This is a genomic window from Cloacibacterium sp. DMC96, from assembly GCF_056313765.1.
Map to the genome: position 1 here is coordinate 115,344 of NZ_JBQUZQ010000002.1, position 56,025 is coordinate 171,368.

General features: G+C 33.0%; 66 protein-coding genes and 1 riboswitch (2 of these 67 running past the window's edge). Of the genes, 19 read left to right on the forward strand and 47 right to left on the reverse strand.

What is annotated here, in order from left to right:
• Positions 1-422, forward strand: the 3' portion of a protein-coding gene (locus tag ACT53I_RS09315) for an MBL fold metallo-hydrolase (protein WP_476079452.1). The gene continues 499 nt to the left of window position 1, outside the view; only the last 422 of its 921 coding nucleotides appear in the window; its start codon lies beyond the left edge, outside the window; it ends in the stop codon at positions 420-422.
• Between the two features lie 210 nt (positions 423-632).
• Here ACT53I_RS09315 and ACT53I_RS09320 read toward each other — a convergent pair whose 3' ends face one another.
• The gene (locus ACT53I_RS09320) at positions 633-1,511 is read right to left on the reverse strand and encodes a WG repeat-containing protein (protein ID WP_476079453.1); all 879 of its coding nucleotides are present in this window, start codon (positions 1,509-1,511) and stop codon (positions 633-635) included.
• 253 nt (positions 1,512-1,764) lie between these two features.
• Positions 1,765-5,127, reverse strand: coding sequence for a methylmalonyl-CoA mutase family protein (locus ACT53I_RS09325; protein WP_476079454.1), 3,363 nt, complete (start codon positions 5,125-5,127; stop codon positions 1,765-1,767).
• An 80-nt stretch (positions 5,128-5,207) separates the two neighbouring features.
• On the opposite strand from ACT53I_RS09325, the gene ACT53I_RS09330 reads away from it, so the two are divergent.
• The 4 genes from ACT53I_RS09330 to rpsB all read left to right on the forward strand — a co-directional run bounded on the left by ACT53I_RS09330 (position 5,208) and on the right by rpsB (position 7,396).
• On the forward strand, positions 5,208-5,540 hold the full coding sequence (locus tag ACT53I_RS09330; protein WP_476079455.1) for a hypothetical protein: 333 nt from the start codon (positions 5,208-5,210) through the stop codon (positions 5,538-5,540).
• Positions 5,541-5,663: 123 nt separating this feature from the next.
• The gene (gene rplM / locus ACT53I_RS09335) at positions 5,664-6,119 is read left to right on the forward strand and encodes a 50S ribosomal protein L13 (RefSeq protein WP_069800991.1); all 456 of its coding nucleotides are present in this window, start codon (positions 5,664-5,666) and stop codon (positions 6,117-6,119) included.
• Positions 6,120-6,121: 2 nt separating this feature from the next.
• On the forward strand, positions 6,122-6,508 hold the full coding sequence (rpsI, locus tag ACT53I_RS09340; RefSeq protein ID WP_069800989.1) for a 30S ribosomal protein S9: 387 nt from the start codon (positions 6,122-6,124) through the stop codon (positions 6,506-6,508).
• A gap of 129 nt (positions 6,509-6,637) precedes the next feature.
• Complete coding sequence (rpsB, locus tag ACT53I_RS09345; protein WP_069800987.1) at positions 6,638-7,396, forward strand: 30S ribosomal protein S2; 759 nt, start codon at positions 6,638-6,640, stop codon at positions 7,394-7,396.
• A 68-nt stretch (positions 7,397-7,464) separates the two neighbouring features.
• On the opposite strand, the gene ACT53I_RS09350 is transcribed toward rpsB, so the two are convergent.
• The 6 genes from ACT53I_RS09350 to ACT53I_RS09375 form a co-directional block, all read right to left on the reverse strand.
• Entirely contained in the window at positions 7,465-7,989 is a 525-nt protein-coding gene (locus tag ACT53I_RS09350; protein WP_476079456.1) for a DUF6759 domain-containing protein, read from the reverse strand.
• A 23-nt stretch (positions 7,990-8,012) separates the two neighbouring features.
• Entirely contained in the window at positions 8,013-8,687 is a 675-nt protein-coding gene (gene trmB, locus ACT53I_RS09355; RefSeq protein WP_476079457.1) for a tRNA (guanosine(46)-N7)-methyltransferase TrmB, read from the reverse strand.
• Positions 8,688-8,814: 127 nt separating this feature from the next.
• A complete protein-coding gene (locus ACT53I_RS09360) occupies positions 8,815-9,606 on the reverse strand; it encodes a hypothetical protein (protein ID WP_476079458.1) in 792 nt (263 codons plus the stop codon).
• 195 nt (positions 9,607-9,801) lie between these two features.
• The gene (locus tag ACT53I_RS09365) at positions 9,802-11,280 is read right to left on the reverse strand and encodes a BamA/TamA family outer membrane protein (protein WP_476079459.1); all 1,479 of its coding nucleotides are present in this window, start codon (positions 11,278-11,280) and stop codon (positions 9,802-9,804) included.
• Between the two features lie 224 nt (positions 11,281-11,504).
• Positions 11,505-12,293: an SDR family NAD(P)-dependent oxidoreductase gene (locus ACT53I_RS09370; protein ID WP_476079460.1), complete on the reverse strand. Its 789-nt coding sequence runs from the start codon at positions 12,291-12,293 to the stop codon at positions 11,505-11,507.
• Positions 12,294-12,322: 29 nt separating this feature from the next.
• Positions 12,323-13,579, reverse strand: coding sequence for a 3-phosphoshikimate 1-carboxyvinyltransferase (locus tag ACT53I_RS09375; RefSeq protein ID WP_476079461.1), 1,257 nt, complete (start codon positions 13,577-13,579; stop codon positions 12,323-12,325).
• Positions 13,580-13,675: 96 nt separating this feature from the next.
• Here ACT53I_RS09375 and ACT53I_RS09380 point away from each other — a divergent pair, with 96 nt between their 5' ends.
• Positions 13,676-13,969 carry a GNAT family N-acetyltransferase gene (locus ACT53I_RS09380; protein ID WP_476079462.1) on the forward strand — a complete coding sequence of 98 codons (294 nt, stop codon included), beginning with the start codon at positions 13,676-13,678 and terminating at the stop codon, positions 13,967-13,969.
• Positions 13,970-14,000: 31 nt separating this feature from the next.
• On the opposite strand, the gene ACT53I_RS09385 is transcribed toward ACT53I_RS09380, so the two are convergent.
• The 3 genes from ACT53I_RS09385 to smpB all read right to left on the reverse strand — a co-directional run bounded on the left by ACT53I_RS09385 (position 14,001) and on the right by smpB (position 16,794).
• Positions 14,001-14,741 carry a YebC/PmpR family DNA-binding transcriptional regulator gene (locus ACT53I_RS09385; RefSeq protein WP_476079463.1) on the reverse strand — a complete coding sequence of 247 codons (741 nt, stop codon included), beginning with the start codon at positions 14,739-14,741 and terminating at the stop codon, positions 14,001-14,003.
• Between the two features lie 93 nt (positions 14,742-14,834).
• On the reverse strand, positions 14,835-16,268 hold the full coding sequence (locus tag ACT53I_RS09390) for an OmpA family protein (protein WP_476079464.1): 1,434 nt from the start codon (positions 16,266-16,268) through the stop codon (positions 14,835-14,837).
• Between the two features lie 67 nt (positions 16,269-16,335).
• Complete coding sequence (smpB, locus tag ACT53I_RS09395; RefSeq protein WP_069800967.1) at positions 16,336-16,794, reverse strand: SsrA-binding protein SmpB; 459 nt, start codon at positions 16,792-16,794, stop codon at positions 16,336-16,338.
• Positions 16,795-17,167: 373 nt separating this feature from the next.
• Between smpB and ACT53I_RS09400 the strand changes: the two genes are divergently transcribed.
• From ACT53I_RS09400 to ACT53I_RS09435, 8 genes are all read left to right on the forward strand, one after another.
• On the forward strand, positions 17,168-18,793 hold the full coding sequence (locus ACT53I_RS09400) for an ABC-F family ATP-binding cassette domain-containing protein (protein ID WP_424305212.1): 1,626 nt from the start codon (positions 17,168-17,170) through the stop codon (positions 18,791-18,793).
• Between the two features lie 123 nt (positions 18,794-18,916).
• Positions 18,917-20,626 carry a single-stranded-DNA-specific exonuclease RecJ gene (recJ, locus tag ACT53I_RS09405; RefSeq protein WP_476079465.1) on the forward strand — a complete coding sequence of 570 codons (1,710 nt, stop codon included), beginning with the start codon at positions 18,917-18,919 and terminating at the stop codon, positions 20,624-20,626.
• A 56-nt stretch (positions 20,627-20,682) separates the two neighbouring features.
• On the forward strand, positions 20,683-21,267 hold the full coding sequence (nadD, locus tag ACT53I_RS09410; RefSeq protein WP_476079466.1) for a nicotinate (nicotinamide) nucleotide adenylyltransferase: 585 nt from the start codon (positions 20,683-20,685) through the stop codon (positions 21,265-21,267).
• An 87-nt stretch (positions 21,268-21,354) separates the two neighbouring features.
• Positions 21,355-21,729, forward strand: a complete 375-nt coding sequence (locus tag ACT53I_RS09415) for a hypothetical protein (protein ID WP_476079467.1) — start codon at positions 21,355-21,357, stop codon at positions 21,727-21,729.
• A 48-nt stretch (positions 21,730-21,777) separates the two neighbouring features.
• Entirely contained in the window at positions 21,778-22,119 is a 342-nt protein-coding gene (locus tag ACT53I_RS09420; protein ID WP_213189969.1) for a DUF3817 domain-containing protein, read from the forward strand.
• Positions 22,120-22,542: 423 nt separating this feature from the next.
• Positions 22,543-24,720, forward strand: coding sequence for an outer membrane beta-barrel family protein (locus ACT53I_RS09425; protein ID WP_476079468.1), 2,178 nt, complete (start codon positions 22,543-22,545; stop codon positions 24,718-24,720).
• Between the two features lie 15 nt (positions 24,721-24,735).
• On the forward strand, positions 24,736-25,803 hold the full coding sequence (locus ACT53I_RS09430) for a serine hydrolase domain-containing protein (protein ID WP_476079469.1): 1,068 nt from the start codon (positions 24,736-24,738) through the stop codon (positions 25,801-25,803).
• A 109-nt stretch (positions 25,804-25,912) separates the two neighbouring features.
• Positions 25,913-26,344 carry a GNAT family N-acetyltransferase gene (locus tag ACT53I_RS09435; RefSeq protein WP_476079470.1) on the forward strand — a complete coding sequence of 144 codons (432 nt, stop codon included), beginning with the start codon at positions 25,913-25,915 and terminating at the stop codon, positions 26,342-26,344.
• A 34-nt stretch (positions 26,345-26,378) separates the two neighbouring features.
• Here ACT53I_RS09435 and ctlX read toward each other — a convergent pair whose 3' ends face one another.
• The 4 genes from ctlX to ACT53I_RS09455 form a co-directional block, all read right to left on the reverse strand.
• Positions 26,379-27,299: a citrulline utilization hydrolase CtlX gene (ctlX, locus tag ACT53I_RS09440; protein WP_476079471.1), complete on the reverse strand. Its 921-nt coding sequence runs from the start codon at positions 27,297-27,299 to the stop codon at positions 26,379-26,381.
• 80 nt (positions 27,300-27,379) lie between these two features.
• Complete coding sequence (locus ACT53I_RS09445) at positions 27,380-28,147, reverse strand: hypothetical protein (RefSeq protein WP_476079472.1); 768 nt, start codon at positions 28,145-28,147, stop codon at positions 27,380-27,382.
• A gap of 4 nt (positions 28,148-28,151) precedes the next feature.
• Positions 28,152-28,583 carry a hypothetical protein gene (locus ACT53I_RS09450; RefSeq protein WP_476079473.1) on the reverse strand — a complete coding sequence of 144 codons (432 nt, stop codon included), beginning with the start codon at positions 28,581-28,583 and terminating at the stop codon, positions 28,152-28,154.
• Between the two features lie 23 nt (positions 28,584-28,606).
• The gene (locus ACT53I_RS09455) at positions 28,607-30,400 is read right to left on the reverse strand and encodes a hypothetical protein (protein WP_476079474.1); all 1,794 of its coding nucleotides are present in this window, start codon (positions 30,398-30,400) and stop codon (positions 28,607-28,609) included.
• Positions 30,401-30,837: 437 nt separating this feature from the next.
• Here ACT53I_RS09455 and ACT53I_RS09460 point away from each other — a divergent pair, with 437 nt between their 5' ends.
• A complete protein-coding gene (locus ACT53I_RS09460) occupies positions 30,838-31,320 on the forward strand; it encodes a hypothetical protein (RefSeq protein WP_476079475.1) in 483 nt (160 codons plus the stop codon).
• 383 nt (positions 31,321-31,703) lie between these two features.
• Here ACT53I_RS09460 and ACT53I_RS09465 read toward each other — a convergent pair whose 3' ends face one another.
• The 4 genes from ACT53I_RS09465 to ACT53I_RS09480 are packed head-to-tail and all read right to left on the reverse strand — an operon-like array spanning position 31,704 to position 35,627.
• Positions 31,704-32,894, reverse strand: coding sequence for a homoserine dehydrogenase (locus tag ACT53I_RS09465; RefSeq protein WP_476079476.1), 1,191 nt, complete (start codon positions 32,892-32,894; stop codon positions 31,704-31,706).
• 42 nt (positions 32,895-32,936) lie between these two features.
• Complete coding sequence (locus ACT53I_RS09470; protein ID WP_476079477.1) at positions 32,937-33,875, reverse strand: homoserine O-acetyltransferase family protein; 939 nt, start codon at positions 33,873-33,875, stop codon at positions 32,937-32,939.
• Positions 33,876-33,877: 2 nt separating this feature from the next.
• Positions 33,878-34,312, reverse strand: coding sequence for an OsmC family protein (locus ACT53I_RS09475; protein ID WP_476079478.1), 435 nt, complete (start codon positions 34,310-34,312; stop codon positions 33,878-33,880).
• Between the two features lie 19 nt (positions 34,313-34,331).
• Positions 34,332-35,627 (reverse strand): O-acetylhomoserine aminocarboxypropyltransferase/cysteine synthase family protein, encoded by a 1,296-nt coding sequence (locus tag ACT53I_RS09480; RefSeq protein ID WP_476079479.1) that lies wholly within the window; start codon positions 35,625-35,627, stop codon positions 34,332-34,334.
• 137 nt (positions 35,628-35,764) lie between these two features.
• Positions 35,765-35,874: riboswitch (SAM riboswitch) on the reverse strand.
• 244 nt (positions 35,875-36,118) lie between these two features.
• Here ACT53I_RS09480 and ACT53I_RS09485 point away from each other — a divergent pair.
• The gene (locus ACT53I_RS09485; RefSeq protein WP_476079480.1) at positions 36,119-38,380 is read left to right on the forward strand and encodes a glycoside hydrolase family 3 C-terminal domain-containing protein; all 2,262 of its coding nucleotides are present in this window, start codon (positions 36,119-36,121) and stop codon (positions 38,378-38,380) included.
• A gap of 83 nt (positions 38,381-38,463) precedes the next feature.
• Here the strand turns inward: ACT53I_RS09485 and ACT53I_RS09490 are convergent, their stop codons facing one another.
• Positions 38,464-39,378: a dimethylarginine dimethylaminohydrolase family protein gene (locus tag ACT53I_RS09490; RefSeq protein ID WP_213189980.1), complete on the reverse strand. Its 915-nt coding sequence runs from the start codon at positions 39,376-39,378 to the stop codon at positions 38,464-38,466.
• Between the two features lie 222 nt (positions 39,379-39,600).
• On the opposite strand from ACT53I_RS09490, the gene ACT53I_RS09495 reads away from it, so the two are divergent.
• Positions 39,601-39,783 carry a hypothetical protein gene (locus ACT53I_RS09495; protein ID WP_476079481.1) on the forward strand — a complete coding sequence of 61 codons (183 nt, stop codon included), beginning with the start codon at positions 39,601-39,603 and terminating at the stop codon, positions 39,781-39,783.
• 3 nt (positions 39,784-39,786) lie between these two features.
• Positions 39,787-40,494 carry a hypothetical protein gene (locus ACT53I_RS09500; RefSeq protein WP_476079482.1) on the forward strand — a complete coding sequence of 236 codons (708 nt, stop codon included), beginning with the start codon at positions 39,787-39,789 and terminating at the stop codon, positions 40,492-40,494.
• A gap of 193 nt (positions 40,495-40,687) precedes the next feature.
• Here ACT53I_RS09500 and ACT53I_RS09505 read toward each other — a convergent pair whose 3' ends face one another.
• Together ACT53I_RS09505 and eno are read right to left on the reverse strand one after the other, a co-directional pair.
• On the reverse strand, positions 40,688-41,974 hold the full coding sequence (locus tag ACT53I_RS09505; protein WP_476079483.1) for a citrate synthase: 1,287 nt from the start codon (positions 41,972-41,974) through the stop codon (positions 40,688-40,690).
• Between the two features lie 202 nt (positions 41,975-42,176).
• Positions 42,177-43,469, reverse strand: a complete 1,293-nt coding sequence (eno, locus tag ACT53I_RS09510) for a phosphopyruvate hydratase (protein ID WP_476079484.1) — start codon at positions 43,467-43,469, stop codon at positions 42,177-42,179.
• Positions 43,470-43,672: 203 nt separating this feature from the next.
• On the opposite strand from eno, the gene ACT53I_RS09515 reads away from it, so the two are divergent.
• Complete coding sequence (locus tag ACT53I_RS09515) at positions 43,673-44,104, forward strand: DUF1655 domain-containing protein (protein WP_476079485.1); 432 nt, start codon at positions 43,673-43,675, stop codon at positions 44,102-44,104.
• Between the two features lie 58 nt (positions 44,105-44,162).
• Here the strand turns inward: ACT53I_RS09515 and rplQ are convergent, their stop codons facing one another.
• From rplQ to rplB, 25 genes are all read right to left on the reverse strand, one after another.
• The gene (rplQ, locus tag ACT53I_RS09520; protein ID WP_371462871.1) at positions 44,163-44,678 is read right to left on the reverse strand and encodes a 50S ribosomal protein L17; all 516 of its coding nucleotides are present in this window, start codon (positions 44,676-44,678) and stop codon (positions 44,163-44,165) included.
• Positions 44,679-44,687: 9 nt separating this feature from the next.
• Positions 44,688-45,683 carry a DNA-directed RNA polymerase subunit alpha gene (locus ACT53I_RS09525; protein WP_213196882.1) on the reverse strand — a complete coding sequence of 332 codons (996 nt, stop codon included), beginning with the start codon at positions 45,681-45,683 and terminating at the stop codon, positions 44,688-44,690.
• A 31-nt stretch (positions 45,684-45,714) separates the two neighbouring features.
• Entirely contained in the window at positions 45,715-46,323 is a 609-nt protein-coding gene (gene rpsD / locus ACT53I_RS09530; protein WP_213190001.1) for a 30S ribosomal protein S4, read from the reverse strand.
• Between the two features lie 18 nt (positions 46,324-46,341).
• Positions 46,342-46,731, reverse strand: a complete 390-nt coding sequence (gene rpsK / locus ACT53I_RS09535) for a 30S ribosomal protein S11 (RefSeq protein ID WP_069800926.1) — start codon at positions 46,729-46,731, stop codon at positions 46,342-46,344.
• Between the two features lie 16 nt (positions 46,732-46,747).
• Positions 46,748-47,125 (reverse strand): 30S ribosomal protein S13, encoded by a 378-nt coding sequence (gene rpsM, locus ACT53I_RS09540; protein ID WP_069800924.1) that lies wholly within the window; start codon positions 47,123-47,125, stop codon positions 46,748-46,750.
• A 9-nt stretch (positions 47,126-47,134) separates the two neighbouring features.
• Positions 47,135-47,251, reverse strand: coding sequence for a type B 50S ribosomal protein L36 (gene ykgO, locus ACT53I_RS09545; protein WP_004917354.1), 117 nt, complete (start codon positions 47,249-47,251; stop codon positions 47,135-47,137).
• An 11-nt stretch (positions 47,252-47,262) separates the two neighbouring features.
• Positions 47,263-47,478: a translation initiation factor IF-1 gene (infA, locus tag ACT53I_RS09550; protein ID WP_004917349.1), complete on the reverse strand. Its 216-nt coding sequence runs from the start codon at positions 47,476-47,478 to the stop codon at positions 47,263-47,265.
• Positions 47,479-47,487: 9 nt separating this feature from the next.
• Entirely contained in the window at positions 47,488-48,867 is a 1,380-nt protein-coding gene (gene secY / locus ACT53I_RS09555) for a preprotein translocase subunit SecY (protein WP_069800922.1), read from the reverse strand.
• A gap of 9 nt (positions 48,868-48,876) precedes the next feature.
• Positions 48,877-49,323: a 50S ribosomal protein L15 gene (gene rplO / locus ACT53I_RS09560; RefSeq protein ID WP_213190004.1), complete on the reverse strand. Its 447-nt coding sequence runs from the start codon at positions 49,321-49,323 to the stop codon at positions 48,877-48,879.
• 15 nt (positions 49,324-49,338) lie between these two features.
• Positions 49,339-49,518 carry a 50S ribosomal protein L30 gene (gene rpmD, locus ACT53I_RS09565; RefSeq protein ID WP_069800918.1) on the reverse strand — a complete coding sequence of 60 codons (180 nt, stop codon included), beginning with the start codon at positions 49,516-49,518 and terminating at the stop codon, positions 49,339-49,341.
• 11 nt (positions 49,519-49,529) lie between these two features.
• A complete protein-coding gene (gene rpsE / locus ACT53I_RS09570; RefSeq protein WP_069800916.1) occupies positions 49,530-50,051 on the reverse strand; it encodes a 30S ribosomal protein S5 in 522 nt (173 codons plus the stop codon).
• A 13-nt stretch (positions 50,052-50,064) separates the two neighbouring features.
• Entirely contained in the window at positions 50,065-50,418 is a 354-nt protein-coding gene (gene rplR / locus ACT53I_RS09575; RefSeq protein ID WP_069800914.1) for a 50S ribosomal protein L18, read from the reverse strand.
• A gap of 11 nt (positions 50,419-50,429) precedes the next feature.
• Positions 50,430-50,975 (reverse strand): 50S ribosomal protein L6, encoded by a 546-nt coding sequence (gene rplF, locus ACT53I_RS09580; RefSeq protein WP_476079486.1) that lies wholly within the window; start codon positions 50,973-50,975, stop codon positions 50,430-50,432.
• 19 nt (positions 50,976-50,994) lie between these two features.
• The gene (rpsH, locus tag ACT53I_RS09585) at positions 50,995-51,393 is read right to left on the reverse strand and encodes a 30S ribosomal protein S8 (RefSeq protein ID WP_069800910.1); all 399 of its coding nucleotides are present in this window, start codon (positions 51,391-51,393) and stop codon (positions 50,995-50,997) included.
• Between the two features lie 110 nt (positions 51,394-51,503).
• Positions 51,504-51,773, reverse strand: a complete 270-nt coding sequence (gene rpsN, locus ACT53I_RS09590; protein WP_069800908.1) for a 30S ribosomal protein S14 — start codon at positions 51,771-51,773, stop codon at positions 51,504-51,506.
• A gap of 3 nt (positions 51,774-51,776) precedes the next feature.
• Positions 51,777-52,328: a 50S ribosomal protein L5 gene (rplE, locus tag ACT53I_RS09595; RefSeq protein WP_069800905.1), complete on the reverse strand. Its 552-nt coding sequence runs from the start codon at positions 52,326-52,328 to the stop codon at positions 51,777-51,779.
• A 2-nt stretch (positions 52,329-52,330) separates the two neighbouring features.
• A complete protein-coding gene (gene rplX / locus ACT53I_RS09600; RefSeq protein ID WP_104793861.1) occupies positions 52,331-52,651 on the reverse strand; it encodes a 50S ribosomal protein L24 in 321 nt (106 codons plus the stop codon).
• Between the two features lie 20 nt (positions 52,652-52,671).
• Positions 52,672-53,040, reverse strand: coding sequence for a 50S ribosomal protein L14 (rplN, locus tag ACT53I_RS09605; protein WP_069800901.1), 369 nt, complete (start codon positions 53,038-53,040; stop codon positions 52,672-52,674).
• A complete protein-coding gene (gene rpsQ / locus ACT53I_RS09610) occupies positions 53,040-53,297 on the reverse strand; it encodes a 30S ribosomal protein S17 (RefSeq protein WP_104793860.1) in 258 nt (85 codons plus the stop codon). The genes rplN and rpsQ overlap by 1 nt, the downstream gene beginning before the upstream one ends.
• A gap of 9 nt (positions 53,298-53,306) precedes the next feature.
• Positions 53,307-53,492, reverse strand: a complete 186-nt coding sequence (gene rpmC, locus ACT53I_RS09615) for a 50S ribosomal protein L29 (RefSeq protein WP_069800897.1) — start codon at positions 53,490-53,492, stop codon at positions 53,307-53,309.
• A 10-nt stretch (positions 53,493-53,502) separates the two neighbouring features.
• Positions 53,503-53,928: a 50S ribosomal protein L16 gene (gene rplP, locus ACT53I_RS09620; RefSeq protein ID WP_069800895.1), complete on the reverse strand. Its 426-nt coding sequence runs from the start codon at positions 53,926-53,928 to the stop codon at positions 53,503-53,505.
• A 96-nt stretch (positions 53,929-54,024) separates the two neighbouring features.
• Positions 54,025-54,720, reverse strand: a complete 696-nt coding sequence (rpsC, locus tag ACT53I_RS09625; protein WP_069800893.1) for a 30S ribosomal protein S3 — start codon at positions 54,718-54,720, stop codon at positions 54,025-54,027.
• Positions 54,721-54,728: 8 nt separating this feature from the next.
• On the reverse strand, positions 54,729-55,133 hold the full coding sequence (gene rplV, locus ACT53I_RS09630) for a 50S ribosomal protein L22 (protein ID WP_069800891.1): 405 nt from the start codon (positions 55,131-55,133) through the stop codon (positions 54,729-54,731).
• Between the two features lie 2 nt (positions 55,134-55,135).
• Positions 55,136-55,414 (reverse strand): 30S ribosomal protein S19, encoded by a 279-nt coding sequence (gene rpsS / locus ACT53I_RS09635; protein ID WP_069800889.1) that lies wholly within the window; start codon positions 55,412-55,414, stop codon positions 55,136-55,138.
• 2 nt (positions 55,415-55,416) lie between these two features.
• A protein-coding gene (gene rplB / locus ACT53I_RS09640; protein WP_069800887.1) for a 50S ribosomal protein L2 crosses the window boundary here: on the reverse strand, positions 55,417-56,025 show its 3' portion. It continues 213 nt past the right edge of the window; the window shows 609 of its 822 coding nt (coding positions 214-822); its start codon lies off the right edge, out of view — the gene reads right to left on this strand; the stop codon is at positions 55,417-55,419.

The window sequence follows — 56,025 nt, forward strand, 5'->3', positions numbered from 1 at the left end:
ATCATTTCGGAGCAGGACATACTTTTGGAGACGCGATGTATCATTTCGAAAAAGACAATGTGGTTCACATGGGAGATTTAATGTTCATCAACATGATTCCTGTTTATCGCGTAAAAGATGGTTCTAATTTTAGAAGTTGGATTTCTGTTTTAGAAAAAGCTATTTCTACTTTTGATAAAGATACTTTATTTATTTTCGGACATGCTCCAGATAAAAATCTCACTAAAGGAAATCTAGAAAATCTCACCGAAATGAGAAATTTCTTAGAAGCCAGCGCAGATTACATCAAAAAAACTCTCGCAGAAGGAAAAACCACAGAACAACTCACCGAAAATCTAGTGATTCCAAAATTTGAACACCGAAAAGCCATGAACAAAGATTTCACCAAAACCTTTGTAGAAGGAATTGCAAGTCAATTATAACAAAGAAATCTCCAGAAAATTCTGGAGATTTTTATTTTAATGATAATCGGTAGTTGAGCGAAGTCGAAACTACATATTTCTTCTGTATTTTCCACCCACTTCGAAAAGTGCGTTGGTAATTTGTCCGAGAGAGCAATATTTCACCGCTTCCATCATCACTTCGAAGAGGTTTTGTTGATTGTGATTGTAGTTTTCTATAATAGAATTTTATCACTCGTTAGAAACTTTTTTTGCAGTTTCTTTAATAGGAAATATATTTTGTCCGTAATCGAATTTAGGAATTTTTATATTTGTCTGATATTCAAAACCTAATGAATCTAAGATCACATCTTTACCATCTCGTTTTGCTGTAATGTATTTATTTTCTTTATCTAAGTATCTTTCCCAAATTTTCCCTCTACTTAAACCACCTAAATAAGTATAAAGCGCAGGATAAATAACTTTTTCTGTGGTAGCCAAACCATATTTTTGATTCAATTCTAGTTCAAAATAATCATCATTAAATCTTGAAATTCTATCATAAATTGGAGATACAATTTCTTTTCCGTTGTTATTTACAAGCCCAACCTTCCCATCATTCATTACATAAAATATTTTGTCATCAATATCGTCAATTTTTAGAATATTATCATAAATAATTGGAATTATGGATTCTCCTTTTTGATTTAATAGTCCCCATTTTTTGTTTGACTTTACAAGAATATATTTAGATTCAAATATAGATGTGGCATCATAATGAGGTTTAATAATGGTATCATTCTTATGTATAATGCCCCATTTCCCATCTATAGAAAATGGCTTAACATCACTATATCTATTATATTCTGTAAAAACATAATCACTTGTAAAACCATATCCATCACCGAAAATAAATATTGCACCACCACTTTCAACATTTTTTTTCACAAGAATGTTATTATCTTTAGTTAATCCTAATTTTAATTTATCAATATTTGTTTTTTGATATATTAAAGGAATGTTTATATTTTCATTCTCAAAAGAAACCTCAATATATTTTTTGTACTTTTTATATTTGAAATCTTTTGTTTGGTTGTTACCGTATAATAGTTGTAAAGAATCACCTTTCAAAACAAAATTTTAACTTGATTTGCATCCGAAATATCGCCCTTAATATTAAATAACCTCAACAAATGAGCTTGACTTACATCATTATTTTTAGATGAATTATCTAATATTGACTTTGAATAATACGTGCTTTCTATATCTTTTACATTGTTTAGTATCAAAAATTCTTTTTTTTGTCCAAATAACAAAAACGGGCTCAGAAAAAATATTAGAAAAGATTTGTAGTAATTCATAAAATAAGTTTTATTGACTTCGGCTACATGTTTCTTCGGTATTTTCCGCCCACTTCGAAAAGTGCGTTGGTAATTTGTCCGAGTGAACAATATTTTACTGCTTCCATCATCACTTCGAATAAATTTTTCTGATTGATGGCAGCCATTTGAAGTTTCTGCAACCATTCATGAGTTTTATCTTCATTGGATTTCTGGAAGTTCTCTAAATTCTGAATCTGCAATTGCTTTTCTTCTTCAGTAGAACGAATTACTTCTCCTGGTAAAACTGTAGGTGAACCATCTTTCCCAAGGAAAGTATTTACACCAATAATTGGATATTCTCCTGTATGTTTTAGCCATTCATAATGCATCGATTCCTCCTGAATTTTAGAACGCTGATACATGGTTTCCATAGCTCCTAGAACTCCTCCACGTTCTGTAATTCTGTCAAATTCTGCATAAACTGCTTCTTCTACCAAATCCGTCAATTCTTCAATAATGAAAGAACCTTGAAGCGGATTTTCGTTTTTCGCCAAACCTAATTCTTTGTTGATAATCAACTGAATCGCCATTGCTCTACGTACAGATTCTTCAGTTGGCGTGGTAATCGCTTCATCATAAGCATTGGTATGCAACGAGTTACAGTTGTCATAAATTGCATACAACGCTTGAAGCGTGGTTCTGATATCGTTAAAATCAATTTCTTGTGCGTGAAGTGAACGACCAGAAGTTTGAATGTGGTACTTCAACATTTGGCTTCTTTCATCAGCTCCATATTTAAGTTTCATTGCTTTTGCCCAAATTCTTCTCGCTACTCTACCGATTACCGCATATTCTGGATCAATTCCATTAGAGAAGAAGAACGATAAATTCGGAGCAAAATCATTGATATTCATACCTCGGCTCAAATAATATTCCACATACGTGAAACCATTTGCCAATGTAAACGCCAACTGAGAAATTGGATTTGCACCAGCTTCAGCAATGTGATAACCTGAAATAGAAACCGAATAGAAGTTTCTCACTTTATTTTGAATGAAATATTCCTGAACATCTCCCATTAATCTCAGAGCAAATTCCGTAGAGAAAATACAAGTATTCTGCGCTTGGTCTTCTTTCAAAATATCCGCTTGAACTGTTCCACGAACCGTTGCAATAGTTTCTGCTTTTATCTTTTGATATGTTTCATCATCTACAATTTCATCACCTGTTAAACCCAACAATTTAAGACCTAAACCATTATTAGATTCGGGTAAATTACCATTATAAACTGGTCTTTTTAAACCTTTATCATCAAATTTTGCTTTGAGTTTTTCATCAACTTTAGACCAAAGATTGTTTTCTTCGATGTATTTTTCTACGTTTTGGTCGATGGCTGCATTCATGAAAAATGCCAAAATCATTGGAGCAGGGCCATTAATCGTCATCGACACTGAAGTCAATGCATTGATTAAATCAAAACCTGAATATAATTTTTTAGCGTCATCTAAAGTCGCGATAGAAACTCCCGCATTTCCAATTTTTCCGTAAATATCGGGTGGGAATGCAGGATCTTGACCATATAAAGTCACAGAATCAAACGCTGTAGAAAGTCTTTTCGCAGGCATTTCCGCCGAAACATAGTGGAATCTTCTGTTGGTACGTTCTGGACCGCCTTCACCTGCAAACATTCTGGTAGGATCTTCACCTGTTCTTTTGAAAGGATAAATTCCCGAAGTGTAAGGAAACGCACCTGGAACGTTTTCTTGCCCTTTCCAACGGATTAAATCTCCCCAATCTTGGAATTTTGGCAAAGCAATTTTTGGAATTTTAAGATGAGAAAGAGATTCGTATTTGGTTTCTACCTTAATTTCTTTTCCACGAACTAAATAAGAGAAACTATCTTGCTGCATTTCTTCTTTGAAGTGATGCCAACCTTGAAGGAACAACCTGTTTTCCTCCGAAAGTTCTTTTTTGGTTTTTAGGAAAACTTTTTCTAGTTTATCTGTAGTATGTTCATCATCTGTAATCAGTGCTTTCGCACCATCGATAAGGTACATTTTCTTAGCAATTAGCGCTTGCTCCTCAACTTGTTTATCGTAATTTTTATTATTGTCTACGATTTCAGAAAGATAACGAACTCTTTTCGGTGGAATAATGGTAGACTCTTCCGAAACGTTTTGTTCTTCGTATGATTTTAAATCTAATGAAGTGAATTTAGCATTTACTTTTTCAATCAATGCATTATACAAAGCGGTAGTTCCCCAATCGTTAAACTGACTTGCCTTCGTAGAAAAAACTGGCATTTCTTCTAATGGCGTTTCCCACAATTGGTGGTTACGCTGAAACTGTTTTCTCACCGCTTGAATGGCATCTAAAGCTCCTCTTTTGTCAGATTTATTCAATGCAATTAAATCTGCATAATCTAGCATGTCAATTTTTTCTAACTGCGTAGAAGCACCATATTCTGGCGTCATTACATACATAGAAACATCTGCAATTTCAGTAATTTCTGAACCAGATTGACCAATTCCCGAAGTTTCTAAAATGATAATATCTGGACTAGAAATTTTTAAAACATCTAATGCAGAATGAATGTAAGGCGAAACCGAAACATTGTTCTCACGAGTAGCCATAGAACGCATGTAAACTCTAGAATCATTAATAGAATTCATTCTGATTCTATCGCCGAGAAGCGCGCCTCCCGTTTTCTTTTTAGAAGGATCTACAGAAATAATCGCGATTTTCTTATCAGCGTTTGCTCTTAAAAATCTACGCACCAATTCATCTGTTAATGAAGATTTACCTGCACCACCAGTTCCTGTAATTCCGATGATTGGAATATTGAAATGTTTTGCTTTCTCTTTTAATGCTTCAACCAATTCTGGTTTTTCATCTGAGAAGTTTTCTACTGCAGAAATCACTTGAGCGATAGATTTAGCATCTTCAAATTTGATATTTTCAATGTCAGAAACGGTGATATTTTCGCCTGTAGCAAAATCAGATTTCTGAACCAAATCATCAATCATTCCTTGCAATCCCATTTCTCTACCATCATCTGGAGAATAAATTCTGTCGATTCCATACTCCATTAAATCTTTAATTTCTTCGGGAAGAATTACTCCACCACCTCCACCAAAAATTTTGATTTGAGGGGAATTCTTCTCACGAAGTAAATCATAGATGTATTTAAAATATTCATTGTGACCGCCTTGATAAGACGTAAGTGCAATAGCGTTTGCATCTTCTTGAATAGCACAGTTTACTACTTCTTCAGCGGATTTATCATGACCAAGGTGAATAACTTCGCATCCTGTTCCTTGAATCACTCTTCGCATAATGTTAATGGCAGCGTCATGCCCGTCAAAAAGTGAGGCTGCTGTAACTACTCTTACCTTGTTGTTAGGTTGATATTTTTGGGTTTCCATAAATAACTTTTCGATAGGTCTCAAAGATAGAAAAATCCCGAGAATTGAAAAATTAAGTATTTTTGTAAAAATTTTAAAACATGAAGAGAGCTTTATTATACACGATAGCAGGAACCTTAATCAGTTTTTTAATCAATCATTTTTTACTAGAAAGTGGTGGATTATGGCTAGAACTTTTTTACAGTTTTGCTTTCGGATTAGCTTGGGGAATGGCTTTTTATTTAGACAATCCCGTTATTTCTTTGCCGAAAAAACTAGGAATTTCTTTTGGCGCGATGATTTTTTTAGTACTGATTGGCGCTTTCATTTTTGATTTAGAAAAGTCTTTACCTTCTGTTTTTAAGTTTTCTATAGTATTTGTGGGGTATTATTTACTGGCAAGTTTCAGAAACAACAAGTCATTAAGAGATTGAAAATTAATTTTTTAAGGTTAAATTTACGTTTAAATCTTGATAAAGTTTTTCAATTCCAAAAAAAATTAATACCTTTGCACACCTTTTTAGGGGAAAATTATGTTTAATCGTAAACGATAATAAGTGAATACATTAAGTTACAAAACCGTATCAGCTAACAAAGCTACCGCTAAGAAAGAATGGGTTGTGGTAGATGCAGCTGGGCAACCGTTAGGAAGATTAGCTTCTAAAGTTGCAAAGATTTTGAGAGGTAAGCACAAAACGAATTACACTCCACACGTAGACTGTGGTGATAACGTAATCGTTTTGAATGCAGAACAAGTTGCTTTATCTGGCAACAAGTGGGCAGACAAAGAATACATTTGGCATACTGGATATCCAGGTGGTCAAAAATCGTTAACTGCTGAAGAAGTGCACAAAAAAGACAATTGTAAATTGGTAGAAAAATCTGTAAAAGGAATGTTACCAAAAAACAAATTAGGAAGTGTTATCTACAAGAATTTGTATGTATACGCTGGGTCTGAGCATAAGCACGAAGCACAGCAACCAAAAGTTATTAACCTTAACGAAATTAAATAATTATGTCTATAGTTCACAAGATTGGAAGAAGAAAAACTTCTGTAGCTAGAGTTTACGTGAAACCAGGTACTGGTAACATCACTGTAAATGGTAAAGATGCAAAAACTTACTTCTGTACTGACATGTTAGTATATAAAGTAAACCAACCGTTCTTATTAACTGAAACTGTAGGTCAGTACGATGTTACTGTAAACGTTTTCGGTGGTGGAATTACAGGTCAAGCTGAAGCAATTAGACTAGGGATTTCTAGAGCATTATGTGCAATTAATGAAGAAAACAGATTAGCGCTTAAGCCAGCTGGTCTTCTTACTAGAGACGCTAGAATGGTAGAAAGAAAGAAACCAGGTCAGAAAAAAGCAAGAAAGAGATTCCAATTCTCAAAACGTTAATCTTTTTTCTCGGTTTATTTACAAATTATTACAAAAATTGCCCGTTATGTTTAGCACCCAAACTTTACTCCCATCCAACGTAAAGTTGATTGCTTAAAAGCGGAACGTAAACTAACAAAAATTAAAAAAATGGCAAAAGCACAAGTTAAAGACTTATTAGAAGCAGGCGTACACTTTGGTCACATGACTAGAAAGTGGAATCCTAATATGGCTCCATACATTTTTATGGAGAAAAACGGTATTCACATTATCGATTTGCATAAAACTGCAGTGAAATTAGATGAAGCTTGCAACGCTTTAGAAAAAATTACTTCTGCAGGAAAAAAAGTTCTTTTCGTGGCTACTAAAAAACAAGCTAAAGAAGTAGTAGCAAAACATGCATCAGAACTTAACATGCCTTACATCACTGAAAGATGGCCAGGTGGAATGTTAACTAACTTCGTTACAATCAGAAAAGCGGTTAAGAAAATGAACGCTATCGATAAAATGAAGAAAGATGGTACATTCGAAACTTTATCTAAAAAAGAAAGATTACAAGTAGACAGACAAAGAGCTAACTTAGAGAAGAACTTAGGTTCTATCGCTGACATGGTTAGACTTCCTTCTGCTGTATTCGTAGTAGATATCATGAGAGAACACATCGCTGTAACTGAAGCTAAAAAATTAGGTATTCCTGTATTTGGTATCGTAGATACTAACTCAGATCCTAGAAAAGTAGACTTCGTAATTCCAGGAAACGATGATGCTTCTAAATCTATTGACATGATTCTTTCTGTAGTATCAGAATCTATCAAAGAAGGTCAATCTCAAAGAAAAGCTGATAAAGAAAAATCTAAAGAAGGTGAAAAAGTAACTGCTGATGCAGATAAAGACTTTGACGCTGAATAATTTTTCGAAGATCATACAAAAAAAACTCTCAAGAAATTCTTGAGAGTTTTTTTTGTTAATTATTTTTTTTAATCTTCCATTCTTTTAATAGCTACCAAAAGATTTTTATTCAAATCTTTTTGGGTTTCATACTGTAATTCACAAACCTTACCTGTCAATTGATACACCCCTTTTTCTACCATAATTGCATTTTGACCATTTGCAGGAATAGGAATATTATAACTTGTCTTTCCTACCACCTTCAGAACCATATTGCATTCTGACACATTCTTCACCAATAAAAGGCTTAAAGCGTCACTTTCATCACTTCCTAGCATTTCATTCAGCACTTGCGCGGTTAAAGCTTTCTTATTTTTCTCATTTTCAGATTTCATAAGAGCTTCAAAAGCAGCCTCTTCTTCTTTATCAGTTTTAGGTTTAATAACAACCTTCTTAATTTCTGCAGACTCTTGAGTAGATTTATTTTCTAATAAAGAAATCGCTTCTTTTGTAGTCACTTGACTTTTATCTATCGGCTGCTCTTTTTCCATTTTTTCTTGAGCCGAGAAATGTACGACACATAATGCCGTAAATAAAACAATCACTCTTTTCATTTTTATACTTTTTATTTCGATTTTTAGAGCCTAAACTTAATATAAGTAATGGTTTTGCCTTTAGCAGAAAACAATTCCTCATAATAAGTTTTAATTTCCCTTAGATAGAGAGTGTCTGGTTCATATTCTGGTGCTCCATATATATCATGGTGAGCGGTTAGAATTTCGTGGCCATATCCTTGTAAAATTCCCAAAGTATAACCATGCAGAAACTCAGAATCTGTTTTCAAATGAATAATTGCGGAAGGTTTCAGAATTTTTTTGTAGCGATTTAAAAAATCTGGATGGGTGAGTCTATGTTTCCCTCTTCTGTATTTAATCTGAGGGTCTGGAAAGGTAATCCAGATTTCATCAACTTCATTTTCATCAAAAAAACAATCTATCAATTCTATTTGGGTGCGTAAAAAAGCTGCGTTATTTAAACCTTTTTCTACAGCTTCTTTTGCTCCAAACCAAAATCTTGCTCCTTTAATATCTACTCCGATAAAATTTTTCTCAGGAAAAGCCTTTGCCATTCCTACACTATACTCACCTTTCCCACAACCAAGTTCTAAAACAATAGGATTATTGTTTTTAAAAACCCTTTCTCTCCATTTACCTTTAAGTTCAAAATCACCTAAGGCATCCGCTCTACTTGGTTGTATTACATTTGGAAGTTTTCTATTTTCTTCAAACCTTGCTAACTTATTCTTCCCCACAAATATTTCGATTAGGGAGACAAATATATAACTATTTTTATATCAGAAGATAAAAAATATGTTAAAAAGCGATAAAAATCATAATGATAAATGTTTTATATTAAAAATTTCAACTAACAACTATTAGTTAGTTAAAAATTTCTTGAAGATGAGAGTTTCGTAATCTCTTTTGATAAATAGGCAAATATTTCTCTATAGAAACCTTTATTGCCTCATAATTAGCCACATCTAAGTAAATTTTCAAATTATCAGAAGTATATACAAATTGCAGAAAATTATCAACTAAATGCACGGGAACCTTTAATCTGGTAAAATAATCATCACCCAAATAAGCTTTAATATTTTTAATGCCAATTTGCATTCTTTCATATTCTTGAAGCCTTTGTTTTTTTTTAGCTTGCCCAGAAATTACATCATAAAGACTTTCTAAACCGATACTTAAACCTCCATTCGCTAAGCTTGCAACTGGAGTTATTGGCGGAGTTCCATCGCCTTTTGGAGCTGGTAAACCTATTATTTTCGCTATTTCAAGAGAAGATTTTTTAGAATCTAAAGTGCGAACATCTTTTCTAAGATTTCCCGTAGGTTTAAATCTACTCAAAATCACTTCTTGAATTTCTCTATAAGCCACTTCGAGTTCTATCAAATTTCGAGGATTTTCAAGCAATTGAGGAGTAATTTTGATGTCTTTTCGCTCCGAAACAATTGAGGTAAATCTTATTACATCTCCTACTTTTGCAGGAATTTTAAATTCTCCAGTATAAGAAGTAAGATAAGTTCTTTGTTCATTGAGATTGGTAACATAAATCTGGTTGAGATAGAAAGAAGATTTATCTCGCATAAATAGAGTTCCAGAAAAAGTTTGAGCGCTTATTGTAGTTAAAAACAGCAAACAGCTTAGTGATAAAATTCGCTTCATAAATATGGAGCAAAAATACTTTGTTTTTCGGACTAAATAAAACGTTGATAACTAAAATTATAGTTAAACTTCTATTAAACTTTTTTTTCAAGTGTTAATAATTGTTAGAAGAAACATAAGGACTCTAAAAAATTTTAACATTCTGGGAATTTCGCCTTATTTACAGCGATTTAAAGAAAATTTTTTTAGAGAAATTTAAAACTTACTGATGATTCCCCAATGAATTTTAGTGTCTTGGAATTTAAATGGATTATTAAATTCTTGTCCGTTTGATATTTGAAAAGTCATCAAACCAATCGGTAATAAAAAATTAAAACCAAGTCCGAAACTGTAGAGTTTAGAGGTAGTTTTCAATGAAGAATTTCTCACATTAGCCAATTGCCCAAAAACATCAAAAAACGCTTGATTGCTTACCAAATAACGATATTCTACGCCTCCAAAAGCATAAAAATCTGTAAAAAGAGACTGTTCGTTAAAACCTCGCAATGAATTGTAACCACCAATTCTGAAAAGTTCATTAGTAGTGATTTCTCCATCTGAATCCAACATTGCAGATTCTGCTTTCATATTGAAATAATGATTTCCTTTGAGATGAAAATTACGCTCTGCAAAGAGAAAATAACGGGTTTGTTGAAAAGTTTTATCTAAATTTTGATAAAAAGAACTGAGTAAATCTGCCTCGCCAATAATTTTGGTTTTGTAAACAAAAAGCGGCTCTTCCGAAGTTTCTGTAAATTCGTAAAAAGCTCCAATTCCTTTTTTGCTAAAATCTTGTCCAGAAGTATAAGTATCATCTAAAATAGAAGAAATTTCAAAATTTCCTCTCGCTCCAATTTTTTGCTTGGACGAAAGATGAAAATACAACGCTGGACGAAATTTCACATTGGCAAAAGTGGAATCTTGACGGTAAATATTGATATTGAGATTGGTACCGATGTTAGAACCAAAAAGATATGGAATATCGGTTTGCAAATCGAAGTTTTGTCCGCTCTGTTGGTTTCTTTGCCAGTACAACGAGATGCTTTCGAAACTATTGAAAACGTTTTTTAGGTTAAGATTAATGCTTCCTGTAAAGCTAAATTTCTTTTTATCATTATTTCCAAAACCGATAATTCCGTCAAAATTGTTGGCTTTTTTCTTCTGAAATGTAAGATAAATCTGCGTAGAATCTTTGGTAAAAAGCGTTTGTGGAGTTTTTTCTAGAATCAAAAAAGGATGGTTTTCTAACCGAGAATTGATTTTGAGAAGATTGTCATCATCATACGTTTTTCCTGCAAATTCTTTTTCTAAATTCTTCACAAAGCGTTTCGGAACTTTGGTGAAGCCTTGCAAAACAAAACCATTAATTTTCCTTTTATCTCCTTTGAAAACCGAAATTTCAACTTTCGGAACATCATTTTCAAAGCCTAAAAATTGTGTTTTCACTCGGTTGAATGCAAAACCTTCATTGGTGTATCTTTGGTTGATATTTTGTTTGAGAGAATCTAAATTTTTGGTAAAAATTTCAGGTTTTGATTTTAAAAACAAAGCAGTTTCTGACGAAAATATCACTTTGGCTTCATTGAAATTTTTGCCTTTATCAAAATTGATTTTGGTGATTTTGCCAGCTTTTTCTACGTTTAAAATTTTAGTAAAATAGTAATTGTTTTCCGCCAAAGAATCTAGAAATTTCACTGCAGAAAGTGAGTCTTTTTTTACAAATTCTTTTTTTGTTTGAGCATCTATTAAGATGAATTGTTTCTGTTGGGATTTCAGAAAAAAAGGAAGAAAAATTAGAAATATGTAAAGAGTTTTTTTCACGCAAAGTCGCAAATATGATTACGCAAAGAACGCAAATTTTCATTGAATTAGTATTACCAATCCTTCAAGGATTTAGAATCCTTGAAGGATTAAGTTGGCTAATCCATTTTATTATACTTCTTCATCAGATTTTCATAGGTTTTCTGAGGAAGAATCCATTTGAGAGGAACGCCAATTTTTTGCCCGAACTTCCCGAAATAATAATGTGCTTTCCAAGATTTTTTTTCTAATAATTTTTCGATGTAAAGTGCCACTTCCAAAGGTTCGGTTCCTTCGTCAACGTGAGCATTCATCAAAGAATATACTTTGTCAAAAACATTTTTATACGGTTCTGAAACTTGAGTTTTCACTCTATTTTCTGCGATTTTGGTTTTAATATCTCCCAAATGTAAACTGCAAACTTCTACATTCCATTGATATACTTCGTAACGCATTGCTTCTACCACTTTATCCAGCGCAGATTTCGAAGCCGAATAAAATCCACGAAACGGAAGTCCCATTTCAGAACCTATACTCGAAACGTTAATAATTTTTCCGAATTTTTGTTCCCGCATTTTTGGCATTACCGCGCTCATCATTTGCACTGCCCCAACTAAATTCAGGTTGAATAGCTTCAAAATGTCTTCTTTGGTAGAATTTTCTACAGCGCCTACCATTCCCATTCCTGCATTATTGATGAGCACATCTATTCTACTTTCAGTTTTTAGAATATCTGAAATCGCAGCTTGAACTTGTGTGTTATCTGTTATATCGGTTGGAATCGTAGTAAAATATTGACTTTCCACATTTTTTCGACTTAAGCCAAAAACTTTATGTCCTTTTTCTCCGAAATATTCAGCGAGTGTAAAGCCAATTCCTGTGGAAGTTCCAGTTATTATTATTGTCATCGACTATTCTTTTTTAGTATAAATGGTCATTACGATTTCTCTGTAATTTCAAAAAAATCCGTCCAAAAATCTGGATAAGATTTTTCTACCACGTCTTCGTTTTGTATGTCTAATTCTTTTACCAAAGCAAACGGCGCAAAACTCATCGCCATTCTGTGGTCATTGTAAGTGGCTATATAAATCTCACTCTTCAGTTCAAAAAACTCTAGAGATTTGATGGAGTTTTCGGTAATTTCTGTTCTACAACCTATTTTTTCTAATTCATTTTGAAGTGCAATCAATCTATCTGTTTCTTTCACTTTCAAAGTTCCTAGACCAGAAATTTCAAAAGGTAATTTTAGCGCAACACACGTTACACAAACCGTTTGTGCAATATCTGGACAATCATTCATATCCAAAACAAATTTTTCTGGATATTGAAAATGAGTATCTGGAAGTAATGTAATTTTATTCTCTCCTGCATCAGAAATGGTATTTACTCCAAAAAATTTCAAATAAATTTCCTTCAAAGCAGAATCTCCTTGTAATGAATGAGCATAAAAACTCTTGAGATGCATTTTTTTCTTACCAATTGCCACCAAAGAATAAAAATAAGAAGCAGAACTCCAATCACTTTCTACGGTGTAATGCTTAATCTTAGAAGAGTGATAATGCCTATCTAATTTTTGATTCGATAAAGACGACGCTGCACTTAATATTTTTATAGTATTTCCTTCAAAACGTGTTTCAACTCCAATGTCTTTTAAAATTTTTAAGGTCATTTTGATATAAGAACGAGAGGTAATTTCGCCTTGCAAATCTATTTCTAAACCGTTTTCCAGACTAGCGCCAATTAACAAAAGCGAAGTAATAAACTGTGAAGAAATATTGGCAGGAATTTTTACAAAATTCTTCTCAATTTTCTTTCCTTGAATTTCTAAAGGCGGGAAACCTTCATTTTCCAGATAATTAATTTCCGCGCCTAATTCTCTTAATGCGTCAACCAATGATTTTATGGGTCTTTGCTTCATCCTTTCCGAACCCGTAAGAATGGTTTTTCTTCCTTCTTGAATGGCATAAAATGAGGTCAAAAAACGCATTGCCGTTCCGGCGTGATGAATATCTACCGTTTCAGCATCTTCGTTCAGTGCTTTTTGCAGAAGTTGAGTATCTTGGCTATTTGAAAGGTTTTCTATTTTTAAATCTCCGAATAATTTGCCCAAAATAAGTAATCGATTCGAGATGCTTTTCGAACCTGTAATGGAAATAGTTTTTCCGTCTAAAAGATGTGATTTTGAAATTTTCATAATTTACAGAAATGCTAAATTATAAGGAAATTTAATCAAATGCAATTATATGATGTTCGAATTTTAAAATTTCTTACTTTTATAAAAATTTAGATTATGAATTTAACCTTTGAAAATCATAAAAACGGAAACGGTGGCTTTATTTCTCTTAAAAATGAAAGTGAAGAAATCGGAAGGCTGACTTATACGATTCAGCCAGAGAAAAACACGTTGATTATTTCTTATGTAATGGTTTTTCCAAAATTCGAGGGACAAGGAATGGGGAAAAAACTGGTAGAAAATGGCATAGAATTTTCGAGAGAAAACCAATGGATTATTATCCCACATTGTTCTTATGCTCGTTCTGTAATGCTGAGAATGAAAGATATAGAAGATGTATTTCCTCAATAAAAAAAGCCGCAAAATTTGCGGCTTTTTAATTTTATAGAGAATTCATTAATTCGTCTGTAATTTCCATATTGTGGTAAACGTTTTGCACATCATCATCATCTTCGAAACGATCTAGCATTTTCATATTGGCTTTGAACTGTTCTTCGTTTACTTCTTTGGTGTTATTTGCAATTCTTTGTAACTCCGCGCTTTTAGCTTCTATTCCAAGCTCATCTAATTTATGAGACATAGAACCGAAATCTTCAAATGCTGTGGTAATCATCACTTCTTCTTCATCGCTATCAATATCTTCCGCACCTCCGTCAATCATTTCCATCTCGAAATCTTCCCAATCCATTTTGATTAAAGACTTATCTATGGTGAAAATTCCTTTTCTATCAAAGATGAAAGCCAACTCTCCGTTCTTACCTAAATTCCCATCAAATTTATTGAAAATCGCTCTTACGTTCGCAACTGTTCTAGTAGAGTTATTGGTTGTACACTCTACAAAGAAAGCTACACCACCTTGTCCATACCCTTCATAAGTAACCTCATCATAATGTTCTGCATCTGCACCAGAAGCTTTCTTAATCGCTCTTTCTACATTATCTTTAGGCATATTTGCCCCTTTTGCATTTTGGATACATCTTCTAAGAGCAGGGTTAGAATCTGGATCTGGACCACCAGCTTTTACTGCAATAGCGATATCTTTCCCAATTTTAGAAAATGTTTTGGCCATTTTATCCCAACGAGCCATTTTTGAAGCTTTTCTATATTCGAATGCGCGTCCCATAATTTGATATTTTACGTTTGCAAAAATAAGAAAATTAGCACAAAAAAACACCCTTAAAAATAAGGGTGTTTAAATTTATCTTAAAATAATTGATTATTTTTTAGATTTTTTTGGAGCTGGAAGATCTGATTTTTGGATTGCATCCCAGTCAGCAGCAGAAATAGCTTCTACAACTACTCTTCTGTCTGATAATCTTTCAGCGTCTGATGCAGTTTCAGCTACAGTAGCTTTAGCTTCACCAACACCTCTTGATTTAAGTTGTTCAGGAGCTACACCTCTAGCTTCTAAAGCAGCAACAACAGAAGCAGCTCTTTGTCTAGAAAGTTTTAAGTTGTAAGCATCAGAACCTTTTTTATCTGTTCTACCTTCGATTAAGAATTTACCAGCTGGGAAATCTTTAATATAAGCAGCAGCTTGATCTAATTTTTCTTTAGATTCTGGTCTGATTGTAGCTTTGTTGAAATCAAATAAGATATCGTTTAATGCTTTAGTTACATCATCAGCTACATTAACGTCAGTTCTTGGGCAACCGTTATACTGAGCTAAACCAGCAACTGTAGGACAAGCATCATCTTTATCAAGGATACCGTCACCATCTGTATCTGGCCAAGGGCAACCATTGTTTGCAGCAGGACCTGCTACTGATGGACAAGCATCATCTTTGTCAAGAACACCGTCACCATCTGTATCTGGCCAAGGACAACCGTTATTTTCTACTGGACCAGCAACTTCTGGACAGTTATCATCTTTATCAGCAACTCCATCACCGTCTGTATCAGGACAACCTTGGAATTGAGCTAAACCTGGTACGTCTGGACAAGCATCATCTTTATCTTTAATACCATCTTTATCTTTATCTGTGTTACCAAATCTGAACATTAATGAAGCAGAAGCTTGCCAGAAATTAGCAACGTTTGAAGAGTTTCCTGGAGTAGAAACATAATCACCTTGTAAATTTAAACCAAAGTTTTTAGTTAACCAGAAGTTAGAACCTAAACCAGCAGCAGCTGTAAAGTGATTAGCCTTACCAGTAACATCATCACCGTTGTAAGTTCCTAATACTACATCGTTAGCAAGATCAGTTCTAGGGAATGTAAGACCTGAATAATCGTGTCTTAAATAGTTAGCTCCAACTCTTGCATATGGATCAAACCAAGATTCTTCGTTCCAAAGACCTGCAAATTTAAATTGTAAACCAAGTCCTGTTTGCAAGAAGAACTCTTTAGCCATTGCAAATCTTTTGTTATCAACATTTCCAACTGAAGTTTGCCAGTCAAGAACGAAATACTTGTTAAGGTTTCTTGCAATAGTTAATTTTGATAGTGGAGGTGTAATAGTATAGTTGTTAAGCGTGAAAACTTGATCGAAGTTGTCAAATACTTTGTCAACACCACCGTTAGCAACACCCATGTGATTCACTCCATGTGCACCAACTCCGATAACCCAAGGGTTAGAAGTAGTTTGAGCGAAAGCAGTAGAGGCAAGTGTAAGTGCCAATGCTGAAATTCCTAATTTTAGATTTTTCATAGAATTAAATGATTAAATAATTGATAATGCAAAATAAACACAAAATATCGTTAAAAACAAAGTTTTTTTAGGTTTTCTTTAATATTCTGTCTAAATTTCTTTTATTTTCTCTGTTTTTTATTGTTTCTCTTTTATCAAAAAGTTTCTTTCCTTTTCCTAGTGCTATAAGCATTTTTGCCTTTCCTCTGTCATTAATGTATAGCTTTAATGGTACTATAGTCATTCCTACATCCTTCAACTTTCTTTGAAATTTTTGCAATTCTTTTTTGTGTAATAAGAGTTTACGCTCTCTTTTGATTTTATGATTATAAAAAGTTCCCAATTTATACTCATCAATACTCATATTCACAACGAATAGCTCATTTTCTATAAACTGACAAAAACTCTCTGTAATAGATGCTTTAGAAGAACGAAGCGCTTTAATTTCGGTTCCCGTAAGAACAATTCCTGCTTCTATCTGTTCTAAAATTTCATATTCGAATTTTGCTCGTTTATTTAAAATATTTATGGTTTTTTCTATCTTCATTGTATACTGCAAATGTCTAATTATTGCTAAAATATAAATTTACATAATTTATATTAAAGTTTATAAAATTTTACCATTTTTATTGAATTCTGAAATCTTCATTAAAATGACAAGTGACTTGAAAAACCTTGAAACAAGCACCAAAGCACGTGCCAAATTCAGTTTTCCCACTCATTTTAATTTAATTAAAGAACCAACTTGCTGATATTCATTTATTAAAATTTATTAATTTTTTATAAATCAAATAATTTTAAAGGTCAATTAACCTACCCTAGAAATCTATTTTCCTTTATAATAATTCATTCTTTATCCGAAACTTAGCCTCGAAATACCAAATTCTTTTCTTACTTTTGCGCCAAATTTACGAAACAATATGTTAACAGTATCTAATTTATCACTACAATTCGGGAAGAGAGTTTTATTTGACGAGGTAAATATCATGTTTACCAAGGGAAATTGCTACGGAATCATCGGAGCAAATGGCGCAGGAAAATCTACTTTTCTGAAAATTTTAACAGGAAAACAAGAACCAACTACAGGAAATGTATCACTAGAACCTGGCAAAAGAATGTCTGTTCTAGAACAAGATCACTTTGCTTACGATAATTTTACCGTTTTAGAAACTGTATTAAGAGGAAATAAAAAACTCTTCGAAATCAAAGAAGAAATGGATGCGCTTTATGCTAAAGAGGATTTCTCTGATGCAGACGGAATTAAAGCTGGAGAACTAGGCGTAATCTATGACGAAATGGGAGGCTGGAATGCAGAATCAGATGCGCAAACCATGCTTTCTAACGTGGGAATCAAAGACGAAATGCACTGGCAAATGATGGGAGAGCTTGAAAACAAAGACAAGGTAAAAGTTCTTTTGGCGCAAGCACTTTTCGGAAATCCAGATGTTTTGATTCTAGACGAACCTACCAATGACTTAGATATTGACACCATCGCTTGGTTAGAAGATTTCTTAGCAGATTATGAAAATACAGTAATTGTAGTTTCTCACGACCGTCACTTCTTAGATACCGTTTGTACGCACATTGGTGACTTAGATTATTCTAAATTAAACCTTTATACAGGTAACTACTCTTTCTGGTATCAAGCGTCTCAGTTAGCAACAAGACAACGTCAACAAGCGAATAAAAAAGCTGAGGAAAAGAAAAAAGAATTACAAGATTTCATTGCTCGATTTAGTTCTAACGTTGCTAAAGCAAAACAGGCAACTGCTAGAAAGAAAATGATTGAAAAACTGAATATTGATGATATAAAACCTACTTCTAGACGTTATCCTGCAATTATTTTCGAAATGGAGAGAGAAGCAGGCGACCAAATTCTTGAAGTAAAAGATTTAGAAAAAACCAAAGACGGCGAATTGCTTTTCTCTAACGTAGATATTAAGTTAAAGAAAGGTGACAAAGTAGCTATCATTTCTAAAAACTCTTTGGCAATTTCAGAATTTTTCGAAATTATTTCAGGAAACGCAACCGCAGATAAAGGAGAGTACAATTGGGGAGTTACTACTAACCAATCTTACATGCCTCTTGACAACACTAACTTCTTCCAAGACAAGAGCTTAAATTTAGTAGACTGGTTAAGACAATTTACTAAAAATGACGAAGAAAGACATGAAGAATTTATGCGTGGTTTCCTTGGTAGAATGCTATTCTCAGGAGATGAAGCGCTTAAATCTTGTACTGTACTTTCTGGAGGTGAAAAAATGAGATGTATGTTCTCTAGAATGATGCTCCAAAAAGCAAACGTTTTACTTTTAGACGAACCAACCAACCACTTAGACTTAGAAAGTATCACTACACTGAACAACTCACTGTCTAATTTCAAAGGAAACATTTTATTGGCTTCTCATGACCACGAAATGCTTCAAACGGTTTGTAACAGAATCATAGAACTTACGCCAAAAGGTGTTATCGATAGAGATATGACTTACGACGAATATCTAGAAGACAAAAAAATCAAAGAATTACAACAACAAATGTATTCTTAAGCTGAAAGGCTAATGTAAAAAATAAACCGCTCAAAAATTTTGGGCGGTTTTTTTGTTTTTAAAATAGAACTAATAACAAATGTCTATTAAATTAGCAATTATTTTTTCCCTAACTTTGCATTTATGAGCCAAAAATGGATATATAAACCAGCACCTGATGAAGAAATTGTAGACAGCATTAGTTCTTCAATTGGTTTCGGGACTTTAGAATCAAAAATTTTGGTTCTAAGAGGCATTGATGATTACCAAAAAGCTAGAGAATTCTTCAAACCAAAATTAGAAGACATTCACAGTCCGTTTTTGATGAAAGATATGCAATTGGCAGTAGACAGAATTGCCTCTGCAATAGAAAACGGCGAAAAAATCCTGGTTTACGGCGATTATGATGTAGACGGAACTACTGCAGTTTCGCTCATGTATCTTTATCTTTCTAAAATTGTAGAAAAAAAATATTTAGATTTCTATATTCCAGACCGTTATTCTGAAGGTTATGGAATTTCTGATGAGGGAATTAATTTCGCTAAAGAAAACGGATTCTCACTTATCATCGCATTAGATTGCGGAATTAAAGCATTAGATAAAATAGAATATGCCAGTTCTCTAAGCATTGATTTTATTATTTGCGACCACCATTTACCAGGCGAAGAATTACCAAAAGCTTTTGCCGTTTTAGACCCGAAAAGAACCGATTGCAGATATCCTTACAAAGAACTTTCTGGTTGTGGAGTTGGCTTTAAATTATGTCAAGGTCTTAATACAATTTATAAAATTCCAGAAAACGAACTCTATGAACTTACTGATTTACTCGCTATTTCTATTGCTGCAGATATTGTAGCAATGACTGGCGAAAATAGAGTTTTGGCAAAACTGGGATTAAAAACATTAAGAAAAACCAGAAAATTAGGAATAAGACTTTTGATTCCTGAAGAAAAAATTGCTACGTTTGATATTTCTAACATTGTTTTCGAAATTGCTCCGAAAATCAATGCTGCAGGAAGAATTTCTCATGGAAAAGCCGCGGTAGAATTGATGATTTCAGACAATTTGAAACATGCTCATCAAATTGTAGACGACATCTTAAACCTCAACGACTCCAGACGAGAATTAGACGCCAATACTACTCAATCTGCCTTTAACCAAGTCATCGAAACCCAACAAGAAAATAATTTCACCACTGTAGTTTATCACAATGAGTGGAACAAAGGCGTAATAGGGATTGTAGCTTCTAGACTGACTGAAGTGTACTATAAACCGACTTTGGTTTTCACCGATGGAAACAATGGCGAAATGGTAGCTTCTGCAAGAAGCGTTTCAGATTTTGATGTGCACGAGGCCTTAGAAGCTTGTAGTGAATATTTCTTAAAATTCGGAGGACATCAAGCTGCGGCTGGACTTTCGATGGAAAAAGATAAATTTGAAGCTTTCAAAGAAAAATTTGAAAAAGTAGTGGCCGAAAAAATTCAGGAACACCAAAAATTCCCTTCCATTACGATAGATTCTGTCATTGAAATAGAAGATTTAAACCGTGATTTCTTTAATTTTCATAGAAAATTATCACCTTTTGGCCCACACAATATGAAGCCTGTTTTAGAATTAAGAAACCAAAAAGTTTCTGGTTATGTAAAACAAATGGGTAAAGACGGAAATCACCTAAAATTCTATATTCATCAACCGGTTTCTGGCAGAAATATAGAATGTATTGGCTTTAAATTAGGGCAATATATGGATGATTTCAAAACTAAAAATTTCGACATTGCTTTTACCGTAGAAGAAAATCATTGGAAAGGAAACGTGACCTATTATTTGAACATTCGTGATGTGAAGTTTCATTAGAGATACGAGATACGTGTTGCGAGTAAAAAACTAATCCCTAACTCCTAAACCCTTTAATGAAAAAAATCGGACTATTTTTCGGCTCATTCAATCCCATTCATATTGGGCATTTGATTTTGGGGAACTATATTTTAGAAAATTCGGATATGGATGAGCTTTGGTTTGTGGTTTCTCCGCAAAATCCATTTAAAGATAAAAAATCATTGCTTACAGACCATAATCGTCTTGATATGGTGCAACTTGCATTGAAAAACTATCCTAAAATGCGTGCTTCGAACGTAGAATTTTCTTTACCAAAGCCAAGTTACACGATTGATACGCTTACTTATCTCAAAGAAAAATATCCCAATTATTCTTTTGCGCTGATTATGGGCGAAGACAATCTAGATTCGCTTCCTAAATGGAAAAACTCAGAAAAACTGATGTCTGAATATCAAATCATTGTCTATCCCAGAACTTTTGAAGGCGAGAAAAAAGAAAGTGAATATTTACAACACGAAAACATCAGCATGGTAAATGCACCGATAATAGAACTTTCTGCCACAGAAATTAGAAATATGATTAAAGAAGGGAAAAATGTAAGACCGATGCTTCCACCAGAAGTTTTTGAATATTTAGACGGAAGTAGTTTTTATAAATAAGTTGGATGTTGGGAGATAGATGATAGATGTTTTGTTAGATTATAATTAAACCGTTTTGTTTGTCATTCTGTAGGAATCTAAATTTTTATGAAAGAATATAAAATTTTTCTTGACGATATATTAATTGGAAATACAAATTTTGAATTTGCAGATGCTTCAATGGGAGTTGTTTATGGAAAAGTAAATTTTATTGATATTGAAAATCCTTATCTTTTTATTAAAAATTATTACCTAAAGAATAAAACAAATTTTGAACATGATGACTGTGAAGAGTTTCTAACATCCCAAATTCAACGATTTATAAAAGTTTATAAGGACAATAATGAAGAATTAATTGGTTGGGGAGCATATTTGTCTGGTTTAAAAGATGATTTTCAAATTGATTTTATGGGAATTGAATCTGATTTAATCCTCGCTGAGTTTCCTCATCATGTAAAACAATATTATGGCGAAACTGATTAAATCCTTACATTTGCAACCCATAACTCGAATCACGTAACTCACTACACAATGGAATTCATCGAAAATTTCTTTTTATCTAAGTATTCTCAAGAAAAACTCATCAAATGGTTTAGACAAATTTGTATTGCCGAAGCAATTTCTTGGCTTTTGCTTTTCTCTGCTATGATTTGGATTCGTGAGGACAAGGAAGGAATTTTGCCCATTATTTACATTAGTGTTATGGGGAGTATTCATGGTTTATTTTTCACTTTGTACCTGATTCTAGCCTTTCCTTGTAGAAAAATTTATCAATGGGATGACGAAGATTCTGTATTCGCACTTCTGGCTGCTTTTTTTCCGTTGGCAACGATTTGGATTGACAAAAAACTGGCAAAATTTGAGAGAGAATAAAGATTTGACCTTCAAAATATTATAAAAAGTGGAAAGAAATTTTCACTTTTTTTTTGTTTTTTGATGTAATACTTATTCCATTTCGATTGTCTTATTTCTGAAAGTAATTTATTTACTAAAATTTTTATCACTGAAAATCAACAAGTTAAATCAATTAATAAATTTTATTTACTACTTTGTATTGCATAATACTAAATTAATTATATATCTTTGCAATGTAAATTATTAAACAAAACATACTTCAACTAAATTGAAGAACTTTTAAGAAAAACTTTAACCATTTAAAAACGAATAACCAAACTTGAAAAAGTCGCAGTGAAAAAATCAATAACCACAAAAACTAATCACCACACCAAATCACTCAACTAATAACCCACTGCGACTTTTCTTTTTTTTACAACATTTAAACTTAAAAATTACACCATGAAAAAATTATTATTTACAGCAACAATTCTTACTTCGCTTTTTTCTTATTCACAAGAAGAAAAAACAAAAGACATAGAAGAAGTAAAAATGACCAAAAAGGTTTTTCACAAAAAATCTGATAGAATGGTTTATGATGTAGCCAATTCGCCAGTTGCAAAAGGAAGTAATGCTTTTGAACTTTTAAAAGAAACTCCACTTATTTCTACAAGTGACAATGCCAATCTAAAAATTTTAGGAAAGAATGATGCCATCATCTACATTAATGGTAGAAAAAGCAATATGAGTGCAGAAGCAGTTTTAGAAATGCTGAAAAATACACCATCTGAAAACATTCAGAAAATAGAAGTCATTACCGTTCCATCGTCTGAATTTCAGGTAGAAAGTAATCAAGGAATCATCAACATCGTCATGAAAAAGAAGAAAAACGATGGAATGAGCGGAACTTGGAAGTTGGAAAACAAACAAGGCTATTATAACAATCCAAACACATCGGTTTCACTCAATTATAAAAAAGACAAACTTACTGTAAGCACCAATACTTATGTAGGAAAATGGTCTGAATATAACACCTATATTTTGAGCAACGGAACAGATACTTCTAGTAATTTATCCGTTGGAAATACAATAAATCCTAATGCTTATGTTGGCGGAAATATTAATGCTGATTATGAAATTTCGGATAAACAAATTTTAGGAATTTCTTACAGCTTGAATCTGAATAAAACCAAAGATGGTTCTTCTTATTTTAGAAATATCATCACCGATTTATCAAATAATTCTACAAGAGAAAACATCACCACAAATAACCAAAATGACCATTCTGCAAACCATTCTCTTAACCTGAATTATGAAATAAAAACAGATACTTTAGGAAGCAAACTATCCTTGAATGCAGCGTATCTTAACTTCAATCAAAAGACTGAGAACGTAAACAAAACCAGTGATGTTAATGGAGTAACTTTGGCTAATTTCAACCAATCTATTCCTCAGCAAATTGATAATCTTGGTTTTATGGCAGATTACATTCAGAAATTCAATAAGAATTTAACGCTTTCTGTGGGAGGAAGTTACAACAAAACCAAAACTGACAATGACACTCAATTTGTAAATATTTTGCCACCAACAGGAATTGATGATAACCAATCTAACCATTTTATCTACGATGAAAATATTGTAGGAGTATATGCTACACTAGAAAAAAGCTTCAATGATAAAGTTTCTACCAAATTGGGAACTCGTTTGGAACTGACGAAAAGTGAAGGAAGCGTAATAGACAAAGACGAACATTTTACTAGAGATTACAACAGCTTTTTGCCTTATGCCTCTATAAATTACGCTATTAATAAGAATCATAATGTAACATATTCATTCTCTAGTCGTGTAAGAAGACCTTCTTTCTGGGAACTTAATCCTTCTAGAATTTATCTTACTCAGACCAATTATGTACAGAATAATCCTTTTATGAAAGCGTCTCAGTATTACAATCAAGAACTAAACTATATGTATAAAAACACTTATTTCTTGGTTTTAAATACTAGCCTTGTGAAAGATGCATCAGACCAAATTCCTTTACAAAAAGTAGAAAATGGAAATACCGTTTTGAGATACATTAGAACTAACTTTGGCGACAAACAAGAATTCAGTGCAACTTTAGGATTCCAAAAGAATTTCTATAATGGAATTTGGAGTGCCAATTACACCACAACTTTTGGTCATAATGTGTTCAAAGGAAGCGTAGATACAGATCCAATTACGGGTGAAACTTTCCCAGCGTTTAATCTGAACAAGTCTACGAATTTATTACACATTCAAGCGAATAACAATATCAGACTTTCGAGCAAAAAAGATTTATTCTTGGGTGTAAATTATTTTTATCTAGCACCTCAGCAAATCTCGATTGGTAAACTTTCTACCATTCAATCGCTTGATATTTCTGTAAGAAAAATTTGGAACAATTGGACTTTCTTATTCGAAGCGAATGATGTCCTTAATACAGGTTCAAAATATAACATCACAGATGTACAAAGCAATGGATATTACAATAACGTAAGAAAAAATGAATACAGAAGAATGCTTGCACTTACTGCAACCTATACTTTTGGAAACCAAAAAACTCAAAAAGCCAGAAATATAGAAGGTGCTAATAAAGACATTAAAAACAGAACAGGAAACTAACATAAAAATAACACCATGAAAAATATCTTATTCCTAACACTTTTATTATCTCAGTTCTGTCTGGTTTCTGCTCAAAAATTTGAAAATAAAATGGATAGTCTTATTTCTTCGGAATTCAAAGAAACAGAAGGTCCTGGCTTAGTTTTCTTGGTTGCTAAAAACGGCAAACCAATCTATGAAAAAACTGTAGGAAAAGCCAATTTAGAATTGAATGTAGATATGGCTACAAATCAAGTTTTTCAAATTGCGTCTATGACTAAACAATTTACTGCAGTGGCTGTTTTAATGTTAGAGGAACAAGGAAAAATTAATATAAATGATGCTGTTTCTAAATATATTCCCGATTATCCTAATGGAAATAATATCACACTTCATCATCTTTTAAACCATACTTCTGGAATCAAAGATTTTACAAAAATAAAAGCCTTAAAAGATATTTCTCAAAAAGAAATGACTCCAAAAATGATGGTAGATTTCTTTAAAAATGAAAAAGTAGATTTTTTACCCGGAGAAAAATTTGAATATAATAATTCTGGTTACGTTCTTCTTGGATATATTATTGAGCTAGTCTCCAAAGAAAGTTATGCAACATTTCTTCAAAAAAATATTTTCGAAAAAGCAGGAATGAATCATACGCTTTATGCAACCGATAGACAAATTATTAAAAACAGAGCTTATGGTTATCACAAAAAAGAAAGTGGCTATGTAAATAAAACAGTAATCAGCTATAGCATTCCGTTTTCATCTGGCGCATTAATGTCTACCACTGAAGATTTATTACAATGGCAAAATGCTTTAACACAAAATAAATTATTGAAAAAAGAGAGCCTAGAAAAAGCTTTTAGAAAATACAAACTTAATAATGGAGAAGAAATCTCTTATGGTTATGGATGGCACATAAAAGATATTTTGGGAACAGTTTCTAGAGAACACGGAGGTCATCTTTTTGGCTATAAATCTATGGCAGTTTATATTCCTTCGAAAGATATTTATGCCGTTACCCTTAGCAATTGTGACTGTAACTCTCCCACCGAAATCACAAGAAAAATCGCTGAAATTGCCCTTAAAAATTTTGAAAATTAATAGAAGAAAATTGTAAACTCATCTCACAAAAACCCATCATATTAAACTAAATTTTAATTAAAGAAATCACGAGCAAAATTTTGTTCGTGGTTTTTTTTATTTTTACAACATGATATACAGAAAAGCAACCATTAAAGATATTCCTCTGATACAAGTAGTGAGAAATTCTGTAAAAGAAAATCAACTTTCTAATCCTAGCTTAATTCCTAATGAATTGGTAGAAGAGTTTATCACCAAAAGAGGAACTGGTTTCGTGTGCGAAATTGATGATAATATTGTAGGATTTTCTATTGTAGATTTTATAGAAAATAATGTTTGGGCGCTATTTCTTCTACCCGAATACGAAGGAAAAGGTATTGGCAAAAAACTTCATCAATTAATGCTTGACGAATATTTTTGCAAAACCCAAAAAACCATTTGGCTTTCAACAGAAGCCAATTCCAGAGCAGAAAAATTCTATGAAAAACAAAGTTGGAAAAATGTAGGATTTCATGGAAATGAAATAAAATTTGAAATGAGTTTTAAAGATTGGAAAAAATAAAAGCACCGAAAACTTCGGTGCTTCTGTTTATATTTTATTTCTTCGGTAAGAAAACCTCAGCAAGCATACATCTTGCGCTTCCGCCACCGTTTATTTCTATAGTTTCTAGATTAGAAAAGATAATTTCATTGTACTTTTTGATAGCTGAAATTTGCTCTGGCGTTAAAGAATTGTAAGCCGTTTCACTCATTACCAAAAACTTTTTGCCATCTTCGTTTTGCACTTGAAGCATATTTCCCGCGAATTGTTGCATTTGATTTTCAGAAATTTCTATAATTTCCTTTCCTGACTCTAAAATCGTATTCACTACGTTCACTCTTTCGGTTTCATCATCAATACAATCTAGGCAAATCACCACAAATTGGTCTGCTACACACATCATCACATTGGTATGATAAATCGGCAATCTTTCTCCATTAGCTGTTTGAAAAGAATGAAAAACGACAGGTGTATACCCAAATTTCCCACAAAATTCTCTGAACAATTTTTCGTCTAACCTCAGCGAAACAGAGCCATACGCTAATTTTTGGTCATGATCGAAAATCATGCTTCCTGTTCCTTCTAAAAATTTCCCTTCTTTTTCTGGCGCCGAAAAATCGATGATTTCTTTTACCTCAAATTTCTCTTGAAGCGTTTCTAAAATATCATTTCTGCGTTCCCATCTTCTGTTCACGGCACACATTGGATAGAGAACAACTGTTCCATCTTGGTGCATAGAAATCCAATTATTAGGGAAAATAGAATCTGGAGTATGAGGTTCTAACGTGTCTTTAATCGTCATCACATTGATGCCATGACTTCTTAATTTTTCTGCAAAATTTTGAAACTCTTGTAGCGCTTTTCCTTGTGTTTCAGCATTTTCTGAATTCACTTGAAAATAATTATTCTGTGCCGTTTCTGCATTAAAACCAAATGCAACGGGCTCTATCATTAAAACGGTGCTTGTTGTTTGCATAATCTGTATGTTGTCTGCCAAAAATACAAAAGAATTTTTTAAAGCAAAGAGCTCTGCAAAATTTGCAGAGCTCTTATTTTTTACGTTTTGATTATTTCTTTTAGAGTATATTTTCTAATACTTCCATTTATTGCATCGCTAGATTCATTAATTTCTAAAGGATAAAAACTTTCTAAAACTTCTTTAATTTTTAATATAGGATGATATAAGGTTTTTATATCTTTTGTTACCCACATTTCCAGTTTCACATCTATATGTTCTTCAGGCGCATTAAACTCTGGAAATTCTGGATAATCTTTTGCCTCTATAATTTCAGTATATGAAACAAGCAATTTTAGGCACTTCAATCCATTAATGATTTTTGTTTTATGTTTTATTATTTCTATATGTAAATTTTTTATTTTTTTGAACGAATATTTATATTCTTCCTCATTTTCACGTGGGTAGTTATAATATTCTTTTCCTTTCGTGTGATCTAGATATATTGGATAAGTTAAAATTTCTCCATTTTCTTTCGTTTCCCATCGTTTTAATACTCTGTTGTCTATGTATTCAAAATGAAAAACTCTAATATCTTTATCTATTTCTTTCTGAGAGATATTGTTTACAATACTATCTACTTCTTTTTGAATTTTTATGTCTATATCCTCTTTTTTTTCTAATTCGAAAGCTTTTCCCATTCCGTCAATTAATGGCTTAATTTTTTCAATGGATTTTATAAGCCCCTTTTTATACAATTCTTTATCAGTAATAGAATCTTTTTGTTTAAATGAGATGTGTTTTAAATTTATTTGTGCAGAAAGATTACAAAAAACTAAAGCTAATACTATATTATTTATTTTTTTCATTTTTTTATTTAACTTTTTCGTAATATAATTGATAATCATGAACACTTTTGTCATTAGGGTTAATAAGTTTTAAATAAAAATAAATCTTCTTACCCTTTTTAAAACCAATCGTCCCGCCAACATATTGGCTTCCGTCTGGGTATTTACTAAATGATAAGATATCTTTATAACCAGGGTAGGTAGTGAATTTGCCAGTGAAGTTTTTAGTTTTAATCGCGTTATCATGATAGAAATAATTGAATGTAAATGTAGAATCGCTTCTAATTTCTAGCTTTAATGTATCTCCTTTTTTAAGGTTAAGATATTTGTAATCATCAATTTCATATTCATCAATTTTAACAGGAATATAAATATATTCTCCTACCGCCTCTTTTAATGAAATATAATAATCAGGCATACTATCTGGATATTCTTCTTTATTTTTACAACTAATCATAAATAGAGTTAGAAGTAATAATTTTAAAATGTTATGATTTCGTCCCATGTATATGTGTTTGTTAAGTTTCCTCCCAAATGCAATTCTTCTCCTATTTCTTTATTTTGCACTATACCAATAGTCTTAGTTCCATTTTGTACAAATCTAGTTGCTGAATCCCAGTTTAATGGATTGGTAATAAAAAATCTAACTGTTGCTACATTTCCAGATTTTGAAATTACAGTTGCATTTATATCATATGATCCAAGCATTTGTATCCCCACATTATTATTAGAAAGGGTAGCATAGTATTGATTAAAATTATAGGTAAATGTTCCTTTAATAGATTGCCCAACAATTATGCTTCCATTTTTCAATCCATTTTTTATATTAGGAAGTATGCTTGGCTCTCCTTTAGGAAAAGTATAAACTGCATTTGTAGTAGAATTATAAATATTATTACCATTTACTACATTAGATGCCCATGTAAAATTAATTGTATTTTGATATTTACTAGGCATTAATTCAAAAAGCCAAATTTTAAATAAGTCTTCCCACTTCATGGTGTCTTTATTCATATTGGTTGTTTGTCTTATTTCTTCCCTTAAAGCATCAATATAAAAATTAAGAATTGCTCGTGTACCCACGTTATAATAATCACTGTTTCTTACCTCATCATAATATACTTTTACTATTTTAGCCCCATCATGTACACCTCTTGAGAGAGCATCTTTAATATTTTGTTTTATTTTTTGCCAATTAGGCCAAGAAAATTGTAATTGGTCTACAGTCCCATTTTGATTCGCTATTTTTAAATCATTTGATAAATTTCCTAAATTCCCTGCAAACAAAACATCGTTTGAATCTGTATAATCTAAAGCACCATATATAAACCACTTCTGAAACTGCTCTATGGTAGTATTAGGGTTTTGAGAGAAGAAATTAATAGAGAAAAAAGCAAATTCTTGGTCTTCTGTTACATTGAAATTATTGACAATAATTTGCTTTTTATCGGAAGGAAGGTTTTTATATTTAGTTTGTAATTCAGGATAAGAAATTAATAACCCTGCTATACCGAACAAATATCCACCATCACTACCAACACCAGGTGATCCGCTAAAATCACCAAATGACCCACCAGAACTCATATCATTATAAAAAGAGTCATAATAAGTATCATTATTTTCACATATTGTATAGCCAAGAACTTCATAATATGCTCTTCCTTCTGATAAATAACATGTATCCCAAGGCATATGATGTTCTTTAGAGGTGCAACTTACAGCAATGGTTATTGTAGTTGTAGTACAACCTGCCGTCTTTTGGGTTCTACTATTTTGAGACTTAGGCCTACCATTTTTAAAATATAAATCGCCAACTATTTTTCCATCTAATGTTCGATATTTTACATTTCCAGTAAAGTTATTTACGTTATTACTAGAGTTTTTATCATCAGAAACAAATTCTGCAACAAAAAACGACTCTTTTTCTCCAGCAATTGTATATACTAAAATCTCAAAGCCTGTGCTTGTTTTGTTTATTTTAGTACTATATGAAGTTTTATCATCTTTTGAAACAACACATACCTGTTGATCTGATTGAGATAATTTAGCATTTTTATTTTTCAGATTAATTATTTTACTAATTTTCAGATATTCTTTATCTAGAAAATTTTTAAAGGCAGGGGTTTGTTGCATTGTATAATATCCTGAAGATAGTTTTGTCATTTCGGGATACTCTTGTTTTATATTGCTAACATTCTCATCTCTACATCCAATTAGGATTAACGCAGAGAACACAAACAGTAAAACTGTTTTTAATAAATTATTTTTTTTCATTTGTGATTGTTTTTATTGATAAGATTATTTTGTTTATAAAATGATTTGTAAAAATGTTCACTCCCCGAATAATTCCAAATCATAAAATTATTCGGGACGCTTCTCAAAGAGTAATAAAATTTTTAGAGTCATGAGTTCAGGTTATTTAGTTTCTGTAAAAGTAGAAGAATCTACTATTACTTTCTCATTTCAGAACTCTTTATTTGAAAAAAATCACTGTCTTTTCATAAAAACAAACCGGGATTTTATGAAACAACAACATAAATTTAAAAATATTTAACATAATAATAATTTTAATGCATTTTTTTAATTAAAAAAACAACTTGTTGTTTAAATTTTATTATTTTTGAAAAAGAATTTTTATATACATTATGATCATGTTTTAATACTTTTATAAAATCTTAAAAAACTAAAACCATTTAAAAATTAAACATATTATGTCAATTACTAATTTAAACAACACACATCTTACTGCTCAGCAAATTACAGATGCACAGAATGCACTTACTGACTTAGAAACAGCACTACAAATCATTAATGTAAACCTAAGTGCAGAAGACCGCCAAAAGTATGGGAGCATCAATGAACAAAACAAACTTTTCGTAAACAAGGTTTATGATTTTCACAAGAGTCAACCTGCCTTATCTTCTTCTGATGTAGATTGGGAAGAATTTGAAAATGATTATAACAGCAGAAAAAATCTAGAAGCATTCATTACCCGTTTAGACAGCTTGTCTACTAAACTTAAAAATGCAAAAATTCTTCATGATTATGATAATTACCAAGCAGCACTTACAGATTATGCCTATACCAATTATAAGGCAGGTACAGCTTCCCCAGGCTTCGAAACTAAACTGAATGAAACCAAACAATTCTTTGGTAAAACTTCTAAGACCACAGAAACGCCACCTACAGAATAATAGTAAACATAAAAATATCCTGCAATAGTATTTGCAGGATATTTTTTTATTCCTTCGGATATATTTTTAACTCATCTCATCCTTTAAATTACTATTTCAGATACGTTCAGGAGTATTCTGTAGAGGTTTTATAGTATTCTGATGGGGTTATACAACCTAAAATTTGGGGTTCAGAACACCAAATTTATAGTCTAAAACCCTAAGCTATGAGTTAAGTAACTTATATTTTCTGTTAAAGAACCTCAAGAGATAAGTTGTGAACCTATATTTATAATTCCTGAACCATAAATTATGATTTTGAGACGCAATAATGTCCTTTATACAAAAAATAAAGCGTCATTTTTCAGAGAAAAACAACGCTTAAGGAAAAAACAAGTTAATAATTATAAAATATCAATCAACACAAATGACACCTCATCTTGATGCTTTGTGAAAACGTCTTTTAGCTGCTGAAAACGAATACTTCCTACGAAATAAGCATCTTCTCTATTGCCATAAAACTCTTCGATTTCTTCAAAATAATTTTCAAAATTTTTGCTGTCTTTGGCTTTATGTCTAAATAATACTTTCAAAGGAAAATCTTGAGCCAATTTCAGATTTTCTGAGTTGGCTATTTTCTTATATTCATATCTGTAATCATAGGCAATGGCCGAAATATCAGACAAAACTGCACTTGCAGTAGGCAATGAACCTGCACCTCTTCCGTAGAAAAATTGCTTATCGGCAAAAGCGGTTTGCACTTTTACTCCGTTAAAAACATCACTCACTGTAGAAAAAGTATCATTAGATTTTACAAATTTAGGAATCACAAGCGCGATGACTTCTTCTTCATTTCTTTTTTGAGCGTAAGCCAATAATTTAATTTGTAGATTTTTTTCTTTGGCATATTTGATTTCTAAATCTCCCAAATTCTGAATTCCTACATTGAAAACTTCTTCAGGTTTTGTGGTAATTCCGAAAGAATGCGTCAATAGAATTTGAAGTTTAGAACGTGCATCAAAACCACCTGTATCTAAAATAGGATTGCTCTCTGCATAGCCTTTTTCTTGGGCTTCTTTCAGTGCTTCTTCGTAGCTTAAATTATCTTGGAAAGTTTTGGTCAAAATATAATTGGTAGAACCATTTACGATTCCTTGAATGGATTGAAGAAAGTCATTATTGTAATACTCTTCTAAATTTCTGATAATCGGGATACTGCCACAAACTGCCGCTTCATACAGGAAAGGAACTTGATGCTTTTTTTGCAATTCATACAGTTCTTCGAAATGCTCCGCTATCATTTTTTTATTCGCCGAAACCACTGCTTTTCCGTTTTCTAACGCAGTTTTTACAATTTCAAAAGCTGCATCTGCATCATCTATTAATTCTACCACTAGATTGATTTCTTCGTCTTGCAGAATTTCGTTTTTATCATAATGAAAATGCTCTGACGAAATATTTCTAGGCTTATCTTTATGCTTTACCACAATTTTTTTGATGGTGGCTTCTACCGTTTTACTTTTGTGCAAAACGTCATAAAGACCAGTTCCTACCACTCCATAACCAAACAATCCTATCGTTAATTTTTTGCTCATTTTTTTAATTTTAATTTTTTGAAAATCATCATTTGTGTTTTCTTATAAGTTGAAATACTTTTTAAGCAATGTTGAAATTTCTTCAGTTTCGATTAAAAACCCATCATGACCATACAGTGAAGAAATCACTTCTAGTTTAGCATTATGAATATGTTCTGCTAAAAATTTTTGCTCTGAAATAGGAAAAAGAATATCACTGTCTATTCCAATCACCAAAGTTTCAGCGGTAATTTGGTTCAAAGCATTTTCTACTGAATTCCTGCCTCTTCCCAAGTGGTGAGAATCCATGGCTTTAGAAAGCATGAAATAACTTTCTTTAGAAAATCTTTTTCTGAGTTTTTCACCTTGATGTCTTTGATAAGAAGCTGCTCTATGATTTTCTAATTTTTCTTCTTCATCAGTTTGAGTCGCCTCAAAAGTAGCATAGTTTCTGTACGAAAGCATGGCAATAGCTCTAGCTGCATCTATTCCGTTCTCGCCTAATTCCAGCGCCATTCTTTGTGCTTCGTTAAAAGCAATTCCCCACGCAGAATGCTTTGCATTGGTAGCAATTACAAATAATTTTTTAATAAAATCTGGCTCTGTAATCGCCCATTCTAAACATTGCATTCCGCCGAGAGAACCTCCTAGAAGCAATTCTATTTCAGAAATTTGTAAAAATTTGGCTAATTCTTGGTGAAGTTTTACCATATCACGAATGGTGATTAATGGAAGTTTTTCTTGTTTTTGGAAACTCGTTCCGTAACAAGAACCTAAAATATTGGCACAAACTATGGTATATTTTTCGGTATCTAAGGTTAAATTTTCGCCAATGAAATTAGGCCACCAATCTTGCGCATCTGAATTTGCAGTTAAGGCATGACAAACCCAAATCACTTTTTTTTCTGGGGCTAGTTCACCAAAAATGTGATAAGCAATTTCTACGTTTTCTAATAACTGATTAGATTCTGAAATAAAATTACCTAAGGAGAATTTATACATTTTTAATTCAATTGAAAATTTACGGGAGTAGAATTAGAAAGGTTGTCATTAATTGGGCATCTTTCTTTAGCATCTTTTATAATATTTTCTATGACAGATTTTTCAGCGGAAGAATCTATGGTGATATCTAAATCTATATTTTTAAATCCAGCTCTTTCTTCTTTAGAAATTCCCAATAATTTTTGAGGATTGATGTTACCGTTAATATCAATTTTCAAATGGTTGATTTCTATATTTCTCTCTTTTGCTAAAAGATGAAGCACTACATTAAAACAACCTGCATAACTTGCCAATAATGTTTCTACAGGATTTGGCGCTTCATCTTTTCCTCCTAAATCTTGAGGTTCGTCTATGATGATTTCAAACTGTCTTGCTTTTGCAATCACTTTGGTTGCAGATTTACTTTCTGCGCTTATTTTAAAATTTAATTCTGACATTTTTCTTCTTTTTTACTTTTTATAATTGTTGAAATGATTGCTCTAAATCTGCGATTATATCATCTATATGTTCTATTCCTACACTTAATCTAATTTGTCCCGGAGTAATTCCTGCTTTTAATCTTTCTTCGTCTGAAAGTTGTTCGTGTGTGGTAGAAGCTGGATTGATGATAAGCGTTTTAGAATCTCCTACGTTTGCTAAATGTGAAACCAGTTGTAAATTATCGATGAATTTAATTGCTGCTTCTTTTCCTCCTTTGATTTCAAAATTAAGTACCCCTCCGAAACCTTTTTTCAAGTATTTTTTGGCATTTTCATAGTCTGGGAAACTTGGCAAACCTGGATACAATACTTTTTCTACTTTCGGATGATTTTCTAGAAATTCCGCTAATTTCTGAGCATTTTCTACTGTTCTGTCCACTCTCAGCGATAATGTTTCTAAACCTTGAAGCAATAAAAATGAATTGAATGGAGAAATTGTAGGCCCGAAATCTCTAAGACCTTCTACTCTAGCTTTAATAGCAAAAGCAATATTTCCAAAAGGTCCATTAACTCCAAAAACATCCGAGAAAACCAAACCATGATAACTATCTGAAGGTTCAGAAAACTGTGGAAACTTACCATTTCCCCAATCAAAATTTCCTCCATCTATAATGATTCCGCCAATAGAAGTTCCGTGACCGCCAATCCATTTGGTTGCAGATTCTACCACTACATTTGCGCCATGTTCAATCGGTCTAAACAAATAACCACCTGCTCCAAAAGTATTGTCTACAATCAGTGGAATATTATGCTTTTTAGCTACAGCTGAGATTGCATCAAAATCTGCCACATTCAACGTAGGGTTTCCTATGGTTTCTAAATAAATCGCTTTGGTGTTTTCATTGATCAATTCTTCAAAACTTTCTGGAGCATCGTCTTTAGCAAATTGTGCTTCGATGCCTAATTTTTTGAAAGAAACTTTGAACTGATTATAACTTCCTCCGTACAAATAAGGTGAACTCACGAAATTGTCTCCTGCTTGTAAAATATTGGTAATTGCCAAAAATTGCGCAGCGTGACCAGAAGCGGTAGCCAAAGCAGCTACTCCACCGTGAAGTGCAGCCACACGTTTTTCGAACACATCTGTGGTAGGATTCATGAGTCTGGTGTAGATATTCCCAAATTCTTTTAACCCAAAAAGATTGGCAGCATGTTCTGCACTGTTAAAAGTATAAGACGAAGTTTGGTAGAGCGGTACTGCTCTAGAATTGGTAGTTGGGTCGATTTCTTGACCAGCGTGAAGTTGAAGCGTTTCAAATTTTAAATTGCTCATTTTTTAATAATTTTTAAATTGTTAAATATTAGAGCAACTTATTTGCAGAAAATTCTTGACGAAAGAGCATAAAAAAACTCTTCCGACAAGTCGAAAGAGTTTTTGATATAGTGTATGACTATTTTAAACTGATTTCAGACTTATCTTTCCCGAATTTCGGGGTTGAATTTGGCACCTTACTCTCATTTCTGTTAGCAGGTTGCCAAGGTTTCGCAGGGTCAATTCCCTCCACCTTTCTTAATAAGTTGCGTGTATAAAAGAACGTTTTTCGTGGTGCAAATATAAAAACAAGTTTTACAGAAAACCAAATTTTTAGAAGAAAAAAATATTTTTTCAATTTTAAACAAATCATAACCAACTGATTAACAGGTAATTTATTGATTTTTATTTTTAAATCTTTAATCTCAAGATAAGTTTTTTGAAAAATTTATTATCTCATTTTGAGATAATAATAAAAAGTTGTAGTTTTACTGAACCAAAAATTAATTCTTATGTTCAAGAAAATTGCACTTGTTTGCTTAGTCTCGTTAATGAGTTTTCAAGCAAAAGCACAAGAAAAAAAGACACAAATTTATTTAGATGATTCTCAACCTATAGAACTCAGAGTAGAAGACGCTCTTTCTAAAATGACGTTAGAAGAAAAAGTAGCCATGCTTCATGCTCAGTCAAAATTCAGTTCACCCGGTGTTCCAAGATTAGGAATTCCAGAATTTTGGACAACTGATGGGCCACACGGAATTCGTCCTGAAGTAAAATGGGATGAATGGGATCAAGCTGGTTGGACCAATGACTCCATCATTGCTTATCCTGCGCTTACTGCACTCTCTGCAACTTGGAACAAAAAAATGTCTTGGAATTACGGAAAAGCTCTTGGAGAAGAAGCTCGCTTCAGAAAAAAAGATATTTTACTAGGGCCTGGTGTAAATATTTACAGAACTCCATTAAACGGTAGAAACTTCGAATATATGGGAGAAGATCCGTTTTTATCTTCTAAAATGGTGGTCCCTTACATTAAAGGTGTTCAATCTAATGGTGTAGCAGCTTGTGTAAAACATTATGCACTTAATAATCAAGAACAATTTAGACATACCAGCAATGTAATTATAGATGACAGAACGCTGTACGAAATTTATTTACCTGCCTTCAAAGCAGCTGTACAAGAAGGAGACACTTGGTCTATCATGGGAGCTTATGATATGTACAAAAATCAGTACGCAAGTCAAAATCAATATTTATTAAACGATATTCTGAAAAAAGAATGGGGTTTTAAAGGAGTAGTGATTTCTGATTGGGGTGCTGTAAATGATACTAAACAAGCCATTATGAATGGTCTTGACATGGAATTCGGAAGCTGGACAAATGGACTTTCTGAAGGAACTAGCAATGCTTATGACAATTACTATTTAGCACATCCTTATTTAAAACTCATCAAATCTGGTGAAGTAGGAACTAAAGAATTGGATGATAAAGTAAGAAGAATCCTAAGATTGGCTTTCTTAACCACAATGAATAAAAACAAACCTTTTGGAAACATTGCTTCTGAAGAACACAGAGCGATTGCCAAAGAAATTGGTGAAGAAGGAATTGTATTGCTGAAAAATCAAAAAAATGTATTGCCAATTAACGTTGCCAAAACTAAAAAGATTGCTGTAATTGGTGAAAACGCCATCAAAATGATGACTGTAGGCGGTGGTTCTTCTTCATTAAAAGTAAAATATGAAACTTTACCTTTAGACGGAATTAAAGCAAGATTTGGAAAAAATGCAGAAGTTGCTTTCGCAAGAGGTTATGTAGGAGATGTAGGCGGAGAATACAATGGAGTAAAAACAGGAAAAGACCTTACTGATAATCGTTCTCAAGCAGAATTAACAAAAGAAGCAGTAGAACTCGCTAAAAATTCTGATTTTGTAATTTTCGTGGGTGGACTTAATAAAAGTGATTTCCAAGATAGTGAAGGAAATGACAGAAAAGATATGGGCTTACCTTATCATCAAGATGAATTAATTTCAGCTTTGGCGAAAGCGAACAAAAATTTCACCGTAGTTTTAGTTTCAGGAAATGCTGTAGAAATGCCTTGGGTAAAAGAAGTTCCTAGTATTGTTCAAGCGTGGTATTTAGGTTCAGAAAGTGGTCATGCTCTCGCTTCAGTTTTAGCGGGTGACGCTAATCCTTCTGGTAAATTGCCTTTCACTTTCCCTGTGAAATTAGAAGACAATTCAGCGCATCAATTAGGAGAATATCCTGGTAACAAAGAAGAATTGGCGCAAGGAAAAGGAAAAGACCAACAAAACCCTATCAACATAAAATACAACGAAGGTATTTTCGTAGGTTATCGTTGGCATGACACCAAAAATATCGAACCACTTTTCAGTTTCGGACATGGTTTAAGTTACACCACTTTCGAAATTGGTCAAGCTAAAGCAGACAAAGCCGTTATTACCGAAGATGAGACTATTACTTTTACAATTCCAGTAAAAAATACAGGCAAAAAAGCAGGTGCAGAAGTAGTTCAATTATACATAAGAGACGTAAAATCTTCTTTGCCAAGACCATTAAAAGAACTGAAAGGTTTTGAAAAAATTTATTTAAATCCGGGTGAACAAAAAGAAGTAACCATTACGATTGACAAATCAGCTTTAAGTTTCTTTGACCCTGTAAAACACGATTGGGTAGCAGAACCTGGTGATTTCGAAGCGCTGATTGGGAATTCTTCAGACGCTATTAAAACGAAAATCAAGTTTTCATTACAATAATTTTTTATTTCTTATTTCTTTAAATCGAAAGGACAACCTCTTTATGAAGTTGTCCTTTTTTTATTTTGATCAAAATAATCTAATTATTCTCTAACCAAAGGCATGGTAGAACATCTGAGCAAACCTCCCATTTTAGAAATTTCACGATACGGAATTTCTTCTACCGTAAAACCCCACTCATTTCTCAGAAAGTCATTCATTCTGGTAAAAGTTTCGTCTGAAACCACCACTTCTGGCGAAATAGAGAAAATATTTGGATTCATCTCGAACATTTCTTCTGGTGTAATGTGAAAGCAGTTTTCTTCCCCGAAAATATCGATGATGAGTTGGTAATCACTTTCATCTACAAAACCGTCTTTATAGATAATACATTTGTCTTTTCCAATGGGATTAAACGTGCAGTCTAAGTGCAAAACACCTTGATACGGAACCTTGTCATTTTTCTTAAGGTCAAGGTCTATGATACGTTTTTTAGGGAAATATTCTTTCAGGATTTCAATAGCATATTCATTGGTTCTAGCCGTTTTATAATTTCTGTAATCTTCGGAGAAACAAGTTCCCACAAAGAGAAAATCATCCCAAACAATTACATCTCCGCCTTCTATATGAGCGGTTTCTGGTAAATTGATGATTTTGCGCCATTCTACTTTTTCAAAAATTTTACGATAAGCTTCCTGTTCATCTGCTCTATCTTTGATTACGTTTGAGATAATCATTTTATCTTCGATGACGAAGGCTACATCTCTTGCGAAAACCTGATTGTAATCTTTGATAATATTCGGTCTGAAAACTTCTACATCATATTTTTTGAGCACTTTTTCGAAGGCAGTCATTTCTGCGATGATGTCTTCTTCTTTAGGATAAATGCCATTTTCTATGGAGTAATATGACTTAGCATCATAACTTTCTTCTAAAGTAGGAACTGGGCCAATAGACTTTGGCTGACCTAGAACTACCGATTTTAATCTGCCTGTTTCGTTTTTTATATTGAGCTTCATAAATAATTTCTGCTTAAAGCAAATATAAATAAAGGTTTTGAAGTGAGGAAATTTTTATTAGAAATCGGTAGTGATTTGATATTAAGCAAATTCTTTTAAAAATTATAGGTAATGCGTATATTTGGATGTTAGTGACAATTATAAGATAATCAAGCGTAAAAACTAAAAAAAGTGCTTTGGAATAAAATTTATAGTATATTTGAAGAACTAAAATTTCTTGTTATGAGTACAGAAAGAAAAAATAAATTTATTAAAGCTACTAAAGAAGGTAGACTATATATAAAAACATCTGACTTTTTTAAACAAAAAGATATTAAACACACCATTAGAATTCTTTTAGATTCTGATTTAATAAAGGATATTGAAAAGCGTAAATTAAGGAAAGCAACAACTGAAAAAGTTTAATTTATGCCTTGGAATTTATTAATACTTCCATTAGTGGCGGGTTACTACTTATTAACTCGATTCTATCCTTTCAAATACAAACAACAACGTTTAGATAGACAAAGATTAATATTTGAAAGTATACTATTAGCTGTTTGTATTTCTGTAATTACTTATTGTATTCGACTTTTTGTTGAATTTATTATACCAAAAGATATTTTTAATTTAATATATTCTAAATTTCCAATAAAAACTCAATATATTGGAACTTCGCTAGCTACTTTATTATTAACTGTCATTTTCACTGAAGGCGTAAATTTTTTATTAGATAAAGAAAAGTTTATTAAAAAGGCGATTAAATCAGTTGGAAACGAGTTTGAACTTCTTTTAAAAAGTTCTTTTGAGCATACAAGAATGTTGCAAATAACTTTAAAAAATGATAAAGTATATGTTGCTTGGGTAAAAGAATTACCAATACCATCAATTTCAAATTACATAAGGGTTATACCTGTCATGAGTGGTTATAGAAATGACGAAAAAGAAGTTGAATATACAACTCACTATTTAACTGTTTATGCCGAATATGTAAGAAACGGCGAAACACTAAATATCGCCGATTTAAACGTAGATCTAGTCATCAACAATTCTGAAATAGTTGCTTTGTCATATTTTGATTCTGAAATGTATAAGAAGTTCAATGATTTAAAAAATACGAAATTACAAGAAGACTAGAAATTTAGTAGATACACGTTTTATTACACAAGAAAAATAAAATCAATGCTTTTTGAACCTCGCCAAATTACAAAAGAGCGAATATCATTTTCAAAGCAGATCTTTTACAGCTTAATTCAATCATCTTTCTTCTCAATAAAAACAAAAAACCTCCCAAAATTTGAGAGGTTTCCTTTTTATAATTTTATTAAAATTATCTGTTTTCCATAGGAACGTAGTCACGTTTTGGAGCACCTTGATACACTTGTCTTGGTCTACCAATTGGGTCACCGTGAAGACGCATTTCTTTCCACTGAGAAATCCATCCTGGTAAACGTCCTAATGCGAACATTACTGTAAACATTTCTGTAGGAATTCCTAATGCTCTGTAGATAATACCAGAGTAGAAATCTACGTTTGGATATAGTTTTCTTTCTACGAAGTAATCATCTTCTAGCGCTACTCTTTCTAATTGCATTGCAATGTCCAGAGCTTTGTCGTGAACTCCTAGTTTGTTTAAGATATCGTCTGCAGCTTTTTTGATGATTTTAGCTCTTGGGTCAAAGTTTTTATAAACTCTATGCCCGAATCCCATTAATCTGAAGCTGTCTTCTTTATCTTTTGCTTTTTGTACATATTTAGCAACATCTCCACCGTCTTTTTCAATCATTTCTAGCATTTCGATTACTGCTTGGTTTGCACCACCATGAAGTGGTCCCCACAATGCAGAAACTCCCGCAGAAATAGATGCAAATAAACCTGTGTGAGCAGAACCTACCATTCTTACTGTAGAAGTAGAACAGTTTTGTTCGTGGTCTGCGTGTAGAATTAATAGTTTGTCTAGCGCAGCTACCACTACTGGATCAATTTCGAACTCTTCGTATGGTTTTCTGAAAGTCATTTTGTAGAAATTCTCTACATAATTTAGACTGTTATCTCCGTGGTTAAGCGGGAAACCATTTGTTTTTCTGTAAGTCCAAGCACAAAGATGAGCGAATTTAGCCAATAATAATTCTGCAGCATGGTCCATTTCTTCTTTAGATTTTACGTCTACAGCTTTTGGGTTAAATGCTGTAAGCGCAGAAGTAAGAGCAGAAAGTACACCCATTGGATGCGCAGAACGAGGGAAAGCATCAAGAATTTTTTTCATTTCTTCGGCTACGAAGTTGTAATTCTTAATGTTGTTCTCGAACTGTGTAAACTGAGAAGCGTTTGGTAATTCACCGTGAAGCAATAAGTACATTACTTCAGAAAAATTAGATTTCTCAGCAATTTGCTCAATAGGATAACCTCTGTAGAAAAGTTCTCCCAAATCACCATCTAAGTAAGTAATATCACTTAAAGTGGCTCCTGTATTTTTATAGCCTAGGTCTAAAGTAATAAGTCCGGTTTGATCTCTCAATTTAGAAATATCAATACCTCTATCACCAATTGTGCTTTCTACGATAGGATACTCATAAGAATTTCCGTCGTAATTGAGTATAACTTTATTATCTGACATGTTTTATAATATATTTTCAGTAAAAATACAAAAAAAAGAATTTTACCGAAAACTTTCTATTATGCAAACCTATTTATTTTTACTATATCTGTAATAAACTTGCTAAATTGATATAGTTGCTGTTTTTAAAAATAAAATTACTATGAAGAATCCACAAAAAAACCTCCTAAAGTAGGAGGTTTTTCAGATTTATGCAGATATATTATCTTTTAAATTTAAAAGCATCTAACCCTGGGAAAATTGCATTTTCGCCTAGAGCTTCTTCGATTCTTAATAATTGGTTATACTTCGCCATTCTATCAGAACGAGAAGCAGAACCTGTTTTAATCTGACCACAGTTGCAAGCTACCGCTAAATCTGCAATTGTAGCATCTTCAGTTTCACCAGATCTGTGAGACATTACAGAAGTATACTTATTATGCTGAGCCATTTGTACTGCTGCTAAAGTTTCAGATAATGAACCGATTTGGTTTACTTTAACCAAGATAGAGTTAGCGATATTTTCTTTAACTCCTCTAGAAAGTCTTTCTACGTTTGTTACAAATAAATCGTCTCCTACTAATTGTACTCTATCACCGATTTTATCCGTTAACATTTTCCAACCTTCCCAGTCGTTTTCTTGCATACCATCTTCAATAGAGATAATTGGATATTTATTTACCAATTCTGCTAAGTAAGAAACTTGTTCGCTGCTTGTAAATTGTGCAGAATCTGGAGTTTGGAATTTTCTATAATCGTAGATTCCATCTTTGTAGAATTCTGAAGAAGCACAGTCTAATGCAATCATTACATCATCACCTGGCTTATATCCTGCTTTTTCGATTGCTTTTAGTAAAGTATCTAAAGCATCTTCAGTTCCTTTGAAAGTTGGCGCGAAACCACCTTCGTCACCTACTGCTGTAGATAAACCTCTATCATGAAGAATAGATTTAAGATTATGGAAAATTTCAGTTCCTTTTCTCAAAGCGTGAGAGAAAGAATCTGCTTTTACTGGCATAATCATAAATTCTTGGAATGCAATAGGCGCATCTGAGTGAGAACCGCCATTAATTACATTCATCATAGGAACAGGAAGCGTATTAGCATTTACACCACCAATATATTTGTAAAGAGGTTGTCTTAATTCAGCAGCAGCAGCTTTAGCAGCAGCTAAAGAAACTCCTAAAATAGCATTAGCACCTAAATTTCCTTTGTTGTTTGTACCATCTAAATCAATCATAATTTGATCGATAAGATTTTGGTCAAAAACTGGAAGTCCTACTAATTCTGGAGCGATTACTTCTTTTACATTTTCTACGGCCTTCAATACGCCTTTCCCCATATATTCTGAACCGCCATCGCGCAATTCTACTGCTTCGTGTTCTCCGGTAGAAGCACCAGAAGGAACAGCTGCACGTCCCATTGCACCGCTTTCGGTAAATACATCAACTTCTACAGTTGGATTTCCTCTAGAATCCAAAATTTGTCTTGCTTCAATAAATGAAATGTAACTCATATTATTCTATTTTAAAGTTTCTATTGTAGGGCTTATCTTTCAAAAAAATGAAGACCAGCTCTTTTCTTATTTTTTGCATTGCAAATTTACGCATAATTTAGCAATGTAAGTTTATGATTTTTGTAGGGTATTTTTTGTATTTTTAAAACATAAAATCCTTCAAATTTTATTTAAAGATACTTATTAATTTTTAAAAAATTGCAATGAAAAAATCTTTTAACTATATCTTAATATTAGGCTTCATAGGCATTATCAGCTGTGATAAAGAAAGCAAAACTGCTATAGAAAAGGAAGTAAAAATAATCAAAACAATAGATGCTAATGGAGTAAGCAAAACAGATTCTGTAATTTTAGAAAAACCCAATTTGGAGGGCAAGATTACCAAAACCGAAAATAAAATTGAAAAAAAGGAGTACGTTTATCGTGCTTTTGACGGTACAGAAGCGAGTGTAACTTTTACTACGGGAAATAAAGAAGGTAACTTCATCCTTATCGAAAGAAATAAACTCAAGATAGAATTACCCGAGATAGAAAGTGATATTTATGAAAAAGATGGTATAAAGGCAATATCTAAAGGCGATTTATTAACCATTACCCAAAACGGACAAGTTTTCGAGTTAAATCGTAAAAAATAAGCATAAAAAAACCATTCAGAAATCTGAATGGTTTTTTTATTTATAGAAATTCTGAAAATTATTCTTCAGTTTTTTCTTCAGTAGCTTCAGCTTTTGGCTCTTCTACTACAGCAGTTTCTTCTACAACTGGAGCAGCTACTACAGCAGCTTCTTTCTTAGTAGATCTTCTGCTTCTTCTAGTTGCTTTTTTCTCTTCAGCATTAGGATTGTAAAGTTCATTGAAATCTACAAGCTCGATTAATGCAGTATCTGCAGCATCACCAGGTCTGAAACCAGTCTTGATGATTCTAGTATAACCACCATTTCTGGTAGCAATTTTAGGAGCTACAGTTCTGAAAAGTTCTGCAACTGCTTCTTTACTTTGTAAGTAAGAGAAAGCAATTCTTCTGTTGTGCGTAGTATCTTCTTTAGCTTTAGTTAAGATAGGTTCTACGTATACTCTTAAAGCTTTAGCTTTAGCAACAGTAGTATTTATTCTTTTATGTTCAATTAGTGAGCATGCCATGTTAGAAAGCAAAGCGCTTCTGTGAGAGGCTGTTCTACCTAAGTGATTGAATTTTTTTCCGTGTCTCATTGTTAAGGATTATTTATCAGCGTCTAACTTATATTTTGCAACATCAAACCCGAAGTTTAGTCCTTTTGAGTGAACAAGTTCTTCAAGTTCTGTCAATGATTTCTTACCGAAATTTCTGAATTTCATCAAATCAGACTTACTATAAGAAACTAGTTCACCTAGAGTTTCTACTTCAGCTGCTTTTAGACAGTTAAGAGCTCTCACAGAAAGATCCATATCTGCTAATTTAGACTTAAGTAATTGTCTTGTGTGAAGGGTTTCTTCATCGTATTGGATTGATGCTTTTACAGCTTCAGTTTCTAGAGTGATTCTCTCATCAGAGAATAACATGAAATGATAAATTAATATCTTAGAAGCTTCAGTTAAAGCATTTTGAGGGGTGATAGAACCATCCGTCTCAATGTCTAATACTAGTTTTTCGTAGTCTGTTTTTTGCTCTACACGATAGTTTTCAATGCTATATTGAACTTTCTTAATAGGAGTAAAGATAGAGTCAATTGCAATCGTTCCTATAGGTGCGTTGTTAGATTTGTTTTGTTCTGAAGGAACATAACCTCTTCCTTTGTCGATGTTGAAATTCATTTCGAAAGACACCTCTTTTGTCAAGTTGCAGATTACTAAGTCTGGATTAAGTACCTCGAAGTTATTCATCGAGCTAGCAAAATCACCCGCAGTGATTACTTCTTTACCAGAAATTTTCACACTTACTTGTTCTGCTGATGCGTTTTCTACTTTTGCTTTAAGTCTTAATTGCTTAAGGTTAAGGATGATTTCAGTAACATCTTCTATTACACCTGGAATTGTTGAAAATTCGTGCTCTACTCCTTCTATTTTGATAGATGTGATAGCATATCCTTCTAGAGAAGAAAGTAAAACTCTTCTCAAAGCATTACCGATAGTAAGTCCGAATCCTGGCTCTAATGGTCTAAATTCGAATTGACCTTTGAAATCCGTAGAATTAAGTAGAATTACTTTGTCGGGTTTTATGAATTGTAAAATTGCCATAATATTGGGTTGAGCAAAAATTTGATTAAAATTATTTAGAGTATAATTCGACGATTAGCTGTTCTTTGATATCTTCAGGGATCTGAATTCTTTCAGGAGCTGAGATAAAAGTACCTTCTTTCTTTTCGTCGTTAAATTGTAACCATTCATAAGATGATTTAGAAGCTAATGAATCAGCAATTACTTCTAGAGATTTAGATTTTTCTCTAATAGCGATTACGTCACCTGCTTTTAATAAATATGAAGGGATGTTTACAATTTCTCCGTTTACTGTTACGTGTCTGTGAGAAACTAACTGTCTAGCACCAGCTCTGGTTTTAGAAAAACCTAATCTGTATACTACGTTATCTAATCTAGATTCACATAATTGTAAAAGAACCTCACCTGTAACGCCTTTGCTTCTGTGCGCTTTATCGAAAAGGTTTGCAAATTGTCTTTCTAAGATACCGTAAGTATATTTAGCTTTTTGTTTTTCAGCTAACTGTACAGCATATTCAGATTTTTTAGCACCTCTTCTTTTGTTAGGTCCGTGTTGTCCTGGTGGTTGATTTTTTCTTTTTTCGAAACTTTTATCGTCTCCGTAAATTGCAGCACCAAATTTACGTGCAATTTTAGTTTTTGGTCCAATATATCTTGCCATAGGTTAAATTTCTAAAAATTAAACTCTTCTTCTTTTAGGTGGTCTACATCCATTGTGTGGCATAGGAGTCACGTCAATGATTTCTGAAACTTCAATTCCTGAATTGTGAATAGATCTGATAGCAGATTCTCTACCTGCACCTGGACCTTTCACAAACACCTTTACTCTTCTTAAACCAGCTTCGTAAGCTACTGAAGAGCAATTTTCTGCAGCCATTTGAGCTGCGAATGGAGTATTCTTTTTAGAACCTCTGAATCCCATTTTACCGGCAGAAGACCAAGAAATTACTTCTCCGTTTTTGTTTGTCAAAGAAATAATAATATTATTGAAAGAAGCTTGGATATGTGCTTCACCAATTGCTTCTACTTTTACTTTTCTTTTTTTAACTACTTTAGTTTGTTTTGCCATAATTCTAATCTAAAGATTATTTACTTGCTTTTTTCTTGTTAGCAACTGTTTTTCTCTTTCCTTTACGGGTTCTAGAATTGTTTTTCGTTCTTTGGCCTCTTAAAGGTAATCCCAGTCTGTGACGTATTCCTCGTTGGCAACCTATGTCCATCAATCTCTTGATGTTCAATTGCACTTCAGAACGTAATTCACCTTCTACTTTAATGTTTTCAGTGATGTAATTTCTGATTGCAGCCAATTCATCGTCATTCCATTCGTTGACTTTCTTGTCTTCGCTGATACCGGCATTTTTAAGGATTTCAGAAGCTGTGCTTCTACCAATTCCGTAAATGTAAGTTAAACCGATAACGCCTCTTTTGTTTTTTGGTAAATCAATACCTGAAATTCTCGCCATAATTTAATTTTAGCCTTGTCTTTGTTTAAATTTTGGGTTCTTCTTGTTAATAATGTACAATCTGCCTTTTCTTCTTACGATTTTGCAATCTGCACTTCTTTTTTTAATTGATGCTCTAACTTTCATTAGTATTTAATTTAATATCTAAATGTTATTCTTCCTTTTGATAAATCATAAGGAGAGAGTTCTAATTTTACCTTGTCTCCTGGTAAAAGTTTTATGTAATGCATTCTCATTTTCCCTGAAATATGAGCGATGAGAACATGCCCATTTTCCAGTTCCACACGGAACATGGCGTTAGATAGTGCTTCCACTATAACGCCATCTTGTTCTATATGTTTTTGTTTTGCCATAGATGTTTTTTATAAGTTTGATGTTCTAGATAATTTAGATTGCATCAATCCATCATAGTGATGGTTCAACAAATACGTATTGATTTGCTGAACTGTATCTAAAATTACTCCTACCATGATCAATAAAGAAGTTCCTCCGAAAAAATGGGAGAATCCTTCAGTCTGAACAAAGCCTCCATGCACTAAAGCTGGAAGGATTGCAAAGATAGATAAAAAAAACGCACCCGGCAAGGTTATTTTAGATAAAATATCATCTAAGTAATTTGCAGTCTCTTGTCCTGGTCTTACTTTCGGTATTAAACCTCCATTTCTCTTTAAGTCATCTGCCATTTGATTCACTGGAATAGTGATGGCTGTGTAGAAATAAGAGAAGATGATAATTAAAATTACTAATAATACATTATACTGCCAGCTGAATGGATTTTTGAATCCTGCTAAGAAAGTATTGGTATCATCGAATTTAGTTAACAAACCAGGAACAAACATTAATGCTTGTGCGAAAATTAGTGGCATTACTCCAGATGCATTTACTTTTAGAGGAATCCATTGTCTTGCTCCTTGTAATAAATTTCTGTTTGAACCACCTGTTGCGTGAGCTCTACTTACATACTGAATAGGAATTTTTCTTACCGCAACTGAAAGTACAATTGCTAATAAGATTACTACCAACCAGAATAAAACTTCGATAAGAATCATGATGCTTCCTAGACCTCCGTTTCCTGTTTGAGTAGTAAATTCTTGTAAAAATGCAGTTGGTAAACCAGCTAAAATCCCTACCATAATTAAGATAGAAATCCCGTTACCAATGCCTTTATCTGTAATTTTTTCTCCTAACCACATTGCAAAGATAGAACCTGCAACTAATATCACTACACTTGGAACATAAAATGCAATAGATTGCGGATCAATATAATACGCAGATCTAAATTGTTCGTAAGGTAAAAAAACCTGTGTAATAGTACCTAGGTAAAATGGTGCTTGTACGAGACAAACACCTATTGTTAACCATCTTGTAATTTGATTTAAGGTTTTTCTACCACTTTCACCATCTTTCTGAAGTTTCTGTAAATAAGGAATTGCCATTCCCATAAGCTGCACAATAATAGATGCAGAAATGTACGGCATGATTCCTAAAGCCATGATTGAAGCATGACTGAAAGCTCCTCCAGTAAATGATGATAATAGACCTAATAGACCTGCAGCTTGTTTACCGCCACCTTGTTTTTGAAAATGATCTAATAAATTTCCTACTTCTGCCATGTTAATAGCTGGTAGAGAAATATAAGAAGCAAATCTATATACTAGAATCAAAGAAAGAGTGACAATAATCTTGTCCCTCAATTCTTGTAAACTCCAGATGTTTTTAAGTGTTTGAATAAAACCTTTCATTTGTTTTTATTAAAGAGTGATCGCTTTACCTCCTGCTTTAGAGATTGCCTCTTCAGCAGATTTAGTGAATTTGTTAGCAGAAATAGAAACAGAAGATTTAAGTTCTCCTCTACCCATAATTTTCACTAATTCATTTTTAGAAGATAAACCATTTTCTACCAATACTTCTTTAGTAACTTCAGAAAGATTTTTAGCGTCTACTAATGCTTGAATAGTATCAAGATTAATAGCTCTGTATTCTTTTCTGTTAATGTTATTAAATCCGAATTTTGGTAATCTTCTTTGTAAAGGCATCTGACCACCTTCAAAACCTATTTTCTGTGAGTAACCAGCTCTTGATTTTTGACCTTTGTGACCTTTTGTAGATGTACCACCTTTGCCACTACCTTGTCCTCTACCTACTCTTTTTGAATTATGAGTAGCTCCAGATGCTGGTTGAATATTATTTAAATTCATTTTGTTAAAATTTAATTAGTTTTCCTGTACTTCTACTAAATGTCTCACTGCAGCTACCATACCTAAGATAGATGGAGTAGCTTCGTGTTCTACAACTTGGTTTAATTTTTTAAGACCAAGAGCTACTAAAGTATCTTTTTGTACTTTAGGTCTTTTGATAGCACTTCTTACTTGTTTGATTTTAATTGTTGCCATGATATAAAAAATTAACCGTTAAACACTTTAGTTAAAGAAATTCCTCTCATTCTTGCAATTTCTTCTGGTCTTCTGATATCTAACAATGCTTTGAAAGTTGCCTTTACCACATTGTGAGGGTTAGAAGAACCTTTAGATTTTGAAAGTACATCATGTACTCCTGCAGATTCTAGTACCGCTCTTACCGCACCACCTGCGATTAATCCTGTACCGTGAGAAGCTGGTCTTAAGAAGATATCAGCACCACCGTATCTAGCAGAAGTTTGGTGAGGGATTGTATGATTCATTACAGGAACTTTCACTAAATTTTTCTTAGCATCTTCTACTGCTTTAGCAATAGCAGAAGCAACTTCTTTAGATTTACCTAAACCGAAACCGATTACACCGTCTTCATTACCTACTACTACGATTGCAGAAAATCCGAAAGCTCTACCTCCTTTGGTTACTTTAGTTACTCTGTTTACGGCAACTAGACGATCTTTAAGTTCTAGACCACCTGGTTTTACTCTTTCTATATTATCTAATCCTAACATAATTTTTTAATTTTTAAAATTTCAAACCACCTTCTCTAGCACCGTCTGCAAGAGCTTTTACTCTACCGTGATATACGAAACCGTTTCTATCAAAAACTACTTTTTCAAATCCAGCAGCTAAAGCTTTTTCAGCAATTTTCTTACCTACTGCAGTTGCAACTTCAGTTTTAGTTCCATTAGCATCTACTCCTTTCTCTCTAGAAGAAGCAGCTACTAAAGTTTTACCTTCTTTATCGTCAATTAATTGAGCGTAGATTTCTTTGTTACTCTTGTAAACAGAAAGTCTTGGCGCTGAAGAAGTTCCAGAGATTTTGCCTCTTACTCTTCTTTTAATTCTATCTCTTTTTTGTACTTTTGTTAATGCCATTGTCTTAATTTTTAAGCAGATTTACCAGCTTTACGTCTAATTATTTCACCAACGAATTTCACACCTTTACCTTTGTATGGTTCTGGTTTTCTGAATGAGCGAATTTTAGCAGCCACCATTCCCAATAATTGTTTGTCATAAGATGACAAAGTGATGATTGGGTTTTTACCTTTTTCTGTTAAAGTATCAATTGTAATTTCATTTGGAAGTTCTAATACGATACCGTGAGAGAAACCTAGAGCTAATTCTAGTTTTTGACCAGAGTGAGATGCTCTATAACCTACCCCTACTAGTTCTAATTTTTTGGTGAAACCTTCTGAGGTTCCTACCACCATATTATTGATTAACGCTCTATAAAGACCGTGTAATGCTTTATGATTTTTAGCTTCAGATGGTCTACTTACAGTGATTTTACCATCTTCTTGCTCAAGAGTAATTCCGCCTGTAATTTCTTGAGAAAGTTCTCCTTTAGGACCTTTCACAGTTACTACATTATCGTTTACAGTAACTGTAACACCTGCAGGAATTTCTATAATTGATTTACCAATTCTTGACATTTCTTCCTAATTTTTACAATTAATAAACATAGCAGATTACTTCGCCACCTACTTTTTCTTCTCTGGCTTTCTTATCAGTCATTACTCCCTTAGAAGTAGAGATGATAGCTACACCTAAACCGTTTAATACTCTTGGTAATTCTTCTGTACCAGCGTATTTTCTCAAACCTGGTCTAGAAGCTCTTTGGATAGACTTAATAGCCGGTTTGTTAGTTTGCTTATCATATTTCAAAGCGATTTTGATAGTCCCTTGAACAGCGTTATCTTCAAACTTGTAGTTTAAGATGTAACCTTGATCAAATAAGATTTTCGTAATCTCCTTTTTGATTTTTGATGCAGGAATTTCCACCACTTTGTGGCCTGCGCTTTGTGCGTTCCTTACTCTAGTTAGGAAATCTGAAATTGGATCTGTTACCATTTTTTTATTTTAAATTATTATTGGTGAATGATATTCAGTATTGCAGATGGCTTTTAATTTTGAGGCTAAAAGCCATAAGCAACTTAAATATCTTGATTAAAAACTAATTGTTACCAACTTGCTTTTTTAACTCCCGGGATAAGACCATTGTTAGCCATTTCTCTGAAAGTAACTCTCGAAATACCGAAAGTTCTCATGTAACCTCTTGGTCTTCCTGTTAATTTACATCTGTTGTGTAATCTTACAGGAGAAGCGTTTTTAGGTAATTTCTGAAGTGCTTCATAATCACCTGCTTCTTTTAGGGCAGCTCTTTTAGCAGCATATTTAGCAACTAGTGCTTCTCTTTTGCGCTCACGCGCTTTCATTGATTCTTTTGCCATTTCTTAGTTCTTTTTAAACGGTAAACCGAAATGAGTTAATAATGCTTTTGCTTCTTTGTCAGTTTTAGCAGTAGTAACGAAAGTGATGTCCATCCCTTGGATTTTTTTCACTTTGTCGATCACGATTTCTGGGAAGATAATTTGCTCAGTAATCCCTAAGTTGTAATTACCTCTACCATCGAAACCATCGGCTTTGATACCGTTAAAATCTCTAATTCTTGGTAAAGCAGATGACGTAAGTCTATCTAAAAATTCGTACATTTTTTCTGCTCTAAGCGTTACTCTTGCACCAACTGGCATCCCTTTTCTTAATTTGAAAGCTGCCTCGTCTTTTTTAGATAAAGTTCCTACTGCTTTTTGACCAGTGATAGCTGTAAGTTCTTCTACTGCATAGTCTACGATTTTTTTGTCTGCAGTTGCAGCACCTAAACCTTGAGACACAACAATTTTTTCTAATTTAGGTACTTGCATGATAGATTTGTACCCAAATTCTTCCATCATTGCTGGAACAATTTTTTCTGTATATAATTTTTTGGGTCTTGCTACGTATTCCATAATTAGATTTCTTTACCTGTTGTTTTAGCAATTCTTACTTTTTTATCACCTTCTACTTTATACGCTACTTTTGTAGCTTTTCCGTTTGCATCTACTAGAGATACATTAGAAATATTAATAGATGCTTCTTTTTCTACGATTCCGCCTTGAGGATTAGATGCAGATGGTTTTACGTGTTTTTTAACAACGTTTACACCAGCTACGATAACTCTAGCATCAGCGTTTTCTTTCTTAATCACTTCTAGAACTTCACCTTTACTACCTTTGTTTTTACCAGTAGTAACGATTACGTTATCTCCTCTTTTTATTTTAACTTTTGCCATTTTTTCTAAAATTTTTAAAATTATAATACTTCAGGAGCTAATGAAATGATTTTCATATATTCTTTGTCTCTCAATTCACGAGCAACTGGTCCGAAAACACGAGTTCCTCTCATTTCTCCAGCAGCGTTTAGTAGAACGCAAGCGTTGTCATCAAATTTGATGTATGAACCATCTTTTCTTCTAACTGCTTTTTTAGTTCTTACGATAACTGCTTTAGATACTTGTCCTTTTTTTGCATTTCCTGATGGAGTAGAATCTTTGATAGTAACTACGATTTTATCACCTACAGAAGCATATCTTCTTCTAGTTCCACCTAGAACTCTGATTACTAGTACTTCTTTTGCACCAGTGTTATCAGCAACTTTTAATCTTGATTCGGTTTGTAACATTACTTAGCTCTTTCAATTATACTTACTAATCTCCATCTTTTATTTTTACTCAAAGGTCTAGTTTCTTGGATTAAAACTTTATCCCCTTCGTTGCACTCATTGTTTTCATCGTGAGCGGTATATTTTTTCGTCTTTAATACGAATTTACCGTACATTGGATGTTTCATTCTCATCGTTTCACTAACTACAATGGTTTTTTCCATTTTATTGCTAGAAACGATTCCGATTCTTTCTTTTCTTAAATTTCTTTCCATGATAAAATGAAATTATTGTTTGTTAGTTAACTCAGTTTCAAGTCTTGCGATTGTTCTTCTTAAATCTCTGATTTGAATAGGATTTTCAATCGGGCTAATTCTGTGCGCTAATTTCATTTTAGTGTAATCAGCTTTAAGAGCAGCTAATTGATTTTTAATATCTCCTGCGCTTAGATTTTTGATGTCAGCTTTTTTCATTTTTCAAAGATTATTGAGGTTGAACAAAATCGTTAGCTACTACAAATTTGGTAACTATTGGAAGTTTCTGAGCTGCAAGTCTTAACGCCTCTTTAGCTATTTCATAAGGAACTCCACCTACTTCAAACATAATTTTACCAGGTTTTACTACAGCTACCCAATATTCTACAGCACCTTTACCTTTACCCATCCTTACTTCGGCTGGTTTTTTAGTAATAGGCTTATCTGGGAATATTTTAATCCATAGTTGACCTTCTCTTTTCATATATCTTGTAGCAGCGATACGCGCAGCTTCAATTTGTCTTGCAGTGATCCAAGCACCGTCTATAGCTTTAATTCCGAAAGTTCCATACGCTAATTGAGATCCTCTTTGCGCATTTCCCTTCATTTTCATTTTATGAACACGACGGAATTTCGTTCTTTTTGGTTGTAACATGTTTTCTAATTTAGATTTTAGATTTCAGATTTTAGATTTTAGATTTTAAAAAAGTAACGGTAATTTAAAAAACAAAATTTCAATCTAAAATTTTAATTATTTTCTGTCTCTTTTTTTACCAGCTGGTGCTTTTTTCTGTTGTCCTACAAGTGGAGATAATTCTCTCTTGCCGTACACTTCACCTTTCATGATCCAAACTTTCACTCCTAGCTTACCATACTGAGTAAGTGCTTCACCAATGTGATAATCGATATCTGCTCTGAAAGTAGACAATGGGATTCTTCCTTCTTTGAAAGACTCGCTTCTTGCCATTTCAGCTCCGTTCAATCTACCAGAGATTTGAACTTTGATACCTTCTGCACCCATTCTCATAGTGCTGGTCATAGCCATTTTAACAGCTCTTCTGTAAGAGATTCTGTTTTCTATTTGCTTAGCAATACTTTCTGCAACTAGAATTGCGTCTAGTTCTGGTCTTTTGATTTCGAAGATATTGATTTGGATGTCTTTATCAGTAATCTTTTTCAATTCTTCTTTTAGTTTATCAACTTCTTGACCACCTTTACCGATGATAAGACCTGGTCTTGCAGTAGTGATTGTTACTGTTACTAATTTTAGGGTTCTCTCGATGTAGATTCTAGAGATACCACCTTTAGATAATCTAGCTTCAAGGTATCTTCTGATTTTGTAGTCTTCTGCGATTCTGTCTCCATAATCGTTTCCACCAAACCAGTTAGAATCCCATCCTCTGATGATTCCTAATCTATTACCAATTGGATTTGTCTTCTGTCCCATACCTTTGATTATTGATTATCTTGTTTGTTACCTAATACTAATGTTACGTGATTAGATCTTTTTCTAATTCTGTAACCTCTACCTTGTGGTGCAGGTCTTAATCTCTTAAGTTGTCTTGCACTATCCACATAAATTTCTTTTACAAAAAGATTAGCAGCTTCTATGTCAGCACCTTCGTTTTTAGTTTGCCAGTTAGCAATAGCCGAAAGTAAAAGTTTTTCTAACTTGTTAGAAGCATCTTTTTTAGAATATTTAAGGATATATAGGGCTTTATCTACGTTTTCTCCACGGATGATATCAGCAACGAGTCTCATTTTTCTTGGAGAAGACGGACAATTGTTTAATGAAGCTTTTACAACGTCTTTGTTAGCTTCTTTTCTTGCGATTGCGCTATCTTGTTTTCTTGATCCCATGATTATCTGCTACCTTTATTTTTGTTACCAGAGTGTCCTCTGAAAGATCTCGTTGGAGAAAATTCGCCTAACTTATGTCCTACCATGTTTTCAGTTACATAAACTGGGATAAAAGATTTCCCGTTGTGTACTGCGATAGTTTGACCTACCATGTCTGGAGAAATCATTGATGCTCTAGACCATGTTTTGATAACTGTCTTCTTATTTTGTTCTATGTTTGCCTGAACCTTCTTTTCTAAATGATGTGCGATGAAAGGTCCTTTCTTAAGTGATCTTGCCATAATTATTTTCTTTTAGATACGATGTAACGGTTAGACACTTTGTTTTTCTTTCTAGTCTTGTAACCTTTAGCTGGTTTACCGTTTCTAGATCTTGGGTGACCACCAGAAGATCTACCTTCACCACCTCCCATTGGGTGATCTACAGGGTTCATAGCTACAGCTCTTGTTCTTGGTCTCTTACCTAACCATCTGCTTCTACCTGCTTTACCAGAAACGGTAAGTTGGTGATCTGAGTTAGATACTGAGCCAATCATAGCCATACATTCTACTAAAATCATTCTAGATTCTCCTGAAGGCAATTTAATGATTGCATATTTACCATCTCTAGAAGTTAATTGCGCAGAAGAACCTGCACTTCTAGCAAGGATTGCTCCTTGTCCTGGTCTTAGTTCGATGCAAGAGATCACAGTACCTAATGGTATGTTTTTCAATTTCATTGCATTTCCTACTTCAGGTTCTACATTATCTCCAGAAACTACAGTTTGACCTACTTTAATACCGTTTGGAGCAACGATGTATCTCTTTTCTCCATCTGTGTATTCTACTAAAGCGATAAACGCAGTTCTGTTTGGATCATACTCCACAGATAAAACAGTAGCAGCTACATCAAA

Excerpts from the sequence above, each read along its gene's own strand:
- ACT53I_RS09325 (WP_476079454.1), bottom strand. The coding sequence starts at position 5,127 with ATGGAAACCCAAAAATATCAACCTAACAACAAGGTAAGAGTAGTTACA.
- ACT53I_RS09330 (WP_476079455.1), top strand. The coding sequence starts at position 5,208 with ATGAAGAGAGCTTTATTATACACGATAGCAGGAACCTTAATCAGTTTT.
- rpsI (WP_069800989.1), top strand. The coding sequence starts at position 6,122 with ATGTCTATAGTTCACAAGATTGGAAGAAGAAAAACTTCTGTAGCTAGA.
- rpsB (WP_069800987.1), top strand. The coding sequence starts at position 6,638 with ATGGCAAAAGCACAAGTTAAAGACTTATTAGAAGCAGGCGTACACTTT.
- ACT53I_RS09350 (WP_476079456.1), bottom strand. The coding sequence starts at position 7,989 with ATGAAAAGAGTGATTGTTTTATTTACGGCATTATGTGTCGTACATTTC.
- ACT53I_RS09360 (WP_476079458.1), bottom strand. The coding sequence starts at position 9,606 with ATGAAGCGAATTTTATCACTAAGCTGTTTGCTGTTTTTAACTACAATA.
- ACT53I_RS09370 (WP_476079460.1), bottom strand. The coding sequence starts at position 12,293 with ATGACAATAATAATAACTGGAACTTCCACAGGAATTGGCTTTACACTC.
- ACT53I_RS09375 (WP_476079461.1), bottom strand. The coding sequence starts at position 13,579 with ATGAAAATTTCAAAATCACATCTTTTAGACGGAAAAACTATTTCCATT.
- ACT53I_RS09380 (WP_476079462.1), top strand. The coding sequence starts at position 13,676 with ATGAATTTAACCTTTGAAAATCATAAAAACGGAAACGGTGGCTTTATT.
- ACT53I_RS09385 (WP_476079463.1), bottom strand. The coding sequence starts at position 14,741 with ATGGGACGCGCATTCGAATATAGAAAAGCTTCAAAAATGGCTCGTTGG.
- ACT53I_RS09390 (WP_476079464.1), bottom strand. The coding sequence starts at position 16,268 with ATGAAAAATCTAAAATTAGGAATTTCAGCATTGGCACTTACACTTGCC.
- smpB (WP_069800967.1), bottom strand. The coding sequence starts at position 16,794 with ATGAAGATAGAAAAAACCATAAATATTTTAAATAAACGAGCAAAATTC.
- ACT53I_RS09400 (WP_424305212.1), top strand. The coding sequence starts at position 17,168 with ATGTTAACAGTATCTAATTTATCACTACAATTCGGGAAGAGAGTTTTA.
- recJ (WP_476079465.1), top strand. The coding sequence starts at position 18,917 with ATGAGCCAAAAATGGATATATAAACCAGCACCTGATGAAGAAATTGTA.
- nadD (WP_476079466.1), top strand. The coding sequence starts at position 20,683 with ATGAAAAAAATCGGACTATTTTTCGGCTCATTCAATCCCATTCATATT.
- ACT53I_RS09415 (WP_476079467.1), top strand. The coding sequence starts at position 21,355 with ATGAAAGAATATAAAATTTTTCTTGACGATATATTAATTGGAAATACA.
- ACT53I_RS09420 (WP_213189969.1), top strand. The coding sequence starts at position 21,778 with ATGGAATTCATCGAAAATTTCTTTTTATCTAAGTATTCTCAAGAAAAA.
- ACT53I_RS09425 (WP_476079468.1), top strand. The coding sequence starts at position 22,543 with ATGAAAAAATTATTATTTACAGCAACAATTCTTACTTCGCTTTTTTCT.
- ACT53I_RS09430 (WP_476079469.1), top strand. The coding sequence starts at position 24,736 with ATGAAAAATATCTTATTCCTAACACTTTTATTATCTCAGTTCTGTCTG.
- ACT53I_RS09435 (WP_476079470.1), top strand. The coding sequence starts at position 25,913 with ATGATATACAGAAAAGCAACCATTAAAGATATTCCTCTGATACAAGTA.
- ctlX (WP_476079471.1), bottom strand. The coding sequence starts at position 27,299 with ATGCAAACAACAAGCACCGTTTTAATGATAGAGCCCGTTGCATTTGGT.
- ACT53I_RS09445 (WP_476079472.1), bottom strand. The coding sequence starts at position 28,147 with ATGAAAAAAATAAATAATATAGTATTAGCTTTAGTTTTTTGTAATCTT.
- ACT53I_RS09450 (WP_476079473.1), bottom strand. The coding sequence starts at position 28,583 with ATGATTAGTTGTAAAAATAAAGAAGAATATCCAGATAGTATGCCTGAT.
- ACT53I_RS09455 (WP_476079474.1), bottom strand. The coding sequence starts at position 30,400 with ATGAAAAAAAATAATTTATTAAAAACAGTTTTACTGTTTGTGTTCTCT.
- ACT53I_RS09460 (WP_476079475.1), top strand. The coding sequence starts at position 30,838 with ATGTCAATTACTAATTTAAACAACACACATCTTACTGCTCAGCAAATT.
- ACT53I_RS09465 (WP_476079476.1), bottom strand. The coding sequence starts at position 32,894 with ATGAGCAAAAAATTAACGATAGGATTGTTTGGTTATGGAGTGGTAGGA.
- ACT53I_RS09470 (WP_476079477.1), bottom strand. The coding sequence starts at position 33,875 with ATGTATAAATTCTCCTTAGGTAATTTTATTTCAGAATCTAATCAGTTA.
- ACT53I_RS09475 (WP_476079478.1), bottom strand. The coding sequence starts at position 34,312 with ATGTCAGAATTAAATTTTAAAATAAGCGCAGAAAGTAAATCTGCAACC.
- ACT53I_RS09480 (WP_476079479.1), bottom strand. The coding sequence starts at position 35,627 with ATGAGCAATTTAAAATTTGAAACGCTTCAACTTCACGCTGGTCAAGAA.
- ACT53I_RS09485 (WP_476079480.1), top strand. The coding sequence starts at position 36,119 with ATGTTCAAGAAAATTGCACTTGTTTGCTTAGTCTCGTTAATGAGTTTT.
- ACT53I_RS09490 (WP_213189980.1), bottom strand. The coding sequence starts at position 39,378 with ATGAAGCTCAATATAAAAAACGAAACAGGCAGATTAAAATCGGTAGTT.
- ACT53I_RS09495 (WP_476079481.1), top strand. The coding sequence starts at position 39,601 with ATGAGTACAGAAAGAAAAAATAAATTTATTAAAGCTACTAAAGAAGGT.
- ACT53I_RS09500 (WP_476079482.1), top strand. The coding sequence starts at position 39,787 with ATGCCTTGGAATTTATTAATACTTCCATTAGTGGCGGGTTACTACTTA.
- ACT53I_RS09505 (WP_476079483.1), bottom strand. The coding sequence starts at position 41,974 with ATGTCAGATAATAAAGTTATACTCAATTACGACGGAAATTCTTATGAG.
- eno (WP_476079484.1), bottom strand. The coding sequence starts at position 43,469 with ATGAGTTACATTTCATTTATTGAAGCAAGACAAATTTTGGATTCTAGA.
- ACT53I_RS09515 (WP_476079485.1), top strand. The coding sequence starts at position 43,673 with ATGAAAAAATCTTTTAACTATATCTTAATATTAGGCTTCATAGGCATT.
- rplQ (WP_371462871.1), bottom strand. The coding sequence starts at position 44,678 with ATGAGACACGGAAAAAAATTCAATCACTTAGGTAGAACAGCCTCTCAC.
- ACT53I_RS09525 (WP_213196882.1), bottom strand. The coding sequence starts at position 45,683 with ATGGCAATTTTACAATTCATAAAACCCGACAAAGTAATTCTACTTAAT.
- rpsD (WP_213190001.1), bottom strand. The coding sequence starts at position 46,323 with ATGGCAAGATATATTGGACCAAAAACTAAAATTGCACGTAAATTTGGT.
- rpsK (WP_069800926.1), bottom strand. The coding sequence starts at position 46,731 with ATGGCAAAACAAACTAAAGTAGTTAAAAAAAGAAAAGTAAAAGTAGAA.
- rpsM (WP_069800924.1), bottom strand. The coding sequence starts at position 47,125 with ATGGCGAGAATTTCAGGTATTGATTTACCAAAAAACAAAAGAGGCGTT.
- ykgO (WP_004917354.1), bottom strand. The coding sequence starts at position 47,251 with ATGAAAGTTAGAGCATCAATTAAAAAAAGAAGTGCAGATTGCAAAATC.
- infA (WP_004917349.1), bottom strand. The coding sequence starts at position 47,478 with ATGGCAAAACAAAAACATATAGAACAAGATGGCGTTATAGTGGAAGCA.
- secY (WP_069800922.1), bottom strand. The coding sequence starts at position 48,867 with ATGAAAGGTTTTATTCAAACACTTAAAAACATCTGGAGTTTACAAGAA.
- rplO (WP_213190004.1), bottom strand. The coding sequence starts at position 49,323 with ATGAATTTAAATAATATTCAACCAGCATCTGGAGCTACTCATAATTCA.
- rpmD (WP_069800918.1), bottom strand. The coding sequence starts at position 49,518 with ATGGCAACAATTAAAATCAAACAAGTAAGAAGTGCTATCAAAAGACCT.
- rpsE (WP_069800916.1), bottom strand. The coding sequence starts at position 50,051 with ATGTTAGGATTAGATAATATAGAAAGAGTAAAACCAGGTGGTCTAGAA.
- rplR (WP_069800914.1), bottom strand. The coding sequence starts at position 50,418 with ATGGCATTAACAAAAGTACAAAAAAGAGATAGAATTAAAAGAAGAGTA.
- rplF (WP_476079486.1), bottom strand. The coding sequence starts at position 50,975 with ATGTCAAGAATTGGTAAATCAATTATAGAAATTCCTGCAGGTGTTACA.
- rpsH (WP_069800910.1), bottom strand. The coding sequence starts at position 51,393 with ATGGTAACAGATCCAATTTCAGATTTCCTAACTAGAGTAAGGAACGCA.
- rpsN (WP_069800908.1), bottom strand. The coding sequence starts at position 51,773 with ATGGCAAAAGAATCAATGAAAGCGCGTGAGCGCAAAAGAGAAGCACTA.
- rplE (WP_069800905.1), bottom strand. The coding sequence starts at position 52,328 with ATGGAATACGTAGCAAGACCCAAAAAATTATATACAGAAAAAATTGTT.
- rplX (WP_104793861.1), bottom strand. The coding sequence starts at position 52,651 with ATGGCAAAAGTTAAAATAAAAAGAGGAGATAACGTAATCGTTACTACT.
- rplN (WP_069800901.1), bottom strand. The coding sequence starts at position 53,040 with ATGTTACAAACCGAATCAAGATTAAAAGTTGCTGATAACACTGGTGCA.
- rpmC (WP_069800897.1), bottom strand. The coding sequence starts at position 53,492 with ATGAAAAAAGCTGACATCAAAAATCTAAGCGCAGGAGATATTAAAAAT.
- rplP (WP_069800895.1), bottom strand. The coding sequence starts at position 53,928 with ATGTTACAACCAAAAAGAACGAAATTCCGTCGTGTTCATAAAATGAAA.
- rpsC (WP_069800893.1), bottom strand. The coding sequence starts at position 54,720 with ATGGGACAGAAGACAAATCCAATTGGTAATAGATTAGGAATCATCAGA.
- rplV (WP_069800891.1), bottom strand. The coding sequence starts at position 55,133 with ATGGGATCAAGAAAACAAGATAGCGCAATCGCAAGAAAAGAAGCTAAC.
- rpsS (WP_069800889.1), bottom strand. The coding sequence starts at position 55,414 with ATGGCAAGATCACTTAAGAAAGGACCTTTCATCGCACATCATTTAGAA.